This window comes from Acinetobacter sp. 1207_04, from assembly GCF_052850415.1.
In genome coordinates this window covers 1-57,671 of the sequence record NZ_VXCQ01000012.1, presented here as the reverse complement: position 1 = coordinate 57,671, position 57,671 = coordinate 1, and the positions used below count along the sequence as shown (strand labels likewise).

Genomic DNA, 57,671 nt, shown 5'->3' with positions numbered 1-57,671 from the left:
AGAGCTAAAATAAGGATAGCCTGTAGGACAAGAATAATAATTCGTTGTTTGATCTTGTTGTCGATAAATATATTTGGCAATTTCTCCAGTACCTGTAGTTGTTGTCCCCATCAGATATGCTGCTGCTTCTGCATATGCATGTGCTGTTGGTGTACCACCAGAGGCTGATAAACTTGCAATAGCATTTTTTAATGCAATACGTTGTGCTGAACCAGCCACTCCGAGTGGTTCAGCAGCCACCAATATTCGACTTGACTTACCATTCCCACCAACCGAATAATGTCCAAGACCTACTCGAACATCATTTAAAATAGGGTTCGTACTATTTAGAAAAGTATTCATCCCATTTTTTAAAGTTTGAATCCGATCTTCACGATAGTTATTCTGAGAAGGACTCATTGAACCTGATGTATCCAACATCATCACAATTGTTTTTTTACCTGCTGTTGGGTTCGCATAAATCTGTAAATCACTTGCCTGTACAACAGAAGAGGTTATTAACATTGTCCCCATAAAAGCTGAAGCAAATGTTATTCCCCGACTCAATTGTGTGTGCTTCATTTCAGGAATGAACCTATTTTTTTGATTTTTCATTGTCATTCTCCCAATTTAAATCGGTGCTTCAGTTTGAATATCACGAGTTCTAAGTTCAAATTCCTGAACCTGTGTACTTAATGGAATTCCATAACTAGATAGACAACCTGCTACAGTCATCTTACCTGTCAAATCTGCCCCAAGATTGTCATTGATGTATCCTACATTACTGCCATTACCTATGCATTTTTGCTGAATATCTGAAATACTTTCTCTCGCAAAACTTGGCATAATTGCAGTGGAAGTAACACGAACAGTAGCCTCAACTTTATCTTTAGTTTCTGTAGCTCCAACAGCTTGATTAGATCCCCTCTCCAAAGCAGCCCCAATAACAGCACCTGGTTCGGAAACAACTTTTACCGAGACTTGTGTCACCACAGCTTCACGTGAGCTACCAAAATCTTTAGTTAAATCACAAAAACCTGCCCTGTCTGTATAAACCGAATCAATCGTTGCTTTTGTGTCTGAATCCGCACTTTTATCAGGTGGTATTAGAACTGTCGTATCAAATGCACTATCAATTCTTTCTTTTCCTGTCGGTCTATAACAGAAAACTACTTCACGCCCAGGTCTGTCTTTATGTAAAGCAATTGCTTGCCCAACAACTGTCGTTAAAGTTGTTAGATTTTGATAATCAGAACCATTTAAAAAATAATTACTAGGCGTATCACTACTTTGAGCAACGAGCTGACTTACCTGACTATTCGTTGCGATACTTAAAGAAGTCATTGCTGTTCGTATGCCCATAATCCCAACAAGTGTCAGCAATACCAGCATAATCAAAACGACAATCATGGTTGCACCCCGTTGAGAGTGCCTCATTAATCTAGAGTTTATATTCATCTAGGCACCCCCATACCATTACGAATCGCAATAGATGTTGTATACACCCTTCTTGCATATTGAGTTTTATCATCAGTTAATGTGACATTTTGATTCAACATCGAAACAGGCTTTGTTAAATCTATATTTTTATTTTTAGTATCATCCAGCGATCTCACCAAGACTGCCATTTTTATAGAAACTATTCTCGGTGCTGCTTCTGCAGGTGCTTTCGCACGGGCTGCTTTTGCTACTTTACGATACTCATTAATTGTATAATAACCTAAATTATTATTTGCACTTCGAGCACCTAATTGAACCGTGAAGTGATCTACTCGAGGCATAATAATTTGACCTGCACCACCAAAACCCGTAATTGATGTCGGTTGAGCAACAGCCGCTGTTCCAATTGGTGTTGGTGTATTTGCATCACATGCTAAAGCATAATTTGTACCTGTTGTCGCGTCAGCAGGATCACGGCGCAAAAAATAACGCTGAACAACATAATCTCCCTCTTGTACATCCAAACCCTCACAATTTACCATAGCATTTGGTGCAACAAATTGAATCGTAAGTTGGTCACTTGGTAGATTTACATTTGACAAACCTTGCCATTCATTTTTTACATTGCTAACGGCTTCACCACTTCCTAGACTATGGCTTAACAAACCAACCGAAACAAATGGCGCTCCTGCTGGATAAGGAATGTTTGTTGAAGTATCTGTCGCATTAATTGCTGTTAAAACAATACCACCCCATGGTGTTTGATCATTTAAATCAGGACGAGTAACACCGTAATTTGCAAGTCGAATATCTCGAGCAATATAATCCAAGCCAAAAACACCACTATTTTGCAACTCAGCATTTGCCTCCTGCATCCTAGATGTTAAAAAACCGCCAATAAACAACTGAATTGCAGCAGCAGAAATAATTAAACCTAAAGCGAGTGCAACCATTAACTCAAGCAATGTAAAACCATTTTGAGTATTTTTTTTCATATTATTAATATTCATTAATATACCTCCATCATGAGGCATCTAGAAGATGGTGTATAAATACCCGCACTAGACATACAACTCGTCACATCCGCAGTCGTAGCTGTTGCTGTAAAAGTAGTATCATCCCATCCAATAAATAAACATTGGCGCTTAATTGGTGCAACCGAAACACCTGGACAATCTGCCATAGTTACAGTCATACCTATATCAAATGCTGACTTTGCAACATTATAGGCATCATAATTTGCCATCTCTGCTGGTGTACAAGCAGTTGTAGGATTAAAACAATTTACAGATGGAACAGTTGGGGCAACTGTGCTTGTTGTATAATTACGCACTGTAGCTGGATAGCTTGCCTGCCCTGCTGGATTAGCACGAATATTTTCAGCCAGACCTCTTAAAATAAGCATTCCCTGAGAGCGAGATAAAGCTTCAGAAGATGCGTCTACAGCCCTTAGTTGTAAAACCGTATAACCCAATACACCGATAGCAAGTAAAAGTAATGCTACTAATACTTCCATAAGGCCTACACCTTTTTGATGTTTTATTATTATCATTTAACAGGTTCCTGTTGTCTGTGTGACATTACCTAATGCCAAAATCGTTAATGTTCGCAATTCTTTTCCTGCACACAGACTCATTGTCTGCTCAGAACCGCTAGAACCAACTTCATTAAAAACAACTTTTGTTGTGCTGCCGGACTTCAATTCCACATTTTTATCAACTGCAACTAAAATCACACGGTTTTCCTGAGCATTGATCTTATTAATCGCCGTTAAACTTGCATAATTTGGAATTGCATCTTCAGCACATTTCTTACGGGTATAGTCTAAACCTGCGGGGGTTTTATCTGGGCAAACAGCTACAGATGCTCTTAAAGTCGCGGCTTGAGACTTTGCTAAATTAAAAGCACTGACAAATGCCCGAGTATTACTATTTAATTTTTGACGAGTAACCATTTTGCCAAATGCTGGTGCAGCCATAGCAGCGATAATTGCAAAAATTGCAATCGTGACCATCATTTCAATCAGCGTGAACCCATTATTTTTTTTCATTTTGCCCCCACAACAAAACTTTATCCTATTACAAATCATAGCTTATTTTTTTACAAAACCAATACATGTATGACAAAGGGTATAAAAAAGCGGATAACTGCATAATCACAATTATCCGCTTAAAATTTAGAATAAAAATTTAAGCTTGCGTCACATGAATACGTAATTCTTTCGGCAAGCTAAAAGTAATATTTTCTTCACGACCATTCAATTCTAGTGGTGAAGTCGCTCCCCAATCTTGCAAACGCTGAATGACTTGCTTAATTAAAATCTCAGGTGCAGATGCACCAGCAGTCACCCCAATTTTACTTGTCTCGTTAAACCATTCTTGCTTCAACTCATCGGCATTATCTACAAGATGGGCCTGTTTTCCCATACGCTCGGCAAGTTCCCGTAGACGATTTGAGTTTGATGAGTTTGGTGAACCAACAACAAGTACCACATCACACTGAGTTGCTAAATCACGTACCGCATCTTGGCGATTCTGCGTGGCATAGCAAATATCATCTTTACGAGGCCCTTGAATCAATGGGAATTTTTGGCGCAAAGCATCAATTACTTTAGCTGTATCATCAATCGACAATGTCGTTTGCGTAACAAAAGCAACTTTTTCAGGATGTTTAACAGCTAAAGCAGCGACATCATCCTCATCTTCAACCAAATAAATTTCACCGCCTTTTTTCTTATCATATTGCCCCATTGTACCTTCAACTTCAGGATGTCCTTCATGACCAATAAGAATGGCTTCAGTACCTTCACGAGCATATTTGGTGACTTCAATATGCACTTTTGTGACCAATGGGCAGGTCGCATCAAATACTTTTAAGCCTCGGCGATCAGCCTCTTGCTGTACTGCTTTTGATACACCATGTGCGCTAAAAATAACAATATTATCATCAGGCACTTCATCAAGCTCTTCGACAAAAATTGCCCCACGCTGACGTAAGTCATCCACCACAAACTTATTATGTACCACCTCGTGGCGAACATAAATCGGTGGATTAAAACACTCCAAAGCTCGATTGACGATGGCAATTGCACGGTCTACACCTGCGCAGAAGCCTCGTGGATTAGCCAATACAATTTCCATAGTGTCCTCAGCGTTCATAACATTTTTTGGAAAAACTTGATCAATTATATGTAAACAATTTACAAAAACTGTTTTGTTTGATGTTCGTCTACTCTAAAATAGAGAAGATATTTTATCATATCAGGAAAAATATCATGTCGGGTCTATTGTTTGTCGTTTCTGCGGCATCGGGAACAGGCAAAACATCTCTCGTGAAAGCGTTGCTTGAGCGTGTCAGTAATTTACACGTTTCTGTTTCTCATACGACCCGTGGTCAACGACCTGGCGAACTGGACGGTGTTCATTACCATTTTACTTCAAAAGAAAATTTCTTAGATCAAGTGGGTCAAGGTGGTTTTATCGAATATGCAGAAGTATTTGGTAACTATTATGGTACCGCACAAGCAACTGTTCGTGAACAGTTGACAAAGGGTCATGATGTTCTACTTGAAATTGACTGGCAAGGCGCACAGCAAGTTCGTAAACTTTTTCCTGAATCTAAACAGATTTTCATTTTACCGCCAACACAATTTGATTTACGTCAACGCTTGTCAAACCGTGGTACAGACACTGTTGAAGTCATTGAGCACCGTTTGAGCTGTGCTGTTGAAGATATGCAGCAATATGTCAATTTTGATTACATCATCATCAATGATGACTTTAATAAAGCATTACATGATCTTGAATCAGTCATTAATGCTAATCGCTTAAAACTCAGTCAACAAAGTGCTCGTCATCAAGCCTTAATTGAAAAGTTAATTACGCCACAAAGTAAATAATTTTGATGTGATTTAAAGATTTTAGTTACTTGAACAGAAATAATTTATTTTTCCTATAGATTCAATAGATTGATATATCAAAAAGAGTATCAATCATAGAAAACCTTGAGTCTATAGTGAAAGCATTTTATACTGAGCAGTCTATTTAAAATTTACCCATAACGAGAATCCCTATGGCACGCGTAACTGTTGAAGATTGTTTAGACCATGTAGACAACCGCTTTGAGCTTGTACTTGTGGCAAGCAAACGCGCGCGTCAATTGGCACGTCAAGGCATTGAACCTACTGTTGAATGGGATAATGATAAACCTACTGTTGTAGCTTTACGTGAAATTGCAGTTGGTCATGTCAACAAAGATATCCTAAAACAACGTGAGCAGGATTATCAAACGTCTAGTCTTGATATGGCACTTTCTGCAAGCAGTTTGAATTTAGATGGTTTCTCTTTCCAATAAGAGTAAACGGTCTTAAAAGCCTGGTTTTCTAACCAGGCTTTTTTATTTAAAAAAATATTGTGAATCATTAGACAAATTAACAAATATTTGTTAAAAAAAATAATGTTTCCCTCTTTTAAAAAATTGACAAGCACGCCAAGATCGTTTTCATTGTTAGATTGAAAAAATGTTGTCAGTTTTTAGATTTTTAATAGGTGTTTTATGCCAGGCCCACAGGTCAGCCAAGCCAAACAACAGCTCAATATAATTATCGACGCTTATCTTCAACCAAGCGAAATCGAGCGAGTTCTTTTGGCCTGTGATTATGCCGATCTAGCACACGACGGTATTACCCGTAAAAGTGGTGAACCTTACATTCTGCATCCAATTGCAGTCAGCTGCATCCTTGCTCATATGCGTATGGATGCCGAAACACTCATGGCTGCTCTACTACATGACGTGATTGAAGACACTGATTTCAGTAAGGATGATATTGCCAATAAATTTGGACGTACAGTTGCTGAACTGGTTGATGGTGTGACTAAACTTAGCCATTCAAGCGATAAAGAATATAACAAAGCGGCAAGTTTCCGAAAAATTCTGCAAGCTACACTACAAGATCCACGTGTCATTATTATTAAACTTGCAGATCGCTATCATAATATGACTACGCTTGGTGCATTACGCCCAGATAAGCGTGCACGTATTGCACAAGAAACCTTTGATATCTTTGTACCTATGGCACGTCTTGTTGGTATGAATGAAATGGCAGATAACCTTGAACATCTGTGTTATCAAAATCTTGACCTCGACATGTATAACAATGTCCAAGAAAATTTACTCAAAACCAAACCTGAACGTTGTCAATACCAAACGGTTTGGGAACAAAAATTAGCTGACCTACTCAATGTTTACAACCTACAAGGTCGTATTAAAAAGAAAAATAATAATATTGAGCTTTTACGTCATTTTGTAAAAAATGAAATTGATTTACAAGAACTTACCCATAGTCATGCTTTTGAAATCATTTTACAGAGCATCGCAGATTGTGATCGCTTAGTTGAAGCTCTACGTGAAAATTTCCAAATCATTAGCTATCAAGATCATATCCGACGTCCACTTCCTGGTGGTAATCAATCACTGATATTACGGCTAAAAGGTGAGAAAACCACATTATCGCTAACGATACAAACTGAACTTATGCGTAAAGCTGCTCGTTTTGGTGTTGTACTCGGTGAAAATGCACCTCAAGCTTGTCGCTCAGCTATTCAAGCATCAATGAAAAATCTCAACCTATTGGTTGGTGGAGAATGTGCTAAAACGACATTTAGCGATTTACTTGATTACTTACATCAAGAAAAAATTTGGGTCTACACACCGCACGGGCAACTCCACGAATTACCACAAGGTGCAACAGCAGTGGACTTTGCCTATTCTGCAAGTTTATTTTTAGGTAATCATGCCGTTGGTGCAAAAATTAATGGTGAACTTAAACCACTTTCAACGCCCTTACAAAGTGGTCAAGTCATCGAGGTCATTACCGATGTACTTGCAACCCCTAATCCAGATTGGCTGAGTTTCGTCAATACTCAAAAAGCTCGTCGCTCTATTCAAAATATTTTGCGTGAACAAGATATTGATGAACAACGCCTCGTTGGACAACAAGCCTTAAATCGTGCTCTAAAACTCTTTAATCGCTCAATTAAAGACTTATCCGATGAAGATTGGGCAGATTTACTCGAATGGCGTCATATCCCAAATAAAGATACTTTATTTGAGCAAATCGCTGTTGGTGATTTATTACCTCAATTGGTCGCAAATCATTTATTTGTTCAAACGCAAAATGATGGACAAGTACACTCAAATCGTTTAATTCAGGGTACTGAGGGCGTAGATGTTAAATATGCCCACTGTTGTAACCCTGTGCAGGGTGACCCAATCCAAGGGCATTTATCACGTCGTGGACTCATTGTGCACCGTGCACGTTGTCATAATTTATTACATGAACAGCATCTACATCCTGAAAATATCATGCCACTTCAATGGACAGCAGAAGATGAAGACGTCAACTTCACTGCTTATTTAAGCATTGAAATGGTGCTCAATGATGAACAAATTTCAGAACTGATCTATTTATGTAGAAAATCTAAAACTGGGGTTGAATCTGTTCGCACGCATGAAAATAAAACCTATGTCGACATTGTCGTAAACAATCGCCGTCAGATCGCACAAATTATTCGTGAGTTACGCATGCAATTTGGTTTCCCACGCATATCACGGTTAGCTATGCCTGTATCGCTACCTGAGATTTCCAAAGCAGTCTGACCCATGGTTCCATCATTTTAAACAATTGATGCTTTCATGAATACAATCCATCGCTTATGATGGATTGAGTTGAAACTAAGGAGAAGTCAATGTCCCGCCAAGTGATCCATACAGAAAATGCACCCGCAGCAATTGGTACCTACTCCCAAGCGATTTTAGTCGGCAATACACTGTATCTTTCAGGTCAAATCGGTTTAGATCCATACAGCATGGAATTGGTTGAAGGCATTGAAGCACAAATCCGTCGTGTTTTTGATAACTTAAAAGCAGTTTGTGAAGCTGCGGGTGGCTCGCTTGCAGATATTGCAAAGCTCAACATTTTTTTAACCGACTTATCGAATTTCCAATTGGTCAACCAAATTATGGGCGAATATTTTGCTCAACCTTATCCTGCACGTGCAGCATTAGGTGTTGCAAGCCTACCAAAGAATGCACTGGTTGAAATGGATGGTATTGTGATCATCAATCCATAATATAAAACTGATCAAAAAATAAATTATTGATTATATTGAATAAAAAAATACCACCAATCAGGTGGTATTTTTTTATCTAAAAACTCAATTAATATTTACATATATCTAAATGAATTTCATTGACAAACGATAATAATTATCAATAATATCTATTATCGCATTTAATACTGTGGTTCATTCTCATGTACGTTTGTTTGTGTCGTGGCATTACAGATCAAGATATTAAAGACGCCGTTGCAAATGGCGCTGAAAGCTATCGTGAAATTCGCGACTTGCTTGATCTTGGCACATGTTGTGGTCGCTGCGCACCCGAAGCAAAAAGTATTATCAATGAAGAGTTAGCTGAAATTGCTGGGCGCATATCAATTGCAGCTTAATGAATAAATTTTAACTATAACCAATAATAATTTAAGTTTTCTATGATCCACGGATCATCTTCCTCCCCCGCTCCGACTCAGAGCGGGTTATTTTTTATCTGAACACACACTTTCTTTTTTAATTGATTACAGTCTTTTATGCGTTTGATTGCGATTTTCATTTGCCGTTCTATAAATCACTTCTAAGCCTATGCAAAGCACGCTAATATAAGCTCAAGATCTGCCTTAATTTTTAAGGCTCAATATAATTCGAAAGGAGCTTTGACCATGAAAGGCAATCGCGATGTCATTCAACAACTCAATCAAGTGCTTTATCATCACCTCACAGCTATTAACCAATATTTTTTACATTCACGTATGTTTAATGACTGGGGTATTGAGCAATTGGGTTCTGCTGAATATAAAGAATCAATTCGTCAAATGAAACATGCAGATAAAATTATTGAGCGTATTTTATTTCTTGAAGGTTTACCAAATTTACAGCATTTGGGTAAATTATATATTGGGCAACATACTGCCGAAGTACTTACCTGCGATATACGTAAAGTTAAAGAAAATATTGAAGCCCTCAAAATTACCGTTGATTTAGCTGAAAAAAGTTTAGATTACGTTACGCGTGATTTGATTCAGGAAATTCTAGAAAAAGAAGAAGAATATTGGGATTGGCTCACCACTCAGCTTGATCTGATTGAGTCAGTTAGCATTGAAAATTACATTCAAAGCCAAATGTAATTTTCGATTGCCAAATATAAAAAATCCCCAAACAATTGGGGATTTTTTATATCAAGGCGTACAATAACTTATTTAACAGTCGAGCTTGGTAGTAAATCTTCATACTTTTTATCAAGCCCATGCAACGTTTTGAGAATCCACAATTGATGTTGAGCCTCTTTGACTTTACCGTTATACGCTAAGACTTGAGCATATTTTTCAATATCATAACGAGAAGCTAAGTTCGCTACCATTAAACGGATATGCTCTAGTTCAGGCTCACTTAATTTCGTTGCAGAATTTAAACCAACCCACCAAATACGATCATTAAACTGCGTCAAGATCCAAAGCTTTTGATCAAGAACTTGTTGCTGTTCCACAGTCAAAGGTTGCTTCTTATTGACCAAAACACTTTGCTGTTTATACAAGCCATAATCACGATAAACCATTGCACAAACAATTAAACTCAGGATTGCAAACCCATACACAATGGCAGGCTTTAAATTAAATTCAGGTAAATCTTTATATTGTGACTGGATAAAACCGAGTAAAAATCCCATAGGCAATAAAAAATAAGCATAGTGAATTGGGTATTCCAACATTGCATGAATCAGAATAGCGCAGACCATAAGCGTTGCAACAATTGACTCAATATCACGCACACCCTTATTCAGCCAATATAACCATCCTGTAAAATACAGTAAGATTAGACCACCCAATGGAATACCATTCCAAATGAGTAAATCTAAAACAATGTTATGTGCGCTCTTATACCACTCATGGGATGGATACAAATCGAATGCTGCAATTTGTGCCATTCCTGTCTGATTCCAACCATAGCCCACCCAAGGATGCTGTGTAATCGCAACTAAAGCCTGATTCCACATATCTAAACGTAAATAACCAGAAGATGCTCTCTCTACAACAGACACTGTTTCAGTCACCTGAGCAGGTGAAATACTTTCAATCAATTGATTTAATGATGGTAAAACAAAAATAATCCCGATGAAAAGACCAACCCAAGTAAGCAATTTAAGAAATCCAAATCGCTTTGCTTGTCCAAATTGTTTAATCGCTAAATAACCAAGTGTAAATAAGCATACCACCCAAGCTGTTCTAGACTGAGTTAGTGCAATCGTTAAGATAAAAATCAAAGCCATAGGGACAAGTACAAGACTTGGAGCAATGCGTTTTTCATAAAAATATAATACTCCAAACAATCCTATGGTTAAAAATGTTGCTAGATTATTCGGTTGAGCAAAATTAGCGTATGGACGATTACCCTTTAAGATGTTCATATACGGATAAAATGCAGTATTGAGTTGTAACCACTGTAAAATTGCAATTACACATGAAAGCAAACCAATGATGATAACCACACTACTAAAAAGTTTAAAAACTTTGACTCGTCCTTGCTGCTGTGCAAGGTTATAGCCAGTCACGATCATGACCCAGAAAAATAAGATATAAGCAGTACAAAGTAGTGCATTACTAAAATATAGAATCTGCCCTGCGAGTAGTTGTATTGTTGGTATCGTTAAAAATAGTGCAAGCAACCATTGTGGTTTTGCAATACTAAATTTTTCTTTGTAAATCGTTGCTAAAACTAGTGCACAAGCTGACAAAAAAGTCAGCATTTCACTACCAAATGTTGTCCAAGGAGTTTTATGAAACGGCAACAAGCATGCTACAACAAAGAGCATAACGGATAGCGTATAGAAGTAGGCTTTCATTGGGGGATGCGGAATAAAAAAACTGCGGGTATTATACATGCAGTTTTTAAGAGACTTAGATTATTAAAACAAGAAATCAATCTTTATATGCAATAAACAGGCTTATATTTTTTTTCAATTCCAATAGAAGTACTACATAGCCACGTACCATCTTTTACTCTGTTTAAATACACTGATTGCCCTTTTAAAATAGAACTGACATTTATTAGCTTACACTCCAAAGCCGGATTTGAAACACCAATAACAGGAGCATAAACAACATATTTACATATATTTGATGTAGTAGAAAAAAACATATTATCAACTGTAAAACTAGGTGCATTCGAGGCTGATCCATCATTTATAATTAATTCATATTGAGGACGAGCGCCATTTAATTCAGCTATTGCTGATGTAATCTGAGATTTAACAACATAATTTTGGTACATAGGAATTACGATAGCACTAATAACACCAATAATTGCAATAACAATCATTAACTCAATAAGTGTAAAACCAAAATTATGCTTCATGACAACAATCAGCTTTTATATTAAAATATTATTTAAATGATAATATAAATTTAACATTTAGCTATAAATACATAACAAATATCACAAGAATGTTAAATAGTGTCAACTTTTGTCATTTCATAATCAAATAGAATATAAATTACTCCCTCCAAGGACGTAAATTAACTACTTTTACAACTGCGCCTTGAGCATCAACCAATACTGTGACACCTAAATCCGTTGTACGTAAAGGCATCCATGTTGTTGCTATTGGATACTGTTGTAAAATTTTTTGCACCTCTCTAGGGTCATTAAATTGATTTAAAGTTGCTAGAGGTTGAGAGTTTCGTATAATTCGTGTATTTGCATGACTTAAGTTTGTATATAAATTTGGAACAAGCGTTTGTTCACCATAACTTTCATATTTTGAATTGGTTTCATCCACAGCAACCCACTGAGGTTTAAACCAACCATTATGTTGATATTCTGGTTTGGCTTGATTTTGGTTTGCTTTATCCACTACATTAGCGCGCACTAATTGGAATATATCTCCATTTTGTGCAATCCAAACAGGGCGTGATTGGATAATACTGTACATACCATAACTTAAAGCCATCACTTGCATAACAATAATAACGCTTAAATCCATTTTTAAGGTTTTTTTGCCTTCCTTATACACTAATAAAGTTAAAAGCGGTCCAACTATTACATCAATTGCTATCAGCAGTAAAAAGATATGAGTCACACCTTCAGCCTGTGCCAAAGGTGCAGGATACCAAACAAAAAATACAAGGGTTAAAATTATCAGCGCAGCTATTACCGAACTACTTAAATGCCCCAAAAAAAAGTGAATACGTTTTGTCATTTTTTGATACTAAATTTTCGATTGCTCTATTATAAAACACTCAATATTAGATAAAAACCACTTATATTAATTTAATTAATTTTTCATAAAATAATTTGACTCAATCATATTATTTTTGTAGTAAAATACTATAAAAATATTTTTCTAACATGTTTTCATCATGATTTTGACCATACAATGTTGCACCATTTCCAATCCAAACCATTACGCGTTTATCTTCAGTCACCACTGCCAATGAAGTGACCGCAGGAAATCCACCATTTCTAAAATACATTACAGGTTGTTGCGCTGTAGGTTTATACTGCCACATACCATAACCATTACAGGACTTAAAAGTAAAAATTTGACACTGTGCTAAATTATCTTGTGCAATTGACATAATACTTAAAGGAGATTGTACCAACATAGGATCAATCAGCTTAACTAGTGCTTCTGCGCTACCTGACAATCCTGCGGAAGAAGATAATGCATTAAAATCGAATGATAAATCTTGAGATGGCATCCAAAAATCATTATTTCTAAAATCATAATTCACTTCATCTGGATAGTAAAAATTTCTAATAAATTTAATATTTCTTGACTCAAGCTGATACTGATCCTGAATATAGTTTCGATAAGGCTGCCCTGTTACACGCTCAATTACCGCCCCCAATAGACAAGTATTACGATTATCATAGGCATATTTTTGATTGGGATCAAAATCCAATTTTAATTTCACCAATTGCATTAATTTGCTTGGACACCACGGTTTTTTATTCATAGCAAAGACCACATCCTCACTTTGCATACGGTCAAAGCCGGAACGTTGTTGTAATAAATCTCCAATTGTAATATCTTTAACTCGTGCATCTTTAAAATCTTCAGCATTTAATTCATCAAAAAAACTGACCATTTTATCGTTAAGTTGCAATTTCTTTTGCCGTATCAACTGAAGAATAGCATCATTGGTCACTAATTTAGTCATACTGGCATAACGAAAACGATCATTAACAGTTAAATGTTCTGAAAAAATCACTATCCCTTTCCAACCACTTTCACAGGTATGTAATTTTTTTTGGTGATCTAAATAAGCAATTTGATTAGATAAATTTTTCTGATTGCGAATTATATATTTTAAACTGTCTTGCATCCAATCTGGAGCATTTTCACTACATCGAATATTCCAACGTGCAAATTGCGCTTGTAAAGGATAGACCATGCGCCAAAACCCAATACGATCAATTAAAATATAGTGAGCGGTTCCCATAATAACCACCAAAGAGAACAGCACAAATATAAACATTTTTATGTAGTTTTTATTCATCATTGCTACCTGACTAACCTATCTCTTTACACGTTCTATATATTTATTATTGCCCAACATCAGCCACTTCAAATTCAATAAATGGAACTGTACTGACTTTATATACAGAAGTCTCATTTTCAATAATTGGCGGTTCATGATCACCCACCACAATCACTTTTGCACCGCGTAAATTAGGACTATTTACTAATTGAGATAAGGTGTCAAAAAATTGTGTTTGTAATTTTAAATTTCTACAACTCATCGAATCTTGCCTAATTTTAAATTGATCACACTGAAAATAATCTACCATTAAATCCCGTTCATCATATGTTGCATGAGTATTTAAGGTCAGCCAATATATAAATTGTTTACCATCAGTTTGAAATTCTTGGTCAATTTTTTTTGCAATATCTCGATCACAATTACCAGGGAAAGAATAACAGTAAGATTCTGGTAAGTTTAAACCTTGATCACGGAACAGCATTTTTTTAAATCCTGCCCGTGGATACCAATAACGTCGATCATACATTAAACTTAAAGCACCATGTACTGCGGTAGTTTGATAGCCATGTTTGACAAAACGATGAGGTAAACAGCCTCCAAAGCCATTTACAGTATCTTTAAGGTTAAAATGAATTGGGCTTTTTTGACATAATTCACGTAGTTCACCTGCAATGGTAAAACCTGTAAAATCTAAACGACCACGTTTGATATTCAGTAATTTTTCGTCTGATAATAATGGCTGAAGAACTTGTTGCTGTATGCTAGGATTCACTGGTTCACCCCATGATTCATTGACAATCAGCAGAACCTTTTGATGGGTTGGCAAGGTGTTAAATAAGTCTGCCGTTGCACCTGTTACCTTATTGTCTGCAAAAGCATTGCCCTCACTGTTATAATTTTGCACAAAGCCATTTTTGGTAAATTCGATATAATTAATCGTTTGCGACACAACCAAGTAGTCAGCATTCCGTCTGCTAATAGTATTATTTTGGCTTTCTTGAAAGTTAACTTCATAGGCATAGATTAAAATAAAAATATTAAACATGACCAACAATGTTTTCGCATGTAAATATTGTGAATTTTTTACGATTAACCAAGACTGTAATATAAAGATACAAACTAAAAAACATCCATATAATTTATAAGTTGTCGATGAAATAAAAGAAAATTTAAGTAAATAAAAAATATCATAAATACGAATAAATGGAAAAATTTGGGAAAAAATCCCTAAAAAATCAATGAAAAATATGATAAAAAAAGCCAATACAAATAAAATTCGCTGATTAATTACTAAAAATAACAATGTAATAAAATAATCAACATTGACCAATGATCTCTCTGCACCTACTAAATATGCCAATAGAAACATTAAAATATTTGGAATAAAAACAATGAGTAAATTAAGCAAGATACACTTTAACTGAGACATAGAAGAATATTTCATTTTCCTATTATATAAGCAAGAAGAGGCTTTAAGCCTCTTCTTTTTCAATAAAGTCCAAATTAAATTATGAACCAGCACAGCCTGCAGGTTTAAATTTCGCATCTACAGTTGTAGCACATGACCATGAGCCATTTACATCACGTGTCCAAGTTAAAGTTTTAGTTTTGATAGTTGTTGCAGCACTATTACCAAATGTTCCTTGTACTGTACCTTCAGATACTGCATCAGCTGGAATATCAATAGACAAACCTGGATAAATAGTTGTTGCAGCACCTAAAAGATTAGATTCTGTAGCCCCTACCAAACATTGTGTACTAGTTGGATTACCAGTATTAATTGGAGTTGTACGACCTTCCAAAATACAAGTCTCAATTGTTGTTTTAATTGAGCTTAATTCACCCATTACACGGCTAACTTGTGATTTAGCAATATAGTTTTGGTACTGTGGAATCGCAATCGCAGCAAGAATACCGATAATCGCAACAACGATCATTAACTCGATAAGGGTGAAACCCTTTTGAACTGATTTCATAACATTCTCCAAATTATAAATTTTTATCGCTTTTCAGCAATTTTCTTTTAAAGCCAACATATTAGAGTAAAAACATATCAACCTTTAACACAATCCTTATTCTAGTTTTTTAGCTAAGCTTTTCAAGGTTTTTTTTCTGAATTGTGTACTTTCGTAGTTTTGTGTAAAAAAGTGACATTTTTGGTCAGTAAAAATTAGATTTAATTCAATATAATTGGACTATTTGTTAACTCATTCTCATTTTTACTCATCTGCTGATCATAAAATTGATTCAACACTTGCCCAATTTCAGAAACGCCATCAATAACAGCTTTTCTGTAGTGCTTTTCTTTTAGCTTGAGCGTTATCGCATTACAAATTATTTGCCAAACTTGGGCTTCTGTCGCTTGGTGAATCCCACGGTCAATCACTATTTCAACCTGTTGTTCACACAAGTTTAAATATAACAACACACCACTGTTATATTCAGTATCCCATACACCAATTTCAGCAAAGAGTTGTTGTGCCCGCAATCGAGTATTTTGATAGTAAGCTGATGATGCAGGAATATGTCCTTCTATGACCACCTGAATTTCACCAAAATGCCCCATTTCAGCCTGTTTCACTGCTTCTGCAATCGCAGTTTGATCCACTTTGCTAAAGTAGCGTTTTGATGCAGGCATATACACAAAGTGTTTCAACCATCGCTTAAAGCTCGGTACTGTACGCTGTTGTAAATTCGGTTCAGTAACAAGTTCTGTTGTATCTGTTTTAGTTACCATGAGCCTGATGCACCTCCTCCACCAAAACCTCCACCACCACCACTATAGCCTCCTCCGCCACCAAAGCCACCACCACGCCCTCCTCGACCACCACCTGATAAAAACATTTGGAAAATAAGTTGTGCGAGTGAAGTTAAAATTAAAAAGAAAATACCAAAACCCATCATCAAACTAGTAATAATACCTGCGCCATAAATCAAACCTGCTGCCGTACCTGTTACTCCCGCAACTGCCGCACTTAAACGATTACCTAAAAATGAAGATGCCAACACACCAATCACCAAAATGACCAATGCACTCGTTAATGCTTTATCTTTAGCTTCTTGTTCATGAACAGCTTGAGCCTGACGCTCTTTTAATTCATCGGCAGCTTTTTGTGCCGTTTCAGGATCCATATTTAAAATTTTTTCAATTTCATTTACGCCTAAAATTAAACCTTGCCCATATTGTCCATTTTTAAATGCAGGTGTAATTTGATTACGAATAATTCGACTGGCAACAATATCGGGCAATACTCCTTCAAGCCCATAACCTGTAGCTATGTGGATACGCCGATCATTCACGGCAACGGCTATAAGCAAACCATTATCTTGTTTAGCTGAACCGAGCTTCCACTGCTCTGCCACACGCATCGCAAAATCAAAAATACTTTCTTGCCCTGTCGTTGACACAATAATAATGCCAATTTGCGCCTTACCTTGGTTATAAATCTTTCGGATTTGATTTTCGAGTTGCTGTTTTTCACTCGCAGATAAAATATTTGCCTGATCAATGATTGGAGCATTTAGTGTAGGTAATTGTCGAAAATTTTCTCCCGCAGCCATATCATTGGCAACTTGAGGTAATGTCTGGGTCTGCGTTGTTTCTTGTGCAGGTACAGTCGTATTTACTGTGGCTGTCGGCTGACTTTGCCCTGTTACATTGGGAATAGGTAAGTTATGATTCGGTAGAACCTTACCTAGAACCACAGCATCTTCAGCCGTTGTTTGATCTGTTGCTGTTGCAACTTCCGCATGTGCAATTGAGATAAAAATAGAAAACAAAAAACTTATGAAGATGAAAAATATCATATTCATGGATTTTCTATTGATCATTTCATTTTTCAGATCAGACATACACCCTCTCAAGCTCAACTATTGAGTACTTAGTTAAAGCTCACTGTTGGCGCTTTTTGCGCTGTGCTATCGGCACTGAAGTTTTCTTTAGTTTTCATTCCAATCACTTTTGCGGTCATTGCCTGCGGGAATTGACGTACATAAGTATTGTAATCTTGTACAGTTTCAACATAGCGTGTCCGTGCTGTACTAATTCGGTTTTCTGTACCTTCAAGTTGAACTTGTAAATCACGGAATTGTTCATTGGCTTTTAAATCTGGATAATTTTCAGTCACAGCAAGTAACCGTGACAACGCACTCGTCATTTGCGCCTGTGCTTCTTGGTACTTTTTAAATAATTCAGGATTTTCTAGAACTTCTTTATCAACCTTTAAGCCTGCAACATTGGCACGTGCTTCAGTCACTTCTGTAAGCACCTTTTCTTCATGTGTTGCGTAACCCTTTACAACATTCACTAGATTCGGCACAAGATCGGCACGACGTTGATATTGGTTTTGAACTTCAGACCATGCCGCATTCACTGATTCATCTTTGGCTTGTAAAGTATTATAACCACAACCTGAAAATACCAATGTACTTGTAAGCGTCAGTGCAAGAAGACCTTTTTTTATAGCATTCATTATATAAACCTCAGTTATTTATTTGTATTTGTTGATATAAAATCATTTTAAACAGTTTTTTGAGAAATATTGTATCTTTTCTTTAATGACAAAAACTCCTTTTGATCCATAGATTACGCTTATCTTCTGCAAGAGTTCTACCTCATAACACTCAGAATATCATTACCCAAAAAACAAAAAAGCCACCCAAAGGTGGCTTTTCTATTAAGCATAATACAACTTATTCATCTTCTTTTTTTGCTTCATCAGTAGGAGGTAAGTCCTTCACTGCTTCAGCAATCAAACCAAACATATAGTTACCATATGCATTGGTTTTGTCGTAATGGAATCGCAAACGTGGTGTTATACGAGTCTTAATATTACGACTTAATTCATGACGCAGGAAACCTGATGCTTTATTTAAAACCTCAAGTGTTTCCTTGTTTGCAGCTTCACTTTGTTCATCACCAAGTTCACGACCCATTACGGTCACATAAACTTCGGCATAACCTAAGTCTGGGCTGACTTTCACCGCAGAGATGGTTACAAGACCACCTAAGCGTGGATCTTTTAGCTCTTGACGGATGAGCTCAGACAACTCACGTTGTACTGTATCCGCCATGCGCTTGAGACGTTGACTACCCGCCATTAAAGACTCCGTTTAACCAATTTAACATCATACACTTCGATCTTATCGAGTGGTTTAATGTCTTTATAACCTTTAACTGCAAGACCACATTCCATGCCTGCACGAACTTCTTCAACCACTTCTTTATAACGACGAAGAGATTCAAGCTCACCTTGGAACACAACCACGTCATCACGTAATACGCGAATCGGTTTGTTACGATGCAATACACCTTCAAGAACCATACAGCCTGCTGCTGCACCAAATTTACTTGAATGGAATACTTCACGTACTTGCGCCACACCAAGAATTGTTTCACGATGTTCTGGTTCAAGCTTACCGCTCATTGCTGCTTTCACGTCATCAATCAATTGATAAATAATTGAATAATAACGAATATCAATACCATCAGCATCTGCTTTCTGACGCGCAGTATTATCTGCACGAACATTAAAGCCAAGCAATACAGCTTCAGAAGATTCAGCAAGTGTTACATCAGACTCAGTGATTGCACCAACGCCCGAACCAATCACACGTACTCGAACTTCATCCGTAGACAAACCATTCAATGCAACTGTAAGCGCTTCCAAAGTACCACGTACATCAGTTTTAAGCACAACATTGACATAAGGAACATTTTTCTTGCCCATTGATGACATGATATTTTCAAGACGCATTGCAGACTGACGTTCAAGACGTTGTTCACGTTCACGTGCCATACGCGCATCAGCAACTTCACGTGCTTTTTTCTCATCACTTACAACAAGAACTTCATCACCCGCCATAGGCGCTTCTGGAAGACCTAAGATTTCTACTGGAATCGAAGGACCTGCAGATTGAATACGCTTACCATTTTCATCTGTCATTGCACGAACACGACCGTAAGATGCACCCGCAAGAACGAGATCACCTACTTTCAATGTACCGTTTTGAACAAGAATTGACGTTACAGCACCACGGCTATTATCAATACGTGCTTCAATAACAACACCTTGTGCAGCACCTTCTTCAGATGCTTTCAATTCTAACAATTCAGCTTGAATTGAGATAAGGTCTAGAAGTTCATCGATACCTTGACCAGAATGCGCTGAAACCATTGCAACAGGAACATCACCACCCCATTGTTCAGGTACGATTTGCTTAGTTGTCAATTCGTTCAATACGCGATCTGGGTCAGCAGATTCTTTATCCATCTTGTTGATTGCAACAATGATTGGCGTACCCGCAGCACGTGCATGGTCAATTGCTTCCGCAGTTTGTGGCATAACACCATCATCAGCAGCAACAACAAGAACCACAATATCAGTCGCTTTCGCACCACGTGAACGCATTGCAGTAAATGCAGCATGTCCTGGAGTATCTAGGAAAGTGATAATACCTTTGTCCGTAGTAACGTGATATGCACCAATATGCTGTGTAATACCACCCGCTTCGCCTTGTGCAACTTTCGCACGACGAATACGGTCAAGAAGCGATGTTTTACCATGGTCAACGTGACCCATAATCGTAACAACTGGCGCACGTGTAGATTGTACACCACGCGCTTCTTCAGCAGCTTCCATCAAGTTATCTTCAGCTTGCGTATCAGAAACAAGAACTGGGTTATGACCCATTTCTTCAACGATAAGCGCTGCAATTTCTTGATCAATCGCTTGGTTCTGAGTAACAAGCTCACCCATTTTCATAAGTGACTTAATAACTTCACGAACTTTGATCGCCATTTTCGCAGCTAAATCAGCAACAACAATCGTTTCACCGATTTCAACATCATAAACTTGTTTCTTAACAGGTTTTTCAAAACCATGCTTATTTGAAGAACTTGTTTTCAAGCCACGTTTAGGTTGCTTGCTAAAGCTTTGCTCTTCTTGACCACGACGTCCACCTTTTTTAGGCGCACGTGCAGTTGGTGTATTCGCACCGCGTTTAATATCACGATCTTCTTTCGCAAATGAATCTTCGTATGCTTGACCTACAAGACCAGCAGCCAACGGAGAATCATCAACTACACGAATAGTTGCAGTTGCATCTTCAGACGAATATTTCGTCGCCATTTGACGCATTTGTTCAAGAGTACGCTGTTGCGCTTCTTCAGCCGATTTTTTACGTGCTGCTTCTTCAGTTGCTTTTAATTTTGCCGCTTCAGCATCACGTGCACGTTTCTGTTCAGGCGTTTCAATCGCTTTTACAGTCGCTTTAGTAATTGGTTTGTTGTTTGATTTACGCTTTACAACAACTGCTGCTTTAGGTGTTTCTTTTGCAGCCGTTTGCTGTTTTGCAGCAGCACGCATTTTTTCAAGGCTTGCCTTTGCAGAATTTCCAGCTTTTTCAGCTTCTTTCTGCACTGGAGCAGCTTGAGTTTTCGCTTCTACAGCTGGCTCTGCTTGCGCTTTCGCTAAAGCTTCAGCTTTAATTTGTTCAGGATCAGGCTTAGTAAACGTATGTTTTTTACGGATTTCAACATTAATCGTTTTGGCTTTACCTGAAGTACTCGCAACTTTAGCGGTACTCGTAGTTGTACGTTTCAACGTGATTTTTCCTGCATTTACATTATCCTGCCCATGAATCTTCTTCAAATGGCTGACCAATGCTTCTTGCTGTTCAGTGGTAATTTTATCTTCTGCTTTCTTTTGCGGAAGACCTGCGTCGCGAACCTGATCAAGCAGTTTTTCAACCGGAAGACCTACACTGACTGCTAACTCTTGAATTGACTTATCCGTCATGTATGACCTCCTAGTTAAACCATGATTCACGTGCTTTCATAATCAATTGACCTGCTGTTTCTTGACTAAGACCTTCGATATCAGAAATATCGTCAGTTGCTTGGTCGGCAAGATCATCAACAGTGATTACGCCACGAGCGGCTAATGCATAAGCAATCTCAGAAGTAATCCCTTCCATCGCTAGAAGTTCTGAGCTCGGTTCTTGAATATTTTCTTGCTGTTGAAGTGCATCCGCCAAAGCAATTTCTTTTGCACGGCTTTGTAATAATTCTACAAGCTCTGCATCAAGTTCAATTTCGTCGAATGTTTCAGCTGGAACATAAGCAATCTCTTCTAAAGAAGTGAAACCCATTTCCACTAAAGCCATTGCAAGATCTTCTTCGATATCTAAACGAGATACGAACATGTCAAGATATTGCTGTGCCTCATTTTGCTGACGTGCACGATATTCATCTTCAAGCATCATATTAAGCTTAAAGCCTGTCAATTCAGATGCAAGGCGAACATTTTGACCTTGTGAACCAATTGCACGTGCAAGTTGATCACTCGTTGCAAAAATAATATCCGCTGTATGTTCTTCTTCGTCAAGTACAATACCCGACACATCTGCAGGCTCTAAAGCACTTGCAATGTACTGTGCAGGATCATCAGACCAAACTACAACATCAATACGTTCACCGTTTAATTCAGACTGAACCGCTTGAATACGCGTTCCACGCATACCAATACACGCACCGACTGGATCAATACGATGGTCATTCGTCTTCACAGCAATTTTTGCACGAACACCCGGTTGACGAGCCGCGCCTTTAATTTCAATGATTTCTTCAGAAATTTCTGGAATTTCTTTCTTCATCAATGCAATTAGCATTTCAGGTTTAGCACGAGACAACAACAATTGTGCGCCACGACCTTCACGATTTACATTATAAAGGATTGCTGTAATACGCTGTTTTGGACGAAGCATTTCTTTTGGAATCATATCTTCACGAGATAAATATGCTTCAGCATTTTCACCAAGATCAATAATAAAACCATCTTTGGTTTGCTTCTTCACTTCACCGTAAATTAACTCACCAACTTTTTCTTCGTAAGCATCTGCAATTAAAGCACGTTCAGCTTCACGGATTTTTTGCACAATCACTTGTTTCGCAATCTGCGCTGCAATACGACCAAACTCAATTGATGGTACTTCTAGTTCACGTACATCACCAATTGACCATTGTTCAGGATTCATATCAGAAATTGCATCTTGACATGCAGGCATTTCATGATCTTCATCAGCAACGACTGTCCATTGACGGAACGTTCTGTAATCACCTGTTTTGCGATCAATTTCTACACGCAATTGTGCTTCTTCAGCATGCGTGCCGTCATAATATTTTTTTCGAGTTGCAGCGACAAGTGCCTGCTCAAGCGCTTCAAAAATCGCTTCGCGGCTGACACCTTTTTCATTACTGACCGTCTCTGCAACGGTAAGAATTTCACGACCCATAAGTCACCTACTTTTTAAATTCTTATTCGTTAAATTTAAATAAATCTGGTTTAATCCTGATAGATCAAATTCGCTTTATCAATATTACCGCTATCAATTTCAAGCACTTGTTGATTTTCAACTTCAACTTGAATGTATTCATTCTCAAGATCAACAGAAATCAATTTTGCTTGAAACTTACGGCGGTTTTCGACCGCTGCAATTAGACGCAAAGCAACCTGCTGTCCAATATACGCCTGCATTTGTTTAAGTTCAAAAAACGGACGATCCCAACCAGGAGAGGACACTTCAAGCGCATACTCACCCGAAATTGGATCGTGTACATCCATCATTGCACCGACTTGTTGAGTCACACGTACACAATCCTGTACGCCAATACCACGACCCTGTACAAGTTCACCATTTTCATCTAAAACTGGCGCTGCATTCTCATCAATATCTTTATCGATATAAATACGTAATAGGGAGCGTTTACCTTGAGGATTGAATTCAATACCCCATAGATCTACGTTACAAGCCTGCACAGCAGGTGCAATTAAGTCCTGAAGTGCTTGAGTTTTATTTGATAGCTTCATTTACTCTCGTCAATTTGCGCGATTTTATCGGTTATTTATACAACCGAAACCTGATCCATACACACTATAGTAGTAGTGAAACATGACACTTTAACTTTACGCCGTATACGGCTCATATCGACACTACACGATAGCCAATAAAAAAGGGCGTAATCGCCCCTAGTGTTACACAGAAAAACCGTAGTCCACTGTGCAAAAAGACCCACCTATATGTGAGCCTTTTTAGAAACTTGGTAGCGGGAGCTGGATTTGAACCAACGACCTTCGGGTTATGAGCCCGACGAGCTACCAGACTGCTCCATCCCGCATTAACGTTGCAAATTATATCTAAATATGAATTATTTTTCAACAAAAATATTCCAACTAGACCCAATTAGGTTTGCATCCTAAAAGGAAATGGTAGCGGGAGCTGGATTTGAACCAACGACCTTCGGGTTATGAGCCCGACGAGCTACCAGACTGCTCCATCCCGCAACAAAACTGCAAATCACAAACTTAGACGTCATTTATTAATGTAATTTTGATTGGTAGCGGGAGCTGGATTTGAACCAACGACCTTCGGGTTATGAGCCCGACGAGCTACCAGACTGCTCCATCCCGCAACAAAATTACAAATTCACACATCACATGTTTTTAATTAAGTTGCATCTTAATTAAATTGGTAGCGGGAGCTGGATTTGAACCAACGACCTTCGGGTTATGAGCCCGACGAGCTACCAGACTGCTCCATCCCGCAACAATGTGTTTTTTAGCTGCTAACACCAACAATCTGGTTCATTGTTGGTGCGGAAGGGGGGACTTGAACCCCCACGCCCGAAAGCACTACCACCTCAAGGTAGCGTGTCTACCAATTCCACCACCACCGCAGCTGTGTCGCATTCTAGTAGCTTGCACATCAAATTGAAAGGTTTAATTTCAACAATTGACCTTATTTTGGTGCGGTTGGCGAAGTTTCACTCGAATTCTGCGATGCAGGAAGCGTCGTTTGTTCTGTCGTTGGTACTGTTTTCAAGCCAAAAGCTTCTGTGGTTTGTTGTTTTGCAAATACAGCAAGCGTTAAACTCGTGATAAAAAATAATGCAGTCAAAATACCTGTTAAACGGGTTAAAAAGTTTGCTGAGCCCGATGCACCAAAAACAGTTGCAGCACCACCGCCACCAAAAGATGCCCCAGCTTCTGCGCCCTTACCGTGCTGTACAAGAATAAGTACAATCATCAATACTGCGAGAATAATATGTACAATAAGCACAAAACTATGCATGCTGAATTCCTCTATTATTTTGTTTTGGCAAATGCCTGAGCTATTTTATAAAAAGAGGCAGCATCTAGAGATGCACCACCCACTAAAGCACCGTTGATATCTGGACATGCAGCCAACTCTTCAGCATTTTCCGGCTTAACACTACCACCGTATAAAATAGCTAAGTCTTTACCTGCTGGCGTAATTTGCAATAAACCTTCTCGAATGTGAGCATGCATGGCTTGTGCATCTGCAGGACTTGCTGTTTTACCTGTACCAATTGCCCAAATAGGCTCATATGCAATAATAATATTCTGCCACTGATCGCCATTTACAATAGCCGCAACATCACAGATTTGTTGTAACACAACTTGTTCTGCCTGCCCTGCTTCTCTTTGTGCGAGTGTTTCACCAACACAATAAATCACAGTTAAACCGGCAACTAAAGCATTTTTCATTTTTTCAATTAAAATGGCAGGACTGTCACCAAAAATTTCTCGACGTTCAGAGTGACCAATCAATACAAATTCTATACCACTGTCTTTCAAAAGCTCAGCACTCACTTCGCCTGTATAAGCCCCCGTACCTGCAATACGAGATACATCTTGTGCCACAGTCACTATAGGCGTTACTGCATCTGCTAGTTGTGTTTGTACAGTAGACAAAGTTAAAGTCGTAGGTGCAACACCAATATGACAGTCTTGGGCTGAAATCGCTTCTTGTTGCAATAATTGTTTGAATTGCTGAACAAGTTGTTGAGTGTTAGCCTGCATTGGGTTCATTTTCCAATTGCCTACAACCCAAGGAATAATCGTCGAACCCGACATACATCTAACCCTTTTATCGAAATGCCCATATTCTACACGCAATTTTGAAATTTAATGAATATTTTCGTGCCTGACTGTTTTTTTTCACCAAAATACCTATACACTCATATTTTCCATCGGTTCAATGTTCTGATTTAAAAAGATGAGCAGTTCAAATTTTGCTTAAAATAACCAATGAATATATAAGTTTAACTATAGATATTTTTTCTAGGAATCGTATAATTTTCCTATTCGAATTATAAAATGAATGAATGAAGGTGTTTGGGGATGTCTTTACAGCAAAGTTCACCACGTTTTTCCGGTTATATTCGTCGCCTTGTCGATGAAGGTCTAGTCACAGCTCAGCAAATGCAGGACGCTGTCGAAAAGGCAAAAAAAAATAAAGTCAGTGTTATTACCTATCTAGTCGAAAGTCTGAATATTAAACCATTGATCATTGCCGAAATGATCTCTACAGAATTTGGCGAACCTCTATTTGACCTTGATGCATTTGATTCAGATCAATTTCCAAAAGACATTGTTGATAACAGTCTATTTACTAAACATCGGGTTCTTCCCTTAGTTCAACGTGGCAACATTTTATATGTAGCAACGACTGATCCAACCAATATGGAAGCTCTGGACGCAATTCGCTTTAATAGTAAGCTTAATGTTGAACCAATTATTGTCGAGCATGACAAACTTAATAAAATTCTAGACAAGTACTTTACCCACGAAGAAAGTTTCGATTTTGGTGATGATGACTTTGATGTCGATGTCATGGCAGGTGATGATCTTGCTCAAAATAATGACGATGATGACGAACCCTCATCTGAAGAAGAAGCACCGATTGTTAAATATGTAAATAAACTCCTTGTTGATGCAATTCGCATGGGTGCATCTGATTTACATTTTGAGCCATATGAAAAATCTTATCGGGTACGCTATCGTGTTGATGGTGTTTTACGTCAGATCACTAATCCCCCACTACAACTTGCCAATCGACTCGCATCACGCTTAAAAGTCATGTCACAAATGGATATTTCTGAAAAGCGTATCCCACAAGACGGTCGTATCAAGTTAAAACTTTCTAAAACCAAAGCTATCGACTTTCGTGTCAATGCTCTGCCTACGCTATTTGGTGAAAAACTCGTACTGCGTATTTTGGATCCATCGAGTGCAATGCTTGGTATTGATGCATTAGGCTATGAAGAAGCTCAAAAAGCTTTATTTATGGAAGCATTAGACAAGCCCCAAGGTATGTTATTGATTACAGGTCCAACGGGTTCAGGTAAAACCGTTTCGCTCTATACTGGTCTAAATATCCTTAACACCGAAAGTTCAAATATTTCTACTGCCGAAGATCCTGTCGAAATTAACTTAGAAGGGATTAACCAAGTCAACGTTAACCCCAAAGTAGGTTTAACCTTCTCTGTGGCATTAAAGTCTTTTTTACGTCAAGATCCTGACATCATCATGGTCGGGGAGATTCGAGATTTAGAAACGGCTGAAATTGCGATTAAAGCTGCACAAACAGGTCATATGGTGATGTCTACACTACATACCAACAGTGCACCTGAAACACTAACACGTTTACGCAATATGGGCGTACCATCATTCAATATTGCAACCTCGGTCAATTTGGTAATTGCACAACGACTCGCACGCCGTTTATGCAATCATTGCAAGGCCACTGTAGATGTTCCAAAACAGAGCCTATTAGAAATGGGTTTTACTGAGCAAGATCTTGCTGATCCCGATTTTAAGATCTACCAACCCGTAGGTTGTAATGAATGTCGAGAAGGCTATAAAGGTCGTGTCGGTATTTATGAGGTAATGAAAGTTACCCCTGAAATTTCAAAACTAATTATGGAAGATGGTAACGCCTTACAAATTTCTGAAGTTTCAGCAAAACAAGGATTTAACAATTTACGCCGTTCAGGTTTGATAAAAGTCATTAATGGGTTAACTTCATTACAAGAAATTAACCGCGTAACCAGTGAATAAAGATAATACAAAATAAAGGACAAGATTATGGCAGTCAAAAAAGCTGAAATGATGCCTACTTTTGCTTATGACGGGGTTGATCGCAAGGGGATCAAAATCAAAGGGGAACTGCCAGCACGTAATATGGCGTTGGCAAAAGTAACCTTACGTAAACAAGGGATCAATATCAACAATATTCGAGAGAAACGTAAAAATCCTCTCGAAGGCTTGATGAAGAAAAAAGTCACCACCCTAGATATCACTATTTTCACCCGACAGTTAGCGACGATGATGAAAGCAGGTGTACCTTTGGTTCAAAGCTTTGAGATTGTCGCTGAAGGTCTAGATAACCCTTCTATGCGGGAAGTTGTTCTCGGGATTAAAAGTGAGGTTGAAGGAGGGAATACTTTTGCTGGTGCCCTCAAAAAATACCCGCAATATTTCGATAAGCTCTTTTGTTCATTGGTTGAGTCAGGTGAACAATCAGGTGCTCTTGAAACCATGCTTGATCGTGTTGCAATTTATAAAGAGAAAAGTGAGCTTTTAAAGCAAAAGATCAAAAAAGCCATGAAGTACCCAATAACAGTCATTATTGTTGCATTAATTGTAACGATTATCCTCATGGTTAAAGTTGTTCCAGTATTCCAAGGCTTATTCGGTTCATTTGGTGCAGAGCTTCCTGCTTTTACCCAAATGGTTGTTAATATGTCCAATTGGACACAAAAATATTGGTTTGTTTTACTCCTTGGTATTGGTGTTGCCATCACGGCATTTATGGAAACAAAAAAGCGTAGTAAAAAGTTCCGTGATGCTTTAGATCGAATGGCACTCAAACTACCTATCTTTGGTGATCTCGTCTATAAATCAATTATTGCGCGATTTAGTCGAACGCTTTCAACAACATTTGCAGCCGGTGTTCCTCTCATTGATGCATTAGAATCAACAGCAGGTGCAACCAACAATGTAGTCTTTGAAACCGCTGTGTTAAAAATTAAAGAAGATGTTGCAACAGGGCAACAATTACAATTTGCCATGCGCATGACCAATCTATTTCCATCTATGGCTGTTCAAATGGTTGCGATTGGCGAAGAGTCTGGCTCACTTGATGCCATGCTCGATAAAGTCGCAACACATTTTGAAAATGAAGTTGATAATGCAGTGGATGGTTTAACATCAATGATGGAACCTCTTATTATGGCAATATTAGGTGTACTTGTTGGTGGCCTAGTCATCGCCATGTATCTCCCAATTTTCCAAATGGGTTCAGTCGTAGGATAAATAAATTACTATGCAATTTTTAGAGTTATTGCAAAACAATGCGACTGCCTGTTATTTAACAGTCGCATTTTTAAGTTTATGCATCGGTAGTTTTTTAAATGTTGTCATTTTCAGAACACCAAAAATGATGGAGCAAGAATGGCATACTGAATGTCAAATGCTACTCCATCCTGAACAACCGATTATTGATCATGAAAAGCTCACACTGAGTAAACCTGCATCAACATGTCCAAAGTGCCAAACGAAAATTCGTTGGTATCAAAATATCCCTGTAATCAGTTGGCTGGCATTACGTGGGAAATGTGGAACTTGCCAAAACCCAATTAGTTTCCGTTATCCATTTATTGAACTACTCACGATGCTGTGTTCTTTAACAGTCGTTGCTGTTTTTGGTCCAACACTACAAATGGTTGCAGGTCTTATTTTAACCTGGGTACTCATTGCACTCACCTTTATCGATTTTGATACCCAACTTTTGCCTGATCGTTTCACGTTAACCTTAGCGGCTCTCGGTTTGGCCATTAATAGCTTTGGCTTATTTACTACACCTGTCTCATCTATTTGGGGCTATGTGATTGGCTTTCTCTGTTTATGGATCGTGTACTACCTGTTTAAAATCGTGACAGGCAAAGAAGGCATGGGCTATGGAGATTTTAAACTCCTTGCCGCACTCGGTGCTTGGATGGGACCATTACAGCTCCCTTTAATTATTTTGCTCTCATCTTTAGTCGGTTCAATTATTGGTATTATTTTACTTAAAGTCCGTAAAGAGAATCAGCCTTTTGCATTTGGTCCTTATATTGCCATTGCGGGTTGGATTGCCTTTTTATGGGGTGAACAAATTATGAAAGTTTATTTAGGCGGTTAAAACGTCCTATTTGCCTCTTCAAATTCAACAATGGTGATATGAAAATGACTTTTATTCTTGGCTTAACGGGTGGCATTGGTAGTGGTAAATCTGCTGCTAGCCAATGGTTTGAAGGTCAAGGAATCTCTGTTGTGGATGCTGATATTGTCGCTCGTGAAGTGGTTGAGAAAGGGCAACCTACCCTATTGCAAATTCAGCAGTATTTTGGTGATTGGGTGTTGCAGCCTGACGGTACACTCGATCGCCAAGCACTAAGAGATCATATTTTTAAAGAGCCGAATGCTCGTAAACAACTTGAGCAGATTACCCATCCTGCAATTCGCACATCTATTATTCAACAACTTCACAACGCGACTAGCCCTTATGTAATATTAGTATCGCCGTTATTATTTGAAACCAATCAACATAAATTGACTCAACATACTCTTCTGATTGATGCCTCAGAAGAATTACAAATTGCTCGGGCGTCATCTCGTGATCTTCAAAATATAGATCAAATCCAAAAGATCATTGCCGCACAAATGCCTCGTATTCAGAAACAAAAAATGGCAAATGATATTGTACTGAATGACGGTGAGCTTGAGCATTTATATGAAAAGCTTAAACCCTTGCATCTGCAATATTTAGCACGTAGCGAAACTTCTTAAATTCAAACAAAGGTATTTAATCTTGCTTTTGCTATTCTAAACTCGCTTGTAAACTATCTTTACGCCCAAACCAACGCCATGGTTGTAATGCACCAATACCCATACCGATTAAACCGCAAATCATCGCTAAGCTCAGTGACTCACCCAAAAGTGGCACGGCGATAATCGCTGCAATAAATGGTGCAAGCGTGACAATACTACCTGTTTGAAATGCACCTAGACGCTTAATAGCTTCAATATATGCCAAAGTCGCAATCATCACGACAAAAATGCCATGAAAAACGGTTTGCATAGCTAAATGAGCGAATGTTGCATCAGCCAAATGTTTCGGTAAAAAGAGTAAATAGACTGGAATGTAAACAATTGCAGACCAAATCGCGACACCTGTCATCGCATGCCATGCGGAGAGCTTCCACTGTTTTAACAATACCGTAAAAATCCCCCACCACACCGCACTTAAAAAAAACAATAAATCGCCGAAGCCGAATGCTACACCAGTTTCTCGATACATTAATAAACTCATACCTGAAATCGCACAGAGCATAATGCTCAGGCTAATCCATGTATGTTTATCGAAAGGCTCTTTAAATAGAAGATATGCAGCAATAGCCGTCGTTAATGGGATACAACCATTGAGGAAAATAGCCGCATGTGCTGCGGGAACATAATGAAAAGCACTATAGGAAGTGAGGCAATACACCACACCACCGAGCATCGCAAGAATAAACGGTTCTTTTTTGAATAAGAATGCAGTGTCTTTTTTATAGATAAGAATAGGCGTTAAAATGCAAAATGCTAAGCCAAAACGTAGTGCTGTAATATCCCAAGCACTGATATGCCATATTGCATTTAATCTTGACGTAATCGTGAATCCCCCCCAAATACACATTGTAATTGCCACATAAACATAGCCCATGTTGCGGGAGGTCATCATGATCTTTCTCGGTGTAAATATTTAAAAATATAAGACAAGAATAAAATCTGTGATAGACCTTATTCTTAATTGTTGCAATAAAATGTAGTGATTAGCCCTGACGCTGACGACATGCTTCATACAAAGCCATGCCTGTTGCCACGCTGACATTCAAGCTTTGTAAATCACCCTGCATTGGAATAAACACCGTCTGGTCGCATTGTGACTGAGTAATCGGACGTAAACCGGTATCTTCCGCACCCATCACGATACATACAGGCGTACCTGTAAAATCAAATTTTTGGATCGCTAATGCCTTTTCATCAAGCATGGTACCAATCACACGAACATTATAATTTTCTTTCATGTTGGCAAGTGTACGTGCCAAATTAGTCACTTGAATAAATTTCACTTTTTCAGCACCACCTGCTGCGACTTTACGTGCAGTCGGGGTTAATGTAGCAGCACGGTCACGCGGTACAATCACAGCCTCAACACCCATCGCAGCAGCAGTACGTACACATGCACCCAAGTTATGCGGATCAGTAATATGATCCAATGCAAGCAATAAAGGCTGATGAGAAGATTCTAATAATTGATCTAAATCTTTTTCATTCAAAATTGGATGTGGACGTACGGCTGCCACAACACCCTGATGATACGGCTGACCTGCCAATTTTTCTAAACTGTCACGGCTTGCCTGTTGCACGCTAATCCCAAAAGGCTCAGCAAGCTCAAGCACACGCTTTAAGCGCTGATCATCACGACCTTTTAATGCAAATAAAGTCAGAACACGTTCAGGTTCAAGCTCCAATAATGACTCCACTGAATGAACGCCATAATAATATTCGGGTTTAGCCATGAACGACCTCTGGTAACTATTGATAAATGATATATGGGGAGAGAAAAGAAAAATCCTGCAAAGCCAACTTTACAGGATTTTAAGAATGACTTAGTTTAAACCATTTCGGCTTAAAAATCTTCGTTCAATTGATGCGCTCACATTCAATTTAAATGCACAGATCAAATGTAAAAAAGATTGATTAGCCTTCAAGATGACAGACGTAATCTAAAACTTCATCTGTTTCGATTTTGAATTTGCTATTACCAGGTACATAGAAAGACTGACCTGCGCGAAACAACTCTTGTTCTTCGCTGTCTGCAATACGTACACGACATTCACCAGAAATAATTTCCATACGTTCTGGCACATGCGTTTCAAATGTCAACGCTTGTTCAGTCGGTAGAATTACCCCCAATGTTTTTTTGGTTCCATCAGCAAATTGCACCGTATGGCTGATGCATGAGCCACCAAAATAAACATTCGATTTTTTTATTACTGATACATGATCAAATTGTGACGACATGCGTATTCTCCAAATAATGCGCATTTATATAAGTTTTGTATGAGCTAGTTTAATGACCTCAGTCTAACTAATCAATCTGCGTTTTCAATTGCGCTGACATGAATACTCCATTCTCCTGCAGTAATTCTAAATGCATAAGTCCTTGGAATGTCGACAATAATAGTACGTGCAGCTGAAACCTTACTGATATAACGACAAACAGGCTGTGAATTTTCATCGACCAAAGTCCAATACACCTGTTCTACATCGGCAATATTCACGGCAGTTTCAAACTGTGCCGAACCTTCATTCATACCAATATGAAATTGGCTGAGTTCTTCATAATCTTTCTTTTGTTCATGTAAAGGGAAAGCTATACCATGTGGGTCAAAACCTTGACTGTCATGGTTCATGACACTTTGTGCCACTGTTGGCCAAATACAATAACGTAAATAATGCTGATCCATAACACGATTCGATAAATAGCGTCCTGTTTCCACGTAATCACGAATATGTTGTTCAATATTGGTCAATACACCAGTACAGCCACCCCACATACCTGCTAAAATTAATTCTGTATGACTATAGAAGTCATGCATCAGATGGAACCATTTATCGCTTTTAAGCCATTCATCGACAGCCGCACGTTCACGCCATGACACCAATGAATCGGCATCTCGGATTAAAAAACGTTTCACTGTCGGATCATCTATCACAAAGAAACGCCAAAATAACCCAGATAACTCACGCTGTTTGCCATTTACCTGAATGACTTCTGCACCTTTTTCTTCAAGGCGACGCTGTACATTAACAGGCACAGAATCATCCACGTAGAAACGGCATGTCCACTCAGGATAAATTTCATTGGCTAAATCGACATTAATCAGTGAAGTTTCGCAGTAACGTGCCAAATTGCCAAACAATGAAAATGCAATGATATTGGCTTTCTTGTTCTTCGAATCAAACTTCGGTGGTGTGGAAGAAACTTGACCGATAATTGGCTCATCCACCACCATATCTTTTTTACTTTGAATTGCCAATGCACCATAGTATTTCAGATCTTCGGGCCGCTTGAGAAAATGACAAACCTCAGTCATACCATCATAAACATTGGTATCGACCACTTTCCCACTCAATTGAATGGCTTTTTTATAATGTGAAAATGCTTTCGTGTATTGCTCTAGTCGAAGTTCAGTATATGCTAAGTCCATTAAAATACCTGCATGTTCAGGAACAAGCTTATAGGCAGGTAAAATAAACTGATAAGCTGCTGCATAGTTTTCTTGAGCCAGTGCAACATGAAATTGTTTTGAAGCTGCGTTTAATTGTTGGTTGATTTTCGCGACATTTTTAGGTGACACTATTTTCTTTTGCTGAATTTTTTTTGGGGCAATAGGCAATGGTAATTTCATTTTCATTATAAATTTACGTTAGAATTATAAATATTGACTCATATTAGAATATTTAACGTCTTGTGACAAAAACAAAACTTCACTATCTTAGAACCACATTGTTCGCAGCTTGGATGCATTTATGCTGACACACTTAAATCTCATCAATTTTGCTTTAGCAGATCGTTTAGCCATGGACATTGATCAAGGATTCAATGTACTCACAGGTGAAACAGGGGCAGGTAAATCTTTATTGCTCGATGCCCTTTCAGCATGCTTAGGTGAACGAACAGATACCAACCATGTTCGCTTTGGTGCAGAGAAAGCTGATGTCACGGCAAGTTTTAGTTATCGGGACAATAGCGCTGAGGCTGAATGGCTGAAAAGTCACGAACTCGATGATGAATCAGGCGAGATTCATTTACGTCGGGTGATTTTTGCGACAGGACGCAGTAAAGCATGGGTCAATGGTCGTCCGAGCAGCTTATCTGAACTCAAAGAAATTGGACGTTTATTGGTTCAAATGTATAGCCAACACAGCCAACAACAACTATTAGAGCCTCCTTATCCAAAGCATTGGTTAGATCGTTATAGTAATTTTGCACAACCTGCACAGGAAGTTCGTGACGCCTACAATCAATGGCAAAAAAACATTCGCATTCACCAAGCAGCCATTGATGCACAAGCCAATCGTTTGCAACGTATTGCAACTTTAGAATTACAACTTGAGGAACTCGAAGAGTTGGTACAAGTTGACTATAAAGACATTGAGCAAGAATTTGATCGCCTGAGCCATCATGAACACATTATGCAAGACTGTAGTTATGGACTCAATGCATTGGATGAATCTGAGCAGAATATTGCACAAGAAGTTTCATCCATCATCCGCCGTTTAGAATCCCATGCAGGACGCAGTGAGCAACTTGCTGAAATTCATACGTCTTTACTCAATGCACAAAGTGAAATTGATGATGCCGCTGCAAATTTACGTCAATTTATTGATCGCCAAAGTTTTGATCCTGAGCGCATGGAAGAGCTAAATACTCAGCTTGAAATTTTCCACCGCTTAGCACGTAAATATCGTACACAACCTGAAGCGTTAAAAGAACAATTTACAGCATGGCAACAAGAGCTTGAACAATTACATACACTTGAAGATCCTGAAACTTTGGCAGAGCAAATCGCCATTTCAGAACAGCATTATCAACAGAGCGCGCAGCATTTAGATGATATTCGCCGTGCTGCGTCTAAGCCTTTGGCAAAGAAACTCACTGAGCAAGTCAAACAACTCGCCTTACCTGAAGCCTATTTTGAATTTAAATTTGAACCGCTTGATCAACCATCAGCAGAAGGCTTTAGCTTTATTCAACTACTGTTTACGGCAAATAAAGGTATTCCTGCACAGCCTTTAGGTCGTGTGGCATCAGGGGGGGAATTGTCACGTATTGCCTTAGTGATGCAAGTAATGAATGCCGAAAAAACAGAATCTGAAGTCTTAGTTTTTGATGAAATTGATGTCGGTATCAGTGGAGGCACGGCGGAAATTGTTGGACGATTATTGGCAGGGCTTGGACAACATGTCCAAATTTTGTGTATTACCCATCAAGCACAAGTTGCAGCACAATCAGATCAGCACTTATTGGTGAAAAAACGCCAAACCGACCCTGCGAGTAGTACGATTTTAAATCTTGAAGAAGATCAGCGTATTTTAGAACTTGCTCGTATGACAGGTGGCATTGAAATTAATGAAACTACGCTACAACATGCTAAACAATTACGTACACTAAAATTTAATTCGGTTATAACTCAATCATAAAAATATCAACTGAATCATAAAATAACTAGCTGAAATGGTATTACTCGAGTATGTTAAGAATGTACCTTCAGTCTATTTTTTGGCATTTTAAATTCATGACCTTGTAATCATTGGGAGAAACTATCGTTGAGTAAACAACATTTGATGCATCGTTGCCTCATTGCACCACCCGATTTAACAGATGATTTTTTTTCAAATACGATCATTTATTTAGTCCGCCACGATGAAGATGGTGCTCAGGGAATTATTCTCAATCGCCCATCTGGTTTAAATGTCAAAGAACTGCTCAATGATCTCGATATTGAAGCCGATCATGTCCGTCTGCAAGATGTTTTACAAGGTGGACCTTTACGTCCTGAAGCGGGCTTCGTTTTACATACAGGACAACCGACATGGCTTTCCTCAATAGCAATTGGTGAGAATGTGTGTATTACCACCAGTAAAGATATTTTGGATGCCATCGCCCACAATGAAGGTGTTGGGCGTTACCAAATTGCTTTGGGATATGCAAGTTGGGCAAAGAACCAACTTGAGAATGAAATTGCTCGTGGTGATTGGCTCATTTGTGACTCAGATATGGATTTAATTTTTAATTTGCCATATAGCGAGCGTTGGGATGCGGCTTATCGTAAAATAGGCATTGATCGTACTTGGTTATCATCTGAGATTGGACATGCCTGATTTAACACAACCACAGCTTATTATGGCTTTTGACTTTGGCACACAAAAGACAGGTATGGCGGTTGGCTCTTCTTTAATTACAAGTGCAAATCCATTGCCATTATTTCCAATGAAAGATGGCATCCCCAATTGGGATAATTTATTAAAAATCGTGAAACAACATCAACCAACTTTATTTTTAGTGGGACTGCCACTCAATATGGATGATAGCGAATCGGAACTGTCAGCGCGCGCACGTAAATTTGCCCGCCGTTTGCGCCATCAAACCAATATTGAAACCCTCATGGTCGATGAACGTTTAACCACGCGTGAAGCACGTGATGAACTCGATCATTATCAAGCACAAGGGCGTGGCAAAAACTTATCTGCCGATAGTCTTGCTGCTGCCTTATTTATTGAAAGTTGGTATCGCAATCCTGAAGGCTTAAAGCCTTAAATCTCAAAATAGAAATAAAAAACCCACCTTGCTCTATGAGCATTGGTGGGTTTTAATTTGATGAATGATAGAACTATTCTTTTTTATCACGTTCTAAAATATGTACCGTTGCAGTACGACCTGCAACAAAAGCCAAAGAATCATGCGGTACTTCATCTAAGACAATTTTGACAGGAACACGCTGTGCCAAACGTACCCAACTAAATGTTGGGTTAACATTGGCAAGTAGACCTGAAGATGTTGTACGTTCACGGTCTTCAATCCCCGATGCCATTCCTTGTACATGACCTTTATATTTTTGTGAATCTCCCATCAACTGAACTGTTGCTTGATCACCTAAATGGATTTTATTCAGTTTGGTTTCTTCAAAATAACCTACAACATACAATTGCTTACGATCAATAAGTGCTGCAACTGCATCACCGACTTTAACGTAATTACCTGAGCGTAAATCAAAGTTTGAAAGTGTACCATCTGAAGGCGCAACAACTTCTGCACGACTCATATTTAGCTCTGCCAAATGCACACTACTTGTTGCAGCTTCAATGAATGCATTTTGTTGTTTAATATTGGCTTGGGCTTGTTCAACTGCGGCTTGTAATTGTTGATGCTCGGCATGCGATTGATCTCGTATGGCAAACATTTCATCTTGTTCTTGTTTTGAAATTGCGCCATCCATAAGGCTTGCATAACGATTGGCATTTTTTTCCGCAAGATGTGTATTGGCTACCGATTTCACCACATTGGCTTTAGCTTCAGCTAAACCCGCTTCTGCTGCGGCAAGTCCTGAATGTGCTTTTGCCAAATCAGATTTGGCTTGCTCGATATCTAAAGCTTGCCGTGCAAGATCAATTTTAAATAAGACCTGCCCTTTTTTCACTGTTTGATTATCTTGCACCATGACTTCTGTCACCAAACCTGCAATATCAGAAGAAACCTGAATCACATCGCCACGTACTCGACCATCACGCGTCCATGGTTCTGCATTGTAATAATCCCACACATGTTTAATACACAGTATGGCAATGACGACTACCACAAGAAAACCGAGTGGTCGTATTACTTTGCGTAGATCAAATGTTTTCATGTTTCAACCTATTCACTCATCAAATTCAAATACAATTTAAAAACCCGTCCAAATAAACAAGCGATGCATCAAAAAGAGTAAAATCAAATACACACACAAGTTAAAAATGGCAGGAAAAAGAATCCAATCTTTTTCCACTAAACGATTAATTCCCATCACTACAAAACGAAAAATAAGATAAGCCAAAATCGCTTGAACCAAAAAAATAGGAACATACACACCATAAACATTTAACTCACCCATATGATGCTCCTTCATGTGCAGTGTTCAATGCTAAATCTGTCGGTATATGGCAAATACTATTTCGAATATTGTTGATTGAGATTTCAATGCGTTGCTGAATTTCTTTATCTTCTATAGATGCAATATTTTGTATCACTTGAGCAAATTGTTGATTCAGTTGTGCTTCAAAAGTGCGATTATTCGAGTCGCTTTCACGCTGCGCCAAACATTCATCAAGTACCTTTTGTAATTCAAGCAATGAAGCTTTTAATGCGGACTTAGGCGGCAACTTATCAATGAGTTCTTGCAAGCGAGTGAAATCAACCATTGCACTCGCTTCAATCAAGGCATTATTAATTTCATCTTTCAAGACTTGCGACTGAACTTGTTTCGTATTGAGTACACCAATACGGTCAAGCACCCCCCTTAAATGAATTCGAAAGCCTGTGCCATATGGCATGTGAATGGCTTGGCGCAATTCTTTATAGTGCAAGGCAAGCATCCGTTGTACAGTCATATCAGGTGACATTGAACGCACTACATGTACCATAAATACCGAGATAATTGGGCCAATAATGGTTGCAATGGTCATGTCAAAAAATGCGACCTGATCCATTGAATAACGATTTTGTAAATTTAAGCCCATAACAGTACTCATAATTAAAGGCAGCCCCAAACCATGTAAGGGCGGGTGCAAATAGAGCATCAAACAAAATAAAATAAAGGGTGCCAATACCACCATCACTTCCCAAAAAGAAGTCAGATGGGGAAAGATGCCATAGGCATAAATAAAGACAAAAAATGAAGCGTAAATACTCGCACGAATAAACAATTTTAGTGCGGGTACAGGATCATCTAGAAATGTTAAAATACATGCGGTAATGGTTGCCATTTCTGCCAACATAAAACCAGATTTCCAACCACTCAAAATCCAAAAAGCACATGCCACAATGGTGGTTAAAAATGCTGATAAACCTCCACGTACAGCCACACCATAATCTCGATGCAAACTGGGATAGGCTGTCGTCAATGGCACAATCGATTCAGGTAAGCTATTATCTCCTGCCTGCATACGTTGCCAAATCAACCTCACAGCACGTATATTTTGAATAAAATGGCGAATATCCATTTTTAAACTGCCCAAAATCACCCATTGTTCCGGCTTTGCCTGAGTCGTAATCTGCTGAAATTTTTGCTCAAAATGTTCAGGTAAATAAAGTAACTCATCTGCTTTGACTTCACTTTCATTTTGCAAAAAATCATTAATATGCTGATGAAAATCCTGAAAATATTGACGGTAATTGAGATCAATCTGATCGAGTTGCTTCATGCGTTCAGACATTGCTACCAAGTTGGCAACAAGCATGGTCATTTGATGGAGTAGTTCTTGTAAAGGTTTGGTCATCCCTTTAAATTTTGATTTTTCATAATCTAAATGCTCTGCCATAGTATGAATATCACTTGTGTCACGAGTGATATTTGCCAATAACTGCGTGTAATTATTTTGATGTTTTTCATCGGATAAAATTGCGTCAAAAACGTGTTGCGTATCTTGTATAGTTTTGGAAACACGCATTTGAATGACAGGACCAATATGCATAGGGAAAATAATGGCATTGACCACAGCACTACAAACAACACCAAGCGAAATTTCTAAAAACCGCCCTAAAGCCATATCAAATATAGAAACTGTTTCTATATAGTAAATTGAGTTAAAACAAATAATAACGGCAGTATAGCCTGCCAACATAACCACATAGCTTCGCGGTGAACGGTCAATTAAAGAAATATAAAGACAAACACCGACCCAGATGGCAAGTACTAAAACTAATAACCATGGCATATTGATCAAAGACGGCATGACAGCAACTGCAAAAATCGCACCGAATAATGTACCCAGTAAACGATAAATACTTTTTGAAGCAGCCATACCAGCATAAGGATTGGCAATCACAAATACTGTACCAATCGCCCAAATGGGATAACTCAGGTTTAACGCAAATGCAATATATAATGCGAGCATGCCCGCAATAAAAGTTTTGGTCGCAAAAATCCAATCCAATTTATTGGGTCTAAAAGCCAATAGTGGTTTGATTAAGGACATGGATGCGACTCGCTATAAATTGAATTTTATTGATTTTCTCTGTTGTAATTTAAAGCGGATATCCATCTGTTCAATTTCGATGAAAAGTAACACTTCATTTTACAATTTTCACTGTACACGTCACATTTTAATTTTTTCAACGACCAAAAAACTGCACCGTTTAATTTGTTAAACAGTGCAGTCAAAGAAAAAATATGTAAATAGAGGAACAAATATGTGCTTTGTTCAGATACAGCGGTCGAGTAGAGAGCGACTCGATTCATGTTGAAAACTTAATCTTTACTCAAAAGATAGTTTTCATCATTAGATATTAATATCGTTAATTCTTTCAAAAAAACAAATATTAGTCAATAAAAATATCGTATAATGATAATAATTCAATTAACAAACCAAGTTGTTCGATTTTTATCTTTAAAATCTCAAAGCGCTTTTGCATAAAAAATGTAGGTATAAATGCAAAAAGCACTCAACACGAACAAAAGTTTTTGTTATAACATAACAATTGATTTTATTTTTTGCATTCACCGATTTAGCAGGTTCGAAATGGCACTTTCAAGTTTTGGGAAAATTCTCACAGTTCTCGATTTATTTTCGGTCAATCGACCCGTAATTAATGTCGATGTAATTTGCGAAGAACTTAATCTTTCAAAACCAACAAGTTATCGCTATCTAAAAGAGCTTGTATCTGCCGATATTTTACAACGTTTAAGTGGTACATCGGGCGACTATACTTTGGGACCCAAAATTGCGGTGATGGACTATATCTCTCGTACCACAGATCCATTGGTTCAGATCAGTAAGCCATTCATGCAAGAAATTTCTGAAAAAACAGAACTTTGCTGTTTACTCACACATTTAAATGATGATTATTGTATTGATATTCACCATGAAGTTTTCCGTGATGAAACCTTGTTATCTTATGGTCGTGGCTGTCCTCGCCCTGTTTTTATGGGATCTTCACCTAAAGTGATTATGGCGCATTTACCGAAACAAAAAATTCATGAATATTATCAACACTTCATCCATGAACTTGATGAAGTAGGTTTTGCTCATGATGAAGATACTTTCGTCACTAAAATGAAGAAAATCAAGAAACAAGGTTACTATTTATCACGTGGTGAGCTTGATCCAAATGTGTCAGGACTGTCTGTTCCAATTAAATTTTCAAGCAAAGAAGCACCACTTTCTTTAACTGTATTGGCATCTAAAAATCGTTTTGAATTTATCAATACTGATAAGTTAATTGAAATTTTAAAAGACAGTGCGGCGCAAATTGAAAAACGTTATCAAGCATTATCTGAAAATCATCAACTGACTAATCACACAGCAAATATCGAAACCAAATCAAACGGTTAAGAACTTATACATTTATCATCTTTATAAAGCTTGTATTTACAAGTTTATTCTCATATTATGATTTTGTTCTTCAGTATTTATAAATCCCTGAATCCTATTTTATATTTAAAATAGAATGTCTCAGAGGTGAAAAGCTCATGCCATGGCATGAGCTTTTTTTATTTCTACGTGTAAAGAGCAACTGAAAAATGCACAAAAAAGAATAATGTTAAACTTTCGGCAAATGCCAAATGTATTATTTTATTGAATACTCGTGTTCTCATTCAAACAACAATAATCTGCCCTACTAACAAGGATTGATTGGAACCATTATGAATATTTTGATTGTACATACACATCCTGAACCACTTTCTTTTACAACTGCTTTAAAAGATCAAGCTGTTCGAGTATTAGAACAACAAGGACATCATGTTGAGGTTTCTGATTTATATGCCATGAATTTCAACCCTGTTGCATCACGAGAAGATTTCAAGACCTTAAAAAATGAAGAATATTTAAATTATGCGTTAGAACAACGACATGCTTCTCAACAAAAACTCCTTTCAACTGATATTCAAAGCGAAATTGAAAAAGTTCAAAAAGCCGATTTACTGATTTTAAATTTTCCAATGTATTGGACTTCTATTCCTGCAATTTTAAAAGGTTGGATTGATCGTGTCTTTGTATCAGGCATTTTTTATGGTGGAAAACGCTTTTATAATCATGGTGGAATGGTAGGCAAAAAGGCCATGCTGAGTTTCACATTGGGTGGGCGTGATCATATGTTTGGTGAAAATGCGATTCATGGTTCACTTGAAAATTTATTGTTACCCATCCAACGTGGAACTTTGGCTTATGTCGGCTTTGAGGTTCTACCTCCATTTATTGCCTACCACGTACCTTATATTTCTCAAGAGGCTCGCCAACAAATGCTCCTCAATTATGCGAAACATCTTCAGAGTTTAGATCAGCTAGATGCTTTGGTTTTCCCGAAACTCGAACAATTTGATGAGCGACTTTATCCTCTTTAGGATTCAATACATTACTGATGAAAACATCTAAAGGTCAAATTGATGCGAGGTTCTAAAATTTTGGTCGACTTAGCAAGGGTATGTTTCCAGTACGTCTGAGTCTGCCCTCGCATCACAATCAATTGACCACTTTGTAATAACAAATCGACTTTTTCAGGTTTGGTCTTATGCTTAAAGCTGAATTTCCGTGTTGCACCAAAACTTAAGGATGCTACCACCGTTTCAAGCCCTCTTTCTGTGACCAAAGCAGGTTCATCATCACTGTGCCATCCCATGCCTTGCGTACCATTATCATATAAATTGGCAAGACAAGTATTAAACGAATGTCCGACCAATTGCTCAATATGCTGTTTTAATCGGAACAATCCTGCATTCCATGCATGTGCTTGTTTTGTCATACCTGAATAACGATATTGATAACTTTCATCACCATACCAAGCCACTTTACGTTCCGTTTGATGATGCTGCCCTAAAATAAAAACTTCATCATGCTGCCAAGCCAAATGCTGTAAAAAGTAATGAAGATATTTTTGACTTTGCTCATCATTCAAAATTAAACCATAATCTTTCACAATGCCATCGCAAGGCAATAAATTGTCATTTTGCTCAGGTGCAAACAGCTCGAGATTCATGTTTCACACCTCATATTCATCCGTTCATTTTTAAGTCTACCCGATACGTTCACAATTCAAAACATGACAATATTCAGAATAACTTGTGACAACAATCATTCAGGCATAGACTCAGAACAAGTACCACAATAAAAACAACTTTCTATGAACTTATGGCAACTTTTTCAAAAACTCCGCCCATTTGTCCGACCGTATCGCTGGTTGGTCATCATTACTTTAATCTTGACACTCATTGGTTCTCTTACGGCACAGGTCAATGCGCTCACGCTTAAATATGCAGTTGATAGCATTAATGCATTACTCTTAGATGGCAAAGGTTTAGCTGATGGTTGGCATATTCTGATCACCATTACTGCCGTACTTTTAGGTAAGGAAATTATCAATGCTATTGTGCAATTTGGACAAAAATCTTTTGGTGAAAAACTACGGATTTTAATTTCTCAAGATTTATCGCAAGGTATTATTGAAAAATTTATCACCTATAAATTGGCTTTTTTTGATCAAGAGAATAATCAAGCAGGAAAATTACAAACCCGTATAGACCGTGGGGTTAGCTCACTCACACGCCTTGTACAGATCTTTTTTATTGATATTTTACCACTATTTACCAGTGCTATTATTGCACTTGGACTGATGTATTACGCCAACCTTTGGGTTGGACTTGTTGCCACAATTATTGTACCAATTTATTTTTGGCTTACCTTTAAACAATCACAAAAAGTATCGGGTAAAAGACGGGCTTTACGTGATGATTTTGAGAAAAAAAGTCAGGGCATTATCAGTATTATTAACTCAATTACTGTGATTAAATCTTTTAATAAAGAATCAGTTGAATCAGCCAAACAACTTAACTTACAAAAATCACTGACTGATAATCAGATGCAAACCCGTCAAACCAATTATATTTTTGATGGTTTAAAAACCTTTATTGAGCAAGTAGGAGTTGTGTTCATTATCATTTTAACCGCTTATTTTGTACTGAATGGACAAATGAGTATCGGAATGATCATGTACCATGTTTTATTATTCAATAATGTTTCTGCACCTATTCGCTCACTGCATCGTATTTATGATGAAATTAATTCTGCGATGATTTATTCAGAAAGTTTTTTTAAAATTTTGGAATCCGATGATCAAATCGAAAAAAGTGGTACGCAAAAGCCACAGATTCACGGGCAATTTGAATTAAGCAATGTCGACTTTAGCTATCCCAATGGCTATCAAGCATTGCATCGTATTAACATGACCATTCGACCCAATAAAATTACCGCTTTGGTCGGTTTATCGGGTGCGGGGAAATCGACACTGATTAGCCTGCTTGATAAGTTTTATGCACCTCAGAATGGTCAAATTAAAATTGATGGCATTGATTTAGAACAGGTTGACACTCACTATTTACGTGAAAATATTGGCTTGGTTTTACAAAAAAATCATATTTTTCCTGGTTCAATTTTTGAAAATATTCGTTATGGCAAAAGTACTGCAACGCCTGAAGAAGTCATGGAAGCTGCTAAAAAAGCCTCTATTCATGAACAAATTTTAAAGCTCCCACATGCTTATGAGGCTGATGCACTGTTACTTTCAGGTGGACAGCAACAACGTATTGCGCTTGCCCGTATGTTCCTGAAAAATCCTCCGATTATTTTCTTAGATGAACCGACCGCAAGCTTAGATGCAATTGCCGCTGAACAAATTAAAAATAGTTTGGATGAGATTAAACAAGGACGCACTGTGATTATGATTTCACATAGCCTGTCGCAAATCATTGATGCCGATTACACCTATGTGATGAAAGAAGGACAGATTGTAGAACACGGCGAACATCATGATTTATATCACCAAGATGGAACGTATAAAGAAATTTTTGATGCGATGGCGAAGAGTTTAAATATCGAAAAAATTGCCAAAACTTTTGATGATGATGGCGAAGAAGAAACACATAGTTAGTCTTCAAAAAATTTATTTCCCTATAAAAAAGCTCCGATGAACGGAGCTTTTTTATTAAGCGAATGAGGTATTCAAACAGCCTATTAAGGCTGCTTTAGATATGGCCAAGCCGCTTTTAAGTAAATAAACATCGACCATAAAGTCAAAATAACTGAGGTATATAGCAAGCCATACGCCAATGTTTCAAGCGGTTGCCAATTAAGTAAAAATACCGTGATGGCAATCATTTGAAATGCTGTTTTATATTTACCGACTGTCGACACCGCAACATTAGTACGTGCGCCCAACTCAGCCATCCACTCGCGTAAAGCAGACACGGTTATTTCACGTGAAATAATTACAATCGCAGCAAATGCCATTGCAATACTAGGCTTCCATTGAACCAAGACAATTAAGGCTGCTGCCACCATTAATTTATCGGCAACAGGGTCAAGAAAACGCCCAAATGCTGAAGTTTGATTAAGTGTTCGAGCAAGATAGCCATCAAACCAATCCGTTACAGCTGCAACCACAAAAATACCTGTCAGTACAAGATGGCGAGTCATACCGCCATCATGACCATTTACCCCCACCGCAGGTGGCCAATATGCGATTAATAAAAATACAGGAATTAACGCAATACGAGCAAGCGTCAAAATATTTGGAATATTCAGGATTCGACCTGTGGTCATAGACACCGCCATTTTTCCCCTCATCTGTCCTTAAAATAGACAAAATACGCAGAGATTCACACTCTATTATGTCCGCTACTTTAAACGATTCAGCCAAAACTGTCGACAAGTCAGCAGTGAACTAAGCAAAAACTGTCACTGTCTGCCGAGATATGGCAATTAATCGATTTTGTTCATCCCATAGATGTGCATATTCAGTCGAGTAACCATCTCGGGCATATTCAGTAAATACATTGTATTTAAACCAATCATTTAACTGATTTTCAAGTGGATGAATAAACGTCAGTTGCCATGTGAGTGAACTTGCAGGTGCAGGCTTTTTAAACATCGGTAAAACACCCGGTGGCCACACATCCATCAGCGTTACGACATCTGCAATATGCATCTCACGATTAGGATGTAACTCAGGGTCAAATCGGCACATGCCTGAAAAATCAGGGTCTTTACTACCCGACATTGGATAACTTCCTTCTGTCCAAGCCAATTGAAAGTTTTTCACACACTCAGGAAAAGGTAAATATTTTGGAACAATATTGAGCTGATTAATTTCAGGAAAATGAGGAGTTTGTGGTTCTTGCGAAACTTGAATGTAAGACTCTCGCTGACGACCAAAACTTGCAATTAGAATACTTTGCACTGTTTCATTTTGCCAAAGACGCACTTCAATGGTAGTGACCGATTTTCCTTGTCGTAAAATTTCAGCCGTTAATTTTACTTGGGCATCATCGACAGGGCCGACAAAAGTAACACTACAACTGAGCAATTTTTGGGTTACATCATTGATCGTCGTGAAGGCTTTATAGACCAACATACCTGCAACCAACCCACCAAAAATGGTTCGACCTTGTAGCCAACCTTTTGGAATATCAATATGTTCTTGCTGTTCAATCTGTTGAAATAGTGCTTCCAATGACATGAGTTATCCTAAGTTTTATTCTTTCATTACTGTTTCATATTTTTCAGACATTGAAAATGATCCGTGACCCATGCGTCAATGTTAACTTTGGCAACTGCTACTAATGATAAATCACTCTACTCATGCAAAACTTTATATATAGTTCGTGCCATTACATCTCCCAAACCAGGTACAAGTTTTAAATCATTTTCTGAAGCTTTAAGAACCCCCTGAATCCCACCAAAATGCGTTAACAAATCACGGCGGCGTTTCGGTCCCAAGCCTGGAATTGCTTCTAACACTGATCCACCACGGCGCTTATCACGTTTTGCGCGATGTTTGGTGATGGCAAAACGATGCGCTTCATCACGAACTTGTTGAATCAAATGTAAAGCTTTACTGTCTTCAGGTAATTGAATTTTTGTACCATCGGTAAAATGCAATGTTTCTAAACCTGGTTTACGTCCTTCCCCCTTCGATACACCGACCATAAAGGCATCTAAACCTAAATCTTGCATGACTTGCATTGCCATATGTAGTTGTCCTTTACCACCATCGATCAATAATAAATCAGGTAACATGGCTTTTTTATAACGGCGTGTCAGTGCTTGGCGCATAGCAGCATAATCATCGCCACCCGTAATATCTTCAATCGCAAACTGACGATAATCACGCTTTCTTGCACCACCCGCATCGAATACCACACAAGATGCAATTGTTGCTTCCCCCATCGTATGTGAAATATCAAAACACTCAATACTGTCAATTGGGCGACCACAAACTTGCTCGAGTTGATGAAAGCGTTCATTGAGTTCTAAATGATTTGCCAATTTTCCTTTAATCGCATGTTGCACATTCATTTCAGCCAGTTCGAGCCATTCTGCACGTGTTTCCCGAACATTGTGCTTAATCTGAATTTTCTTTTCAAATTGTTGATATAGAGCTTCTTCGAGTTCTTTTCGATCAATTACATCGACATTGACAATTAATTCAGCTGGCACTTCATCTGCAACTTGGAAATAAAAATTGGCAATAAAATCTGATAGCATTTGCCCTAAATCATCACCTAACATATCAGGAAAATAACTTTTACCACCGAGCATTTTACCGTTACGCACATGCATGATTTGTACGCATGTCACCCCTGCCTGATACGCGATCGCAAGAATATCGGCTTCACCTTTAAGTTTATAAATGGCTTGTTGTGACTGTACATCTCGCAGTAAAGCCATCCGATCACGGTAAAATACTGCTTTTTCAAACTCCAAGTTTTCCGCAGCTTGCTCCATTTTTTGAATCAATTCCTGATTAAGCTCTTTAGTGTCTCCTTTCAAAAACCGAATCGAGTTTTGCACATCTTCGTTATAGGCTTCAGGTGTAATTAATCCTACACAAGGTGCCGTACAGCGTTTAATTTGATATTGCAGACATGGGCGTTTCCGTTGTGAGAAGTAGCTATTTTCACATTGGCGAACATTAAATAATTTTTGCAGAACTAAAAGCGTATCACGGGCATTGTACGCACTAGGATAAGGACCAAAAAACTTACCGACTTGATGTTTTCCCTTACCACGACCTGAAGCAATACGTGGAAAAGGCTTATCTGCTGAAACAAAGATATAGACGTAAGATTTATCATCACGCAACATAATGTTATATGGCGGACGATGTAGTTTAATCAGATTTTGTTCAAGCAGTAAGGCTTCAGTTTCTGAACGTACTACCAAACTTTCAATATCGTAAATCCGAGCCACTAAAGCCTGTGTTTTTGGATGTTCAATGGTTTTAACAAAGTAACTCGACACACGATTTTTTAGATTTTTAGCTTTCCCCACATAGAGAAGCTCGCCATCCTTTCCAAGCATCTTATAGACACCGGGAAGCGAGGTCATATTGGCTAAAATTTTTTCAATATTTTCACGTGCGTTTTCGTTCACTGTCTGCTTTTTAAACTTTGGAATATATAAGGATAATGTCGTTTGATCATCCTTTTTTCAAGTCCAAGAAAGTATATTTTAATATTCCAAAACTATAATGATGGTGTATTAAGTTTTTCAATGGCTGATTTACAGCTTTATAAACGACCCCATTCATCAAATCACAGCTTAATTCTGTTGTCTTAGTAATTTTACACTCACTCCTTGAGTGATAAAGTTCCCAATAGTCTTGTCCATCTATAGTCAATTAAGTATTCGGGAAAGTCGTCAAATTGTTATATAGAATCTAAATGACCTTACTCACTTTAAGCTATGTTCATAATCATTTCTTCATTCAAGATGATAAAGCCTGACGAAAAGCATCGATCTTTTTCGGTGAAATAAAAATCACTTGCTTCTGCCCATCTTTTAAATATTCAATACGTAACCGCTGAAGTGACAATGCAGGTGATACATTCAAATGATCGGTAGCGCTGATTTTTTGAATACTCGCTAGTGGAATATGCCATTTAAAAAATAAGCTACGAACCATCAAGACATCTTTATTTAGAGAATAACGCGTTGTAAAAATTGGCGACCAAAGTAATACTATTGTGAGGATATACACGATTGTATGTTCAGGATATTCAACCATTGTGCCTTTGGCATACATCGTAAATAAAAGTTGCAGTAACAAACCTGACATTGAAATGATAAAGCCCAAAACCCACCAATCTATTTTACTTCGAAATATTTGCATCAGTTTCAAACTCATATCTATATCAAGATATTCTACCCAAATCCCTTAACTTTTACATGGTTTTTATTTCAGCAATAAAAAACGCCTTTTCAAGCGTTTTATTGCTAAAAAATATAATATTAATTTTTTAAATAGCGTTCAAAAATTTCAGAAAAATCATAATTTTCAATTTGTTTGATTCGTTGATTTGAATATTCTTCAACTTGTTGTGCAGTTTGATTAATAATTTCAGGTAAATTTAAAATGGCTTGCTCACTTAACTCTCTTAAATTAAACATTTTTTGTACATTATCAGTACTTTGAAGCAAAATATTACGTTGACGATTAATTTCTTTACAAGTTTCACCAATCGTAAATAAAGCTTTATAAAGATCACGAATTTTTTCAATTTGATTCTTATGAATATCTATTGAAAATGTTTGCTCTCCTAACTGAAATTTGATTTCAGCATCCAAATCTACCGTACCTGCTGTTTCAAGTAACACATTTTTAATCGGATTGTGTTTATATAAATAGCGGTACAACATGCGTTTTTTGCTCATCGCACTTTTACCATCAAGGTGCATAAACGCGACATTGGTAAAGCAGTATTCGTCTGTTTTACTTTTAATCACAAAGAAGATTTTTTCGTTATCTTCATGAAAAATATAATCATCAATATCCGTCTTATTAAAGTCTTGTGGTTCAATAATGGTTCCAATATCGCTTGTACCCATCATTTCAGATGCTAAATTTTTAAACATTGTGTCTTTTCCCGACATTTATACATAATGTAATGGAGTAAGCTAAAAAGATAATTCAAAAAACTCAAGGCATAAATTGTTTTATGTGTATTTATCAAATACCAAAAAATTTTCTTATATGACCATAGCCTGACATAAATCTAAATTTCATCACAAATCTGTAAGAAAACTCGTGATCAAACACCGGTGATATACAAGGCTGAAACAAAAAAATTAATGACCCCTGCGTCACGGCTTGATACAACTTGTTATGTTCTTTTTAGATATAGTTATCGTAAGATTAGTGAAGCAGAAAAATGTGTGCAGGAATAGTACACACGCTTCAGAACATCAACTTAGAAGTCCTCCAAAAAAGGAGATCAGGGCATGATCCACGCTGGCAATGCCATTACCGTCCAAATGCTTTCGGACGGAATTGCAGAATTTCGCTTTGACTTACAAGGTGAGTCGGTTAACAAATTTAACCGTGCAACACTTGAAGATTTTAAAGCCGCTATTGCAGCTGTTAAAGCTGACAGTTCAATCCAAGGTTTAATTGTTACCTCTGGAAAATCTACATTTATCGTTGGCGCAGACATCACTGAATTTGGTGAAAACTTCAAACAAGGCGAAGCTGCGATTGTGGAATGGGCTATGCCTGTTCACGATATTTTCAATTCTTTTGAAGATTTAGAGATTCCTAAAGTTGCGGCAATCAATGGTATTGCATTGGGCGGCGGTTTTGAAATGTGCTTAGTGTGTGACTACCGTGTCATGTCTGAAGCTTCTACGGTTGGTTTACCTGAAGTTAAACTTGGTATCATCCCAGGTTTCGGCGGTACAGTTCGTCTAAGCCGTGTGATCGGTATCGATAATGCCGTTGAATGGATTGCCACTTCTGCAAACAAACGCCCAGATGCCGCACTTAAAGATGGTGCTGTAGATGCGGTTGTTGCTGCAGACAAATTACAAGATGCTGCTATTGATCTTGTGAAGCAAGCTATCTCTGGTCGTTTAAACTGGAAAGCAAAACGTCAAGAAAAATTAGAGCCTGTTAAACTCGACATGCTTGAACAAATGATGGCGTTTAACTCATCTAAAGGTGTGGTTCTTGCGAAAGCAAACCCTGCCCAGTATCCTGCTCCGAAACTTCTTCTTGATTCACTTCAAGCAGGTGTAAGCCAAGGTCGTGATGCTGCATTAAAAGTTGAAGCTGAAGCATTTGCTAAAGCAGCAATTACGCCTCAAGCTGGTGCATTGATTGGTTTATTCATCAATGACCAAGTTGTGAAAAAAGCATCTAAGAAACATGAGAAAGGTGCTCACCCTGTAAACCAAGCAGCTGTTTTAGGTGCGGGTATCATGGGTGGTGGTATTGCTTACCAAGCGGCAAGCAAAGGTACACCAATCATCATGAAAGATATTGGTAATCCACAACTTGCTTTGGGTATGAAAGAAGCGAATGGCTTGTTAACTAAACAAGTTGAACGCAAAAAAATGACTCCTGCGAAAATGGGTGAAACCCTTGCTCGCATCCGTCCAACTTTAAGCTATGACGAATTCAAAGAAGTCGACATTGTGATTGAAGCTGTGACGGAAAATCCAAAAATCAAAGCAGCTGTTCTTGCAGATACAGAGAAAAATGTTCGTGAAAACACGATCATTGCATCAAATACATCTACAATTTCAATCACACGTTTAGCTGAAAGCTTACAGCGTCCTGAAAACTTTGTGGGTATGCACTTCTTTAACCCAGTTCACATGATGCCTTTAGTAGAAGTGATCCGTGGTGCGAAAACGTCTGAAGAAGCAATTGCTACAACTGTTGTGTTAGCTCAGAAAATGGGTAAAACCCCAATCGTTGTAAATGATTGCCCAGGTTTCCTTGTGAACCGCGTATTGTTCCCTTACTTCGGTGCATTTGACCTATTACTTAAAGACGGTGCTGACTTCCAGCAAGTTGATAAGGTGATGGAAAAATTCGGCTGGCCAATGGGTCCTGCATACCTGATTGATGTTGTTGGTATAGACACAGGTGTACATGGCGCAGAAGTCATGGCGGAAGGTTTCCCAGATCGTATGAAGCCAAATTACAAAGGCGCGATTGAAATCATGTATGAAAACAAACGTCTTGGTCAGAAAAATGACGTTGGTTTCTACAAGTACGAATTAGACCGTAAAGGCAAGAAAGCGAAGGTTGTTGATACGACTGCCTATGAGCTTGTTGCAACAATGGCAACAACGGAGAAGCATGAGTTTGATGCTCAGGAAATCATTGACCGTATGATGCTTGCATTCTGTAACGAAACAGTTCGTTGCTTGGAAGACAAGATTGTCGAAACTGCTTCTGAAGCAGACATGGCAATGATCATGGGTGTTGGTTTCCCTCCATTCCGTGGTGGTCCTGCGCGTTATATCGACCAAACGGGTGTTGCTGAGTATGTTGCACTTTGCGACAAGTATGCACACTTAGGTAAAGCTTATGAAGCGCCACAAATGTTGCGTGATATGGCTGCTAACAACAAAAAATTCTACGGTTAAGGAGCAACGTGAATGGCTAATTTGAATCCACGTGACGTTGTCATCGTTGATGGCGTACGTTCTGCAATGGGTAAAACCAAAAACGGTATGTTCCGCAATGTACGTGCTGACAGCTTATCTGCTGAGTTAGTTCGTGCTTTAGTTGCTCGTAACCAGTTTGATGTAAACGAAGTTGAAGATGTCATCTGGGGTTGTGTAAACCAGACTCTAGAACAAGGGATGAATATTGCTCGTAACATCGTGTTATTGGCAGATCTTCCTAAGACTGTTGGCGGTCAAACCGTGAACCGTCTTTGTGGTTCTTCTATGCAGTCAATCCACACTGCTGCGGCTCAAATTGCAACAAACCAAGGTGATGTTTTCATCATCGGTGGTGTAGAGCACATGGGTCACGTAGGGATGATGCACGGCATCGACTTGAACCCTGAAGCATCTAAGCACTATGCAAAAGCGTCTAACATGATGGGCTTAACGGCTGAAATGTTAGGTCGTATGAATGGCATTACTCGTGAAGAACAAGATGCGTTTGGTGTTGAATCTCACCGTCGTGCTTGGGCTGCAACACTTGAAGGTCGTTTCAAAAATGAAATTGTGGGTGTTGAAGGTCATGATGCAAATGGCTTTAAACAACTTTGCGACATCGATGAAGTCATCCGTCAAGATGCAAATATTGAAGCATTCCGTGCTTTACGTCCTGTGTTTGACCCTAAAGGCGGTTCTGTAACTGCTGCGACCTCTTCTGCATTGTCTGATGGTGCATCTGCAATGTTGTTGATGTCTGTTGAACGTGCTCAAGCGCTTGGTCTTAAGCCTCGTGCTGTGATTCGCTCTATGGCGATTGCAGGTTGTGATGCTGCGATCATGGGTTATGGTCCTGTTCCTGCAACTCAAAAAGCACTTAAACGTGCTGGTTTGAGCATGGATGATATCCAAACAATTGAGTTAAATGAAGCATTTGCTGCTCAAGGTCTGTCTGTAATGAAAGGCTTAGGTATTTACGATAAGCAAGACAAGATCAACTTGAATGGTGGTGCAATTGCATTGGGTCACCCATTGGGTTGTTCTGGTGCGCGTATTACGACGACATTGCTTAACGTAATGGAGCAACAAGATACTCAAATCGGTCTTGCGACCATGTGTATCGGTCTTGGTCAAGGGATCGCGACTATCATCGAACGTGTTTAATGCTTAATTAAATACTAAGATAAAAAGAACCCCGCTTATTGCGGGGTTTTTATCATTTTAAAGTTTTTAATTCATTTTTTGCATCTTGGTAATTAAAAGCAGTTGACTTCATGTGATCAACATAGAATTGTAAAAATTCAACTTTATTCTCTTTCAATGCAACAACACAACGATTGGTAATAGATGAATCTTCTGCCATTTCTATAGTATCGGATAGATCACTCATAAGAGCCATTGTTGTATAAAAATCTGAATCACTCAAAAATTTAGAATCCTTTAATTTAAGCAAGGAAGTTTTATATCCATATTTATCATCACAATGCTTTTCATAATTTCTAATTAGTCTATGATAATCAAATTTTGATAATATCCGAGTATCTGCTTGAATATGCTCACATCCTTTCATCATCTTTTCAAATTTTGGCTGATACCACGTCTTATCATTTTTTAGAAAGATGTTTAAAGATGAATCTGCAACCAAGGTAGTAGCATTACAAGTTGTTTCATCTACTTCAATAAGCGATGATCTTTCAATCCATATTTTCACATTTTGAAGATCATTCACTTTAAAAAATGCAAAAGTAAGTAAATCACCGACCCACCAAGGTCGAATTACCTCATCAAAATCTGCATCAGTATCATAATCATTATGAAATTGATTAGCCAATTGCTTGTTATTATAAAATCGGCTGAACTTTGCAGCAGTACTCTTAATCAAATCCACATTACCATTCTGTATTGCTGTTATTAGCTCATACTCTTCATTAGAATAACTAAGTTGTGTTAAGCGGACAGGAATAATAAACCTTACATCTTCATTAAATTTTTTATAATTCTCATTTTTATAAATATGATCATAAATTCTTTTAAATCTTATATTGGCATCGAAAATTTTACGATTTTCTCTAGGCGTATAATTTAAATTATATTTAAAAAAGCGCATTAAAGTTGATAAAGCGATTGAAGCATTTGCCTTATCATTTGGGTCTTGATCAAATTCTGTCAGAAATTTTTGCTCATAAGTATTCATTTTTTGAATATCGAGTGCTGATAACTCCTGATTGTCATATAGACTCCTTAATGAAGTGTAAATTAATAAGTCTAAGTAGATGAAGGCCTCACTCGAATGACCTTCCCTTAATTTTTTTTCATTCTTAGCAATTTCGATTTGATTACTTACCAGTGTCCTTTGACATTGATCACTCAAATCTAAACTTGGATAATCGCTAATATCTATAATATCAAATGGATAATAAATAACTGCATTCTTATCTTTTAATAAATTTTGTTGAGATTTATTCAAATCTTGATATTGAGTTAACTGTTCAGGATTTTTACAAAATTTCTGAATTGATGAAGTCATCTCATTGATATTAGTTAATAAAAATTCATTTTGATTTGCTAACACATGACTACATACAAAAATTGTACTACTCAAAATTATTTTTTTTAGCTTAACCATATTTTCTCTTATTTTTAAATCAATATTCAGCATGCTTTTGCTTAGCTGTAAGATGATTAAATGTGAACTTTTTCGTGACAATCTATAAACTAGCATAGATGAAATCACTATAAAGTGAAACTCAAAACGACTATAAAACGCTAGGATAAATACTACACTCATAGTGTTAAGATATTTTTATTCATTCCAATTCTAAACATAGAAAAAGCCGATCTGATGATTGGCTTTTTAATTTTTCGGTAAAGCACTGTTTGTAGCACCTAGTTAGCAATTTTACCAAACAATTGCCTCATCGTAATGGCATCGATATTAATTTTAAAAGAACTATTTTTATTAATCGTATTGGTTGCCGAACTACGATCTATGCCTAAAGGTGCAAGTATGATAAAAATACTCGATATTAGGTCAGATGACTGCAAACCCGAAACTACAGATAACACATAAGCTTTCAAAGCCACGCTATTTCTAAATTTATTCAACCCGCTCATATCAATCACAGTCGGGGGAATATAATTTATAGTCTAATCAATCAGCGATGGAATATATTAGTTTTAAATATTTTGCTCATTTTTTATGATGTGATGTTACAAAGCTTTATACTTGTCTTGAAATAATATCATTATAAACTCTACATATTTAATCTTAAAAAAACTCGTATTTTCTCCAATTATTCATTATTGTTTAATGATATTTATAAATTTATAGTTATATCAATAATTGATATGCTTAAAATCATCCTTGAGGAATAACAAATATATGTCACTTTCAAAGTCTTCTCTAACATTTGCATGCGGAATATCAGCCATTCTACTTTCAGGCTGTGCAACCTCGACACTAATCAAAAAAGACAGCAATAAAACCTATACGCGCACCAACAAAGTGACTTTAATAGAAGACCAAGTAGTAGCATTTGGACAGCCCGCAAAACCTTTACCTAACGTACCCACCCACAGCCTAGTCATCGCTGGACAACAGAAAAGTTATGTACTCACGCAAGGTGGACCTCAATTTGTCAGTTTAATTGGCAAGCTTGATCCAAAAAATATTCAGATCACACGAGAACTGAGTTTCTATTCAGAAAAAAATGATGGAAATTTTACAGGGACTTTGCCCCTTGCCTATGTAAAACTCAAAGAAGATATTAGTAAAAAAGATTTAGAGTTTTTTATTGAAAATGGCGCAAAGGAATGCTCAAATTCAAGCGATGAACGCATGTTAGCACAACGCTTCTGCTTTGAAATCAAACTCGCTGGTGTTGTTTATCCTGCAGCTAATAACTTAGCTTCGTTAAAAGCATTAAGTAAACCCTACCAAGTTAGCATTTACACTCATCAAGAAGAAAGCTACCAATCCAAATCAGGAATGAATCCATTTGAAAAATTGGTTCTATTACCTTTTGCAGTAGCAATTGATGTAGTGAGCTTACCATTCCAAGCTGCTGAAAAGATTTTTGACTAATTTTAAGCAGATTATTTAATCTGCTTTTATATACGTATTTAAAATATCTAGCCAAAATAATTTAAAGCTAAATTCTTAACAATGCTCTAAATCCACGCGAAGAATAATAAGACTGAGCGCCATTATGATAAATAAAAACTCTGCCATAACGATAGTCGCAAAATAAAGCACCGCCCTTTTGCCTAATTTCATTTGGAGTATAAACCCAACTCGAAGTTTTCAAGTCAAATGAAAATACTGTCTGTAATTTCTGATATTGCTCTTCATTTAATAACTCAAGACTCATTATATTGACCATATCCAATACAAAGTTAAGGGGTAAATGATTTTTACGTAAAAGTAATCCGTCACGATCATAACAAAGGCTTCTACGTCCTTTTGGTGATTCAATAGAACAATCATAAAATATATT

Annotated in this window: 56 protein-coding genes and 5 tRNA genes (1 of these 61 running past the window's edge); 19 read left to right on the top strand and 42 right to left on the bottom strand. The window is 37.8% G+C overall.

The genetic code is table 11. The features are described 5' to 3' along the window. The 6 genes from FW754_RS11885 to ispH form a co-directional block, all read right to left on the bottom strand. A protein-coding gene (locus FW754_RS11885) for a pilus assembly protein PilY (RefSeq protein WP_446324751.1) crosses the window boundary here: on the bottom strand, window positions 1-594 show its start. It extends 3,318 nt beyond the left edge of the window; the window shows 594 of its 3,912 coding nt (coding positions 1-594); it begins with the start codon at window positions 592-594; the stop codon falls past the left edge of the window. Window positions 595-609: 15 nt separating this feature from the next. Continuing rightward, window positions 610-1,389, bottom strand: a complete 780-nt coding sequence (locus tag FW754_RS11880) for a pilus assembly PilX family protein (RefSeq protein WP_446324750.1) — start codon at window positions 1,387-1,389, stop codon at window positions 610-612. A gap of 44 nt (window positions 1,390-1,433) precedes the next feature. Continuing rightward, the gene (locus FW754_RS11875) at window positions 1,434-2,429 is read right to left on the bottom strand and encodes a PilW family protein (RefSeq protein WP_419347699.1); all 996 of its coding nucleotides are present in this window, start codon (window positions 2,427-2,429) and stop codon (window positions 1,434-1,436) included. Next, window positions 2,429-2,971, bottom strand: coding sequence for a type IV pilus modification protein PilV (pilV, locus tag FW754_RS11870; RefSeq protein WP_419347697.1), 543 nt, complete (start codon window positions 2,969-2,971; stop codon window positions 2,429-2,431). Before pilV ends, FW754_RS11875 begins: the two co-directional genes overlap by 1 nt. After that, entirely contained in the window at window positions 2,972-3,469 is a 498-nt protein-coding gene (locus tag FW754_RS11865) for a GspH/FimT family pseudopilin (RefSeq protein ID WP_409511958.1), read from the bottom strand. It abuts the gene before it with no gap. Window positions 3,470-3,608: 139 nt separating this feature from the next. Beyond that, window positions 3,609-4,559: a 4-hydroxy-3-methylbut-2-enyl diphosphate reductase gene (gene ispH, locus FW754_RS11860; protein WP_409511957.1), complete on the bottom strand. Its 951-nt coding sequence runs from the start codon at window positions 4,557-4,559 to the stop codon at window positions 3,609-3,611. A 134-nt stretch (window positions 4,560-4,693) separates the two neighbouring features. Between ispH and gmk the strand changes: the two genes are divergently transcribed. The 6 genes from gmk (at window position 4,694) to bfr (ending at window position 9,658) form a co-directional block, all read left to right on the top strand. Further along, window positions 4,694-5,317, top strand: coding sequence for a guanylate kinase (gmk, locus tag FW754_RS11855; RefSeq protein ID WP_419347691.1), 624 nt, complete (start codon window positions 4,694-4,696; stop codon window positions 5,315-5,317). A 173-nt stretch (window positions 5,318-5,490) separates the two neighbouring features. After that, entirely contained in the window at window positions 5,491-5,772 is a 282-nt protein-coding gene (gene rpoZ / locus FW754_RS11850) for a DNA-directed RNA polymerase subunit omega (protein ID WP_409511955.1), read from the top strand. A 201-nt stretch (window positions 5,773-5,973) separates the two neighbouring features. Then, window positions 5,974-8,076, top strand: a complete 2,103-nt coding sequence (locus FW754_RS11845; protein WP_409511954.1) for a RelA/SpoT family protein — start codon at window positions 5,974-5,976, stop codon at window positions 8,074-8,076. Window positions 8,077-8,165: 89 nt separating this feature from the next. Beyond that, window positions 8,166-8,549 carry a RidA family protein gene (locus tag FW754_RS11840; RefSeq protein WP_446324749.1) on the top strand — a complete coding sequence of 128 codons (384 nt, stop codon included), beginning with the start codon at window positions 8,166-8,168 and terminating at the stop codon, window positions 8,547-8,549. A 182-nt stretch (window positions 8,550-8,731) separates the two neighbouring features. Further along, a complete protein-coding gene (locus FW754_RS11835) occupies window positions 8,732-8,926 on the top strand; it encodes a bacterioferritin-associated ferredoxin (protein ID WP_409511952.1) in 195 nt (64 codons plus the stop codon). Between the two features lie 267 nt (window positions 8,927-9,193). Continuing rightward, window positions 9,194-9,658 (top strand): heteropolymeric bacterioferritin subunit Bfr, encoded by a 465-nt coding sequence (gene bfr, locus FW754_RS11830; RefSeq protein WP_419347687.1) that lies wholly within the window; start codon window positions 9,194-9,196, stop codon window positions 9,656-9,658. Between the two features lie 68 nt (window positions 9,659-9,726). Here bfr and FW754_RS11825 read toward each other — a convergent pair whose 3' ends face one another. The 20 genes from FW754_RS11825 to tpiA form a co-directional block, all read right to left on the bottom strand. Beyond that, the gene (locus FW754_RS11825; RefSeq protein ID WP_446324796.1) at window positions 9,727-11,370 is read right to left on the bottom strand and encodes a Wzy polymerase domain-containing protein; all 1,644 of its coding nucleotides are present in this window, start codon (window positions 11,368-11,370) and stop codon (window positions 9,727-9,729) included. A gap of 83 nt (window positions 11,371-11,453) precedes the next feature. Next, complete coding sequence (locus FW754_RS11820) at window positions 11,454-11,882, bottom strand: pilin (RefSeq protein ID WP_446324748.1); 429 nt, start codon at window positions 11,880-11,882, stop codon at window positions 11,454-11,456. Between the two features lie 139 nt (window positions 11,883-12,021). Beyond that, on the bottom strand, window positions 12,022-12,726 hold the full coding sequence (gene tfpZ / locus FW754_RS11815; protein WP_446324747.1) for a TfpX/TfpZ family type IV pilin accessory protein: 705 nt from the start codon (window positions 12,724-12,726) through the stop codon (window positions 12,022-12,024). A gap of 109 nt (window positions 12,727-12,835) precedes the next feature. After that, the gene (locus tag FW754_RS11810) at window positions 12,836-13,972 is read right to left on the bottom strand and encodes a serine hydrolase (RefSeq protein WP_446324746.1); all 1,137 of its coding nucleotides are present in this window, start codon (window positions 13,970-13,972) and stop codon (window positions 12,836-12,838) included. Window positions 13,973-14,075: 103 nt separating this feature from the next. Continuing rightward, window positions 14,076-15,443 carry a sulfatase-like hydrolase/transferase gene (locus tag FW754_RS11805; RefSeq protein ID WP_446324745.1) on the bottom strand — a complete coding sequence of 456 codons (1,368 nt, stop codon included), beginning with the start codon at window positions 15,441-15,443 and terminating at the stop codon, window positions 14,076-14,078. A gap of 79 nt (window positions 15,444-15,522) precedes the next feature. Beyond that, complete coding sequence (locus FW754_RS11800; protein ID WP_446324744.1) at window positions 15,523-15,990, bottom strand: pilin; 468 nt, start codon at window positions 15,988-15,990, stop codon at window positions 15,523-15,525. Between the two features lie 200 nt (window positions 15,991-16,190). Further along, window positions 16,191-16,751, bottom strand: coding sequence for a TPM domain-containing protein (locus tag FW754_RS11795; protein ID WP_446324743.1), 561 nt, complete (start codon window positions 16,749-16,751; stop codon window positions 16,191-16,193). Further along, complete coding sequence (locus tag FW754_RS11790; protein ID WP_446324742.1) at window positions 16,745-17,827, bottom strand: TPM domain-containing protein; 1,083 nt, start codon at window positions 17,825-17,827, stop codon at window positions 16,745-16,747. Before FW754_RS11790 ends, FW754_RS11795 begins: the two co-directional genes overlap by 7 nt. A 68-nt stretch (window positions 17,828-17,895) precedes the next feature. Then, on the bottom strand, window positions 17,896-18,486 hold the full coding sequence (locus FW754_RS11785; RefSeq protein WP_409511944.1) for a LemA family protein: 591 nt from the start codon (window positions 18,484-18,486) through the stop codon (window positions 17,896-17,898). A gap of 220 nt (window positions 18,487-18,706) precedes the next feature. Continuing rightward, window positions 18,707-19,114 (bottom strand): ribosome-binding factor A, encoded by a 408-nt coding sequence (locus FW754_RS11780; protein ID WP_419347664.1) that lies wholly within the window; start codon window positions 19,112-19,114, stop codon window positions 18,707-18,709. Next, complete coding sequence (infB, locus tag FW754_RS11775) at window positions 19,114-21,813, bottom strand: translation initiation factor IF-2 (RefSeq protein ID WP_409511942.1); 2,700 nt, start codon at window positions 21,811-21,813, stop codon at window positions 19,114-19,116. Before infB ends, FW754_RS11780 begins: the two co-directional genes overlap by 1 nt. Window positions 21,814-21,823: 10 nt before the next feature. Next, complete coding sequence (gene nusA / locus FW754_RS11770) at window positions 21,824-23,308, bottom strand: transcription termination factor NusA (RefSeq protein WP_409511941.1); 1,485 nt, start codon at window positions 23,306-23,308, stop codon at window positions 21,824-21,826. 50 nt (window positions 23,309-23,358) lie between these two features. Beyond that, a complete protein-coding gene (gene rimP / locus FW754_RS11765) occupies window positions 23,359-23,883 on the bottom strand; it encodes a ribosome maturation factor RimP (RefSeq protein ID WP_409511940.1) in 525 nt (174 codons plus the stop codon). A gap of 231 nt (window positions 23,884-24,114) precedes the next feature. Further along, window positions 24,115-24,191 (bottom strand) — tRNA-Met (locus FW754_RS11760). An 89-nt stretch (window positions 24,192-24,280) separates the two neighbouring features. After that, window positions 24,281-24,357 (bottom strand) — tRNA-Met (locus FW754_RS11755). 51 nt (window positions 24,358-24,408) lie between these two features. After that, a tRNA-Met gene (locus FW754_RS11750) sits at window positions 24,409-24,485 on the bottom strand. A gap of 57 nt (window positions 24,486-24,542) precedes the next feature. Continuing rightward, window positions 24,543-24,619 (bottom strand) — tRNA-Met (locus FW754_RS11745). A gap of 45 nt (window positions 24,620-24,664) precedes the next feature. Further along, window positions 24,665-24,749, bottom strand: a tRNA-Leu gene (locus FW754_RS11740). Window positions 24,750-24,811: 62 nt separating this feature from the next. Continuing rightward, window positions 24,812-25,144, bottom strand: coding sequence for a preprotein translocase subunit SecG (secG, locus tag FW754_RS11735; protein WP_409512690.1), 333 nt, complete (start codon window positions 25,142-25,144; stop codon window positions 24,812-24,814). Between the two features lie 14 nt (window positions 25,145-25,158). Then, complete coding sequence (tpiA, locus tag FW754_RS11730) at window positions 25,159-25,950, bottom strand: triose-phosphate isomerase (protein ID WP_446324741.1); 792 nt, start codon at window positions 25,948-25,950, stop codon at window positions 25,159-25,161. Between the two features lie 267 nt (window positions 25,951-26,217). Here tpiA and pilB point away from each other — a divergent pair, with 267 nt between their 5' ends. The 4 genes from pilB to coaE are packed head-to-tail and all read left to right on the top strand — an operon-like array spanning window position 26,218 to window position 30,708. Beyond that, a complete protein-coding gene (gene pilB / locus FW754_RS11725) occupies window positions 26,218-27,936 on the top strand; it encodes a type IV-A pilus assembly ATPase PilB (RefSeq protein ID WP_419349498.1) in 1,719 nt (572 codons plus the stop codon). 27 nt (window positions 27,937-27,963) lie between these two features. Continuing rightward, window positions 27,964-29,193: a type II secretion system F family protein gene (locus tag FW754_RS11720; protein WP_419349500.1), complete on the top strand. Its 1,230-nt coding sequence runs from the start codon at window positions 27,964-27,966 to the stop codon at window positions 29,191-29,193. Between the two features lie 10 nt (window positions 29,194-29,203). Then, window positions 29,204-30,061 carry a prepilin peptidase gene (locus tag FW754_RS11715; RefSeq protein ID WP_446324740.1) on the top strand — a complete coding sequence of 286 codons (858 nt, stop codon included), beginning with the start codon at window positions 29,204-29,206 and terminating at the stop codon, window positions 30,059-30,061. 44 nt (window positions 30,062-30,105) lie between these two features. Next, on the top strand, window positions 30,106-30,708 hold the full coding sequence (coaE, locus tag FW754_RS11710) for a dephospho-CoA kinase (protein WP_446324739.1): 603 nt from the start codon (window positions 30,106-30,108) through the stop codon (window positions 30,706-30,708). A gap of 31 nt (window positions 30,709-30,739) precedes the next feature. On the opposite strand, the gene FW754_RS11705 is transcribed toward coaE, so the two are convergent. The 4 genes from FW754_RS11705 to FW754_RS11690 all read right to left on the bottom strand — a co-directional run bounded on the left by FW754_RS11705 (window position 30,740) and on the right by FW754_RS11690 (window position 34,385). Then, complete coding sequence (locus FW754_RS11705) at window positions 30,740-31,642, bottom strand: DMT family transporter (protein ID WP_446324738.1); 903 nt, start codon at window positions 31,640-31,642, stop codon at window positions 30,740-30,742. A gap of 91 nt (window positions 31,643-31,733) precedes the next feature. Continuing rightward, window positions 31,734-32,483 (bottom strand): 23S rRNA (guanosine(2251)-2'-O)-methyltransferase RlmB, encoded by a 750-nt coding sequence (rlmB, locus tag FW754_RS11700; protein ID WP_446324737.1) that lies wholly within the window; start codon window positions 32,481-32,483, stop codon window positions 31,734-31,736. Between the two features lie 181 nt (window positions 32,484-32,664). Further along, window positions 32,665-32,988 carry a pyrimidine/purine nucleoside phosphorylase gene (ppnP, locus tag FW754_RS11695; protein ID WP_409512698.1) on the bottom strand — a complete coding sequence of 108 codons (324 nt, stop codon included), beginning with the start codon at window positions 32,986-32,988 and terminating at the stop codon, window positions 32,665-32,667. A 71-nt stretch (window positions 32,989-33,059) separates the two neighbouring features. Then, on the bottom strand, window positions 33,060-34,385 hold the full coding sequence (locus tag FW754_RS11690) for a tetratricopeptide repeat protein (protein WP_446324736.1): 1,326 nt from the start codon (window positions 34,383-34,385) through the stop codon (window positions 33,060-33,062). Window positions 34,386-34,500: 115 nt separating this feature from the next. Here FW754_RS11690 and recN point away from each other — a divergent pair, with 115 nt between their 5' ends. The 3 genes from recN (at window position 34,501) to ruvX (ending at window position 37,291) form a co-directional block, all read left to right on the top strand. Further along, window positions 34,501-36,174 (top strand): DNA repair protein RecN, encoded by a 1,674-nt coding sequence (gene recN, locus FW754_RS11685; RefSeq protein ID WP_446324735.1) that lies wholly within the window; start codon window positions 34,501-34,503, stop codon window positions 36,172-36,174. A 126-nt stretch (window positions 36,175-36,300) separates the two neighbouring features. After that, window positions 36,301-36,855, top strand: a complete 555-nt coding sequence (locus tag FW754_RS11680; protein WP_409512701.1) for a YqgE/AlgH family protein — start codon at window positions 36,301-36,303, stop codon at window positions 36,853-36,855. Then, on the top strand, window positions 36,848-37,291 hold the full coding sequence (ruvX, locus tag FW754_RS11675; RefSeq protein ID WP_409512702.1) for a Holliday junction resolvase RuvX: 444 nt from the start codon (window positions 36,848-36,850) through the stop codon (window positions 37,289-37,291). Before FW754_RS11680 ends, ruvX begins: the two co-directional genes overlap by 8 nt. A gap of 73 nt (window positions 37,292-37,364) precedes the next feature. On the opposite strand, the gene FW754_RS11670 is transcribed toward ruvX, so the two are convergent. From FW754_RS11670 to FW754_RS11660, 3 genes are read right to left on the bottom strand one after another with little or no spacing between them, the layout of a single operon-like run. Further along, window positions 37,365-38,378, bottom strand: coding sequence for an HlyD family secretion protein (locus FW754_RS11670; RefSeq protein ID WP_446324734.1), 1,014 nt, complete (start codon window positions 38,376-38,378; stop codon window positions 37,365-37,367). Window positions 38,379-38,414: 36 nt separating this feature from the next. Then, a complete protein-coding gene (locus FW754_RS11665) occupies window positions 38,415-38,621 on the bottom strand; it encodes a DUF1656 domain-containing protein (protein ID WP_409512704.1) in 207 nt (68 codons plus the stop codon). Beyond that, a complete protein-coding gene (locus tag FW754_RS11660; protein WP_446324733.1) occupies window positions 38,614-40,704 on the bottom strand; it encodes an FUSC family protein in 2,091 nt (696 codons plus the stop codon). The genes FW754_RS11665 and FW754_RS11660 overlap by 8 nt, the downstream gene beginning before the upstream one ends. A 543-nt stretch (window positions 40,705-41,247) precedes the next feature. On the opposite strand from FW754_RS11660, the gene FW754_RS11655 reads away from it, so the two are divergent. Next, window positions 41,248-42,060: an IclR family transcriptional regulator gene (locus tag FW754_RS11655; protein ID WP_409512706.1), complete on the top strand. Its 813-nt coding sequence runs from the start codon at window positions 41,248-41,250 to the stop codon at window positions 42,058-42,060. A 311-nt stretch (window positions 42,061-42,371) separates the two neighbouring features. After that, the gene (locus FW754_RS11650) at window positions 42,372-43,070 is read left to right on the top strand and encodes an NAD(P)H-dependent oxidoreductase (RefSeq protein WP_446324732.1); all 699 of its coding nucleotides are present in this window, start codon (window positions 42,372-42,374) and stop codon (window positions 43,068-43,070) included. Window positions 43,071-43,081: 11 nt separating this feature from the next. On the opposite strand, the gene FW754_RS11645 is transcribed toward FW754_RS11650, so the two are convergent. Beyond that, complete coding sequence (locus tag FW754_RS11645; RefSeq protein WP_409512708.1) at window positions 43,082-43,702, bottom strand: alpha-ketoglutarate-dependent dioxygenase AlkB family protein; 621 nt, start codon at window positions 43,700-43,702, stop codon at window positions 43,082-43,084. 144 nt (window positions 43,703-43,846) lie between these two features. Here FW754_RS11645 and FW754_RS11640 point away from each other — a divergent pair, with 144 nt between their 5' ends. After that, window positions 43,847-45,649, top strand: coding sequence for an ABC transporter ATP-binding protein (locus FW754_RS11640; protein ID WP_419349519.1), 1,803 nt, complete (start codon window positions 43,847-43,849; stop codon window positions 45,647-45,649). Between the two features lie 83 nt (window positions 45,650-45,732). Here the strand turns inward: FW754_RS11640 and pgsA are convergent, their stop codons facing one another. The 5 genes from pgsA to FW754_RS11615 all read right to left on the bottom strand — a co-directional run bounded on the left by pgsA (window position 45,733) and on the right by FW754_RS11615 (window position 50,634). Then, complete coding sequence (gene pgsA / locus FW754_RS11635) at window positions 45,733-46,320, bottom strand: CDP-diacylglycerol--glycerol-3-phosphate 3-phosphatidyltransferase (protein ID WP_409512717.1); 588 nt, start codon at window positions 46,318-46,320, stop codon at window positions 45,733-45,735. A gap of 121 nt (window positions 46,321-46,441) precedes the next feature. Beyond that, window positions 46,442-47,236 carry a thioesterase family protein gene (locus FW754_RS11630; protein ID WP_409512710.1) on the bottom strand — a complete coding sequence of 265 codons (795 nt, stop codon included), beginning with the start codon at window positions 47,234-47,236 and terminating at the stop codon, window positions 46,442-46,444. Between the two features lie 116 nt (window positions 47,237-47,352). Next, window positions 47,353-49,152 carry an excinuclease ABC subunit UvrC gene (uvrC, locus tag FW754_RS11625; RefSeq protein ID WP_409512711.1) on the bottom strand — a complete coding sequence of 600 codons (1,800 nt, stop codon included), beginning with the start codon at window positions 49,150-49,152 and terminating at the stop codon, window positions 47,353-47,355. A 334-nt stretch (window positions 49,153-49,486) separates the two neighbouring features. Next, a complete protein-coding gene (locus FW754_RS11620) occupies window positions 49,487-49,891 on the bottom strand; it encodes a PH domain-containing protein (protein WP_446324795.1) in 405 nt (134 codons plus the stop codon). Window positions 49,892-50,010: 119 nt separating this feature from the next. Then, window positions 50,011-50,634 (bottom strand): PH domain-containing protein, encoded by a 624-nt coding sequence (locus tag FW754_RS11615; protein WP_446324731.1) that lies wholly within the window; start codon window positions 50,632-50,634, stop codon window positions 50,011-50,013. A gap of 366 nt (window positions 50,635-51,000) precedes the next feature. Between FW754_RS11615 and fadB the strand changes: the two genes are divergently transcribed. Beyond that, window positions 51,001-53,154 carry a fatty acid oxidation complex subunit alpha FadB gene (gene fadB, locus FW754_RS11610; RefSeq protein ID WP_409512713.1) on the top strand — a complete coding sequence of 718 codons (2,154 nt, stop codon included), beginning with the start codon at window positions 51,001-51,003 and terminating at the stop codon, window positions 53,152-53,154. A 12-nt stretch (window positions 53,155-53,166) separates the two neighbouring features. Further along, a complete protein-coding gene (fadA, locus tag FW754_RS11605; protein WP_446324730.1) occupies window positions 53,167-54,339 on the top strand; it encodes an acetyl-CoA C-acyltransferase FadA in 1,173 nt (390 codons plus the stop codon). Window positions 54,340-54,391: 52 nt separating this feature from the next. Here fadA and FW754_RS11600 read toward each other — a convergent pair whose 3' ends face one another. Further along, complete coding sequence (locus FW754_RS11600; RefSeq protein WP_446324729.1) at window positions 54,392-55,834, bottom strand: hypothetical protein; 1,443 nt, start codon at window positions 55,832-55,834, stop codon at window positions 54,392-54,394. Between the two features lie 227 nt (window positions 55,835-56,061). Beyond that, complete coding sequence (locus FW754_RS11595; RefSeq protein WP_446324728.1) at window positions 56,062-56,289, bottom strand: hypothetical protein; 228 nt, start codon at window positions 56,287-56,289, stop codon at window positions 56,062-56,064. Window positions 56,290-56,557: 268 nt separating this feature from the next. Here FW754_RS11595 and FW754_RS11590 point away from each other — a divergent pair, with 268 nt between their 5' ends. Next, window positions 56,558-57,259 carry a hypothetical protein gene (locus tag FW754_RS11590; protein WP_409512716.1) on the top strand — a complete coding sequence of 234 codons (702 nt, stop codon included), beginning with the start codon at window positions 56,558-56,560 and terminating at the stop codon, window positions 57,257-57,259. A 67-nt stretch (window positions 57,260-57,326) separates the two neighbouring features. Here FW754_RS11590 and FW754_RS11585 read toward each other — a convergent pair. After that, window positions 57,327-57,671: DUF4256 domain-containing protein (locus FW754_RS11585; RefSeq protein ID WP_446324727.1), on the bottom strand; the 345-nt coding region annotated here is incomplete at its 5' end.

What these genes read in the sequence shown, in the direction of transcription:
- FW754_RS11880 (WP_446324750.1), bottom strand. Translation starts at nt 1,389, where the DNA reads ATGATTGTCGTTTTGATTATGCTGGTATTGCTGACACTTGTTGGGATT.
- FW754_RS11875 (WP_419347699.1), bottom strand. Translation starts at nt 2,429, where the DNA reads ATGAATATTAATAATATGAAAAAAAATACTCAAAATGGTTTTACATTG.
- pilV (WP_419347697.1), bottom strand. Translation starts at nt 2,971, where the DNA reads ATGATAATAATAAAACATCAAAAAGGTGTAGGCCTTATGGAAGTATTA.
- FW754_RS11865 (WP_409511958.1), bottom strand. Translation starts at nt 3,469, where the DNA reads ATGAAAAAAAATAATGGGTTCACGCTGATTGAAATGATGGTCACGATT.
- ispH (WP_409511957.1), bottom strand. Translation starts at nt 4,559, where the DNA reads ATGGAAATTGTATTGGCTAATCCACGAGGCTTCTGCGCAGGTGTAGAC.
- gmk (WP_419347691.1), top strand. Translation starts at nt 4,694, where the DNA reads ATGTCGGGTCTATTGTTTGTCGTTTCTGCGGCATCGGGAACAGGCAAA.
- rpoZ (WP_409511955.1), top strand. Translation starts at nt 5,491, where the DNA reads ATGGCACGCGTAACTGTTGAAGATTGTTTAGACCATGTAGACAACCGC.
- FW754_RS11845 (WP_409511954.1), top strand. Translation starts at nt 5,974, where the DNA reads ATGCCAGGCCCACAGGTCAGCCAAGCCAAACAACAGCTCAATATAATT.
- FW754_RS11840 (WP_446324749.1), top strand. Translation starts at nt 8,166, where the DNA reads ATGTCCCGCCAAGTGATCCATACAGAAAATGCACCCGCAGCAATTGGT.
- FW754_RS11835 (WP_409511952.1), top strand. Translation starts at nt 8,732, where the DNA reads ATGTACGTTTGTTTGTGTCGTGGCATTACAGATCAAGATATTAAAGAC.
- bfr (WP_419347687.1), top strand. Translation starts at nt 9,194, where the DNA reads ATGAAAGGCAATCGCGATGTCATTCAACAACTCAATCAAGTGCTTTAT.
- FW754_RS11825 (WP_446324796.1), bottom strand. Translation starts at nt 11,370, where the DNA reads ATGAAAGCCTACTTCTATACGCTATCCGTTATGCTCTTTGTTGTAGCA.
- FW754_RS11820 (WP_446324748.1), bottom strand. Translation starts at nt 11,882, where the DNA reads ATGAAGCATAATTTTGGTTTTACACTTATTGAGTTAATGATTGTTATT.
- tfpZ (WP_446324747.1), bottom strand. Translation starts at nt 12,726, where the DNA reads ATGACAAAACGTATTCACTTTTTTTTGGGGCATTTAAGTAGTTCGGTA.
- FW754_RS11810 (WP_446324746.1), bottom strand. Translation starts at nt 13,972, where the DNA reads ATGGGAACCGCTCACTATATTTTAATTGATCGTATTGGGTTTTGGCGC.
- FW754_RS11805 (WP_446324745.1), bottom strand. Translation starts at nt 15,443, where the DNA reads ATGTCTCAGTTAAAGTGTATCTTGCTTAATTTACTCATTGTTTTTATT.
- FW754_RS11800 (WP_446324744.1), bottom strand. Translation starts at nt 15,990, where the DNA reads ATGAAATCAGTTCAAAAGGGTTTCACCCTTATCGAGTTAATGATCGTT.
- FW754_RS11795 (WP_446324743.1), bottom strand. Translation starts at nt 16,751, where the DNA reads ATGGTAACTAAAACAGATACAACAGAACTTGTTACTGAACCGAATTTA.
- FW754_RS11790 (WP_446324742.1), bottom strand. Translation starts at nt 17,827, where the DNA reads ATGAATATGATATTTTTCATCTTCATAAGTTTTTTGTTTTCTATTTTT.
- FW754_RS11785 (WP_409511944.1), bottom strand. Translation starts at nt 18,486, where the DNA reads ATGAATGCTATAAAAAAAGGTCTTCTTGCACTGACGCTTACAAGTACA.
- FW754_RS11780 (WP_419347664.1), bottom strand. Translation starts at nt 19,114, where the DNA reads ATGGCGGGTAGTCAACGTCTCAAGCGCATGGCGGATACAGTACAACGT.
- infB (WP_409511942.1), bottom strand. Translation starts at nt 21,813, where the DNA reads ATGACGGATAAGTCAATTCAAGAGTTAGCAGTCAGTGTAGGTCTTCCG.
- nusA (WP_409511941.1), bottom strand. Translation starts at nt 23,308, where the DNA reads ATGGGTCGTGAAATTCTTACCGTTGCAGAGACGGTCAGTAATGAAAAA.
- rimP (WP_409511940.1), bottom strand. Translation starts at nt 23,883, where the DNA reads ATGAAGCTATCAAATAAAACTCAAGCACTTCAGGACTTAATTGCACCT.
- secG (WP_409512690.1), bottom strand. Translation starts at nt 25,144, where the DNA reads ATGCATAGTTTTGTGCTTATTGTACATATTATTCTCGCAGTATTGATG.
- tpiA (WP_446324741.1), bottom strand. Translation starts at nt 25,950, where the DNA reads ATGTCGGGTTCGACGATTATTCCTTGGGTTGTAGGCAATTGGAAAATG.
- pilB (WP_419349498.1), top strand. Translation starts at nt 26,218, where the DNA reads ATGTCTTTACAGCAAAGTTCACCACGTTTTTCCGGTTATATTCGTCGC.
- FW754_RS11720 (WP_419349500.1), top strand. Translation starts at nt 27,964, where the DNA reads ATGGCAGTCAAAAAAGCTGAAATGATGCCTACTTTTGCTTATGACGGG.
- FW754_RS11715 (WP_446324740.1), top strand. Translation starts at nt 29,204, where the DNA reads ATGCAATTTTTAGAGTTATTGCAAAACAATGCGACTGCCTGTTATTTA.
- coaE (WP_446324739.1), top strand. Translation starts at nt 30,106, where the DNA reads ATGACTTTTATTCTTGGCTTAACGGGTGGCATTGGTAGTGGTAAATCT.
- FW754_RS11705 (WP_446324738.1), bottom strand. Translation starts at nt 31,642, where the DNA reads ATGATGACCTCCCGCAACATGGGCTATGTTTATGTGGCAATTACAATG.
- rlmB (WP_446324737.1), bottom strand. Translation starts at nt 32,483, where the DNA reads ATGGCTAAACCCGAATATTATTATGGCGTTCATTCAGTGGAGTCATTA.
- ppnP (WP_409512698.1), bottom strand. Translation starts at nt 32,988, where the DNA reads ATGTCGTCACAATTTGATCATGTATCAGTAATAAAAAAATCGAATGTT.
- FW754_RS11690 (WP_446324736.1), bottom strand. Translation starts at nt 34,385, where the DNA reads ATGAAAATGAAATTACCATTGCCTATTGCCCCAAAAAAAATTCAGCAA.
- recN (WP_446324735.1), top strand. Translation starts at nt 34,501, where the DNA reads ATGCTGACACACTTAAATCTCATCAATTTTGCTTTAGCAGATCGTTTA.
- ruvX (WP_409512702.1), top strand. Translation starts at nt 36,848, where the DNA reads ATGCCTGATTTAACACAACCACAGCTTATTATGGCTTTTGACTTTGGC.
- FW754_RS11670 (WP_446324734.1), bottom strand. Translation starts at nt 38,378, where the DNA reads ATGAAAACATTTGATCTACGCAAAGTAATACGACCACTCGGTTTTCTT.
- FW754_RS11665 (WP_409512704.1), bottom strand. Translation starts at nt 38,621, where the DNA reads ATGGGTGAGTTAAATGTTTATGGTGTGTATGTTCCTATTTTTTTGGTT.
- FW754_RS11660 (WP_446324733.1), bottom strand. Translation starts at nt 40,704, where the DNA reads ATGTCCTTAATCAAACCACTATTGGCTTTTAGACCCAATAAATTGGAT.
- FW754_RS11655 (WP_409512706.1), top strand. Translation starts at nt 41,248, where the DNA reads ATGGCACTTTCAAGTTTTGGGAAAATTCTCACAGTTCTCGATTTATTT.
- FW754_RS11650 (WP_446324732.1), top strand. Translation starts at nt 42,372, where the DNA reads ATGAATATTTTGATTGTACATACACATCCTGAACCACTTTCTTTTACA.
- FW754_RS11645 (WP_409512708.1), bottom strand. Translation starts at nt 43,702, where the DNA reads ATGAATCTCGAGCTGTTTGCACCTGAGCAAAATGACAATTTATTGCCT.
- FW754_RS11640 (WP_419349519.1), top strand. Translation starts at nt 43,847, where the DNA reads ATGAACTTATGGCAACTTTTTCAAAAACTCCGCCCATTTGTCCGACCG.
- pgsA (WP_409512717.1), bottom strand. Translation starts at nt 46,320, where the DNA reads ATGACCACAGGTCGAATCCTGAATATTCCAAATATTTTGACGCTTGCT.
- FW754_RS11630 (WP_409512710.1), bottom strand. Translation starts at nt 47,236, where the DNA reads ATGTCATTGGAAGCACTATTTCAACAGATTGAACAGCAAGAACATATT.
- FW754_RS11620 (WP_446324795.1), bottom strand. Translation starts at nt 49,891, where the DNA reads ATGCAAATATTTCGAAGTAAAATAGATTGGTGGGTTTTGGGCTTTATC.
- FW754_RS11615 (WP_446324731.1), bottom strand. Translation starts at nt 50,634, where the DNA reads ATGTTTAAAAATTTAGCATCTGAAATGATGGGTACAAGCGATATTGGA.
- fadB (WP_409512713.1), top strand. Translation starts at nt 51,001, where the DNA reads ATGATCCACGCTGGCAATGCCATTACCGTCCAAATGCTTTCGGACGGA.
- fadA (WP_446324730.1), top strand. Translation starts at nt 53,167, where the DNA reads ATGGCTAATTTGAATCCACGTGACGTTGTCATCGTTGATGGCGTACGT.
- FW754_RS11600 (WP_446324729.1), bottom strand. Translation starts at nt 55,834, where the DNA reads ATGCTGAATATTGATTTAAAAATAAGAGAAAATATGGTTAAGCTAAAA.
- FW754_RS11595 (WP_446324728.1), bottom strand. Translation starts at nt 56,289, where the DNA reads ATGAGCGGGTTGAATAAATTTAGAAATAGCGTGGCTTTGAAAGCTTAT.
- FW754_RS11590 (WP_409512716.1), top strand. Translation starts at nt 56,558, where the DNA reads ATGTCACTTTCAAAGTCTTCTCTAACATTTGCATGCGGAATATCAGCC.